The following is a 55773-nucleotide window of genomic DNA, read 5'->3' as shown; positions in this document are numbered from 1 at the left end:
ATTTGCTGCTGCGAAACCTTCAGGCTTTTGATCGGCGCGGCGGGATCGATAGTGGGATCGAGCTGTTTCAGCAGCAGCGCCGCACGCGCCAGCTGCGCCTTCTTATCTACCCACAGACCGCCGGCCTTGGTCAGCGGCCGGCCGAGAAACATATTTTGCGCCACGGAGAGTTCCGGTACGTGCTGCAGCTCCTGATGGATCATGGCGATGCCAGCATGGCGCGCGCTGAGCGGATTTTTCATCTGCACCGTCGCGCCGTTGACGCTGATCTCGCCGCTGTCCGCCGGACGCACGCCGGAGAGGATATTCAGCAGCGTCGACTTGCCTGCGCCGTTCTCGCCGATCAGCGCGTGCACCTCACCCGGCTTCACGGAAAAGTCGACATTTTGTAAAGCGGCGGCGCTGCCGTAGGTTTTGCTGATGCCGCGCATCATTAAGCGATACTCTTCCATATCCCCTCCGCCTGGGTTATTGCTGCGTTAACAGCTGGCGTAGCTTGCTGTTGTCTTTGGTGGAAAACGCCTCGACGTTTTCTTTGGTGATCAGCGCCTGCGGCGTCGAGATGACGCGCGACAGCTTCTGCCCGTTCACCAGCCGCAGCATCACGTCCATCGCCACTTCGCCGGTCAGCACCGGAAAACTGTCGACGGTGCCGGTCAGCTCGCCGCGCTTGATCGAGGCGTAGGCGTCAGAGATGCCGTCGGTGCCGAACACCCTGGTCTGCTCGGATTTATTGAGGGAGCGCACCGCCTCTACAACGCCGAGCGCCATGGTGTCGTTGTTGGCGTAGAAACCGATCAGATCGGGATGCTGCTGCAGAATGGTTGAGGCGGCGTTAAACGCCTGCTCGCGGCTCCAGTTGGCGGGGACGCTGGCCACCAGATTGAATTTGCCGTTGGCCTGCAGCGTTTCTTTGAAGCCGCGCGTGCGCTGGCCTGCGGCGTAGACGCCGGGCTGGCCCTCGATTACCGCGACTTTGCCGCCCTGCGGATAGTGCTGAATAAACCACTTAGCCACGCGCACGCCGTTATCTTTTTGCACGTTGCCGACGTAATACCGGGCGTTCGGCATTACGGCGTCGTTAACGTTGACCACCGGAATATTTTTGCTGTTGGCGCTTTCCAGCGCGGGTTCGAGGTTGATATCGGTCTGCGGCGACACCAGCAGGCCGTTGAATCCTTGCGAAATCAGGGTCTCAGCAATAGAGAGCTGCCCTAGCTGGTCATCTTCATTGGCGGCGGCCTGGTAGGCGACGGTAAAGCCATACTGCTTCGCCACGTTCTGGTAGCCCTCGCCGAGCGAGCGCCAGTACTCATTGGTCAGAGTTTTCGACACGCCGCCGATCTTCAGTTTGCTGTCGATTTTTGGCAGCGCGCCATATTTGCTGTCGAGCTGCGTCCAGTCGGTGCGGTCGGGCTCGGTGTCAGACTGCAGCGGCGCCAGTTCGGCAGCGTAGAGCGTGCTGCAAAACAGCGACGAGGCGAGTACAGAGAGTAAGAGTTTTTTCATTTTATTATCCTGCGGTCTCGTAGTAGGGAGCGATGCGGGTGCGAATGTCTGGCTAGCGGGCAAGCATGATGTCATTAACGATCTGCTGCGAGCTAACCGCATCCTGGCGGCTGATAGCGTCGTGCAGCGCAGCGTTGTCGTGCAGTTGATCGCACAGCTTCAGCAGGCGCGTCACGGTGGCGATATTGGTTTCGGCTTCCCGCACCGGATCGAGCCCGCTGGCGTCGGGAAAGGTGTCGAAGTAGTAGGCGCCCTGATAGCCGTCGCGCTGCATCTGCCAGAGAAATTCCAGCGTGGCGCGCGGGTTCACCGATCCCGCCATCAGGCCGTCGTCGCGTTTGCCCCAGCCGTCATTGAGATCCAGTCCCAGCAGCCGTGAACGACGCGCCACCATCGCCGCCGCCCAGGCGGGAATTTCGTTGGCGAAGAGCACATGGGCGAAATCGAGCGTAATGCCGAGGTTAGGGCTGCCCGCTTCCTCTACCGCCAGCAGGCAGGTAGTGACGTTGGGGAAGATGCTGTAGGCGCGCGGCTCGTTGGGCTTATATTCGATGCTGACGTCGATATCGGGCGCATACTCCGCGACCTCGCGCACGGCGCTCACCGCGTCTTCCCACATTTTTTTGTAATCTGCCTGGAAGCAGTAGTCGAAACCATCCTGTCCCATCCACAGCGTCATCAGGCTGGCGCCGAATTCGCGTCCGGCGTCGATGCCGCGCTTGGTGAGTTCAATGGCTTCGCGACGCACGGCGGCGTCGGGATGCGTGAAGGCGCCGATTTTAAACTGCGGCGCATCCCAGCGCATTTGCATCCCGTTCACCGCCAGGCCGGCATCCTCGATTGCCTGCCGCATCGACGGGATATCCTGCGTGATGTGCTGCGGGTAGTTCAGGTCGAGATGCGTCAGGCCTTTGACGGTTCCGGCGCGTGCGATCATCTGCAATACCGAGGGCTTGCCCTGCAGATCCGGCCAGTAACGATGCGCCCCAGAGGCAAAAGAGTTCAGGCGTGTTGCGAATTTTAATTCCGACATGTGAGGTCCCTAAACCAATTGTGAAGTACTTTCTTTTTTCACAAAATTATGTGAAGTAGTATTTTTTATACGCTTGCGATTTTTTTTCACAAGAGGAAGAGCGGGAGAAAAATCTGTTTTGCGAGGGCGCTCACGAAAGAATGCACAAAAGCACAAACAGGGCGACAGACAGGAGTAGCGCCAAACGGCCGCATCACAGGCAAAAAAAAGCCCGCTCGGCGGCGGGCTAACAGAATCACAAATTCACTCTTTGTTGTTTTTTTCCCTGGCGTGACGCAAAAAAGAGGTGCCGACGGCACGGCTAAATAAACGCTTAATGTCGGCCAAAAAGCATGCGAAGAAGCCGATGATAAACTCGCTTTTCATCCCGACACTGCGCCTGCTCCAGCCGCTTTAATAATTTGCAGCATATCGCCTGGCGATTAATCGGCCGATCGCTATTCATCAGTTCGCAGACGATCCGCCCGATGGTCAGGTAGCGGATCGCGGCTTCGTCGTGGAGAGAAGGGCTTCTCACCGCTGGATCAGGCGTTTCGCTACGGTTATCTGGCATGGTTTCCTCCAGTTAAAGGGGGATAGCAACGTTTCAGTCGCCGCATCGCGCTGTGCGCTAAAGGGTAATGGACGCTGCCACAGCTATGGCGCGGCTTTTTCAGCGAGTGGACGTCGGCTTATTTTGCCGCCGGTTCGCCCCGCCTCAATCGCGCGTTCCGGGCTATTTTTGCTATTGCCGCTTTTGCGTTCCGCTTCGCGGGCTCGCTCGGGATGGTCGCTGACACTGCCACCGCTGCGTCGTTGAAACATATCGTCACCTCGCGTTATCACGATTCACCACAGACAAAAGAACTATGTAATCAGCAGCGGGTTATTTCAATGCGAAAACTCAGGGTGAAAATTTAATTTTTAATGAGGATTAATAACGACTTAAAGAAAAGAGCGCCTAATTTATTCATATTGCATCACTTAAATTTTCTTTTTGTACACTTCGTTATCCACTGTACACATTTACAAAAAATCCCGATCCGTGAATGAAATCACATCCTCACCAGTCATTTACGTGCGGATTTTAGTTAGCGCAGCATTTCTCTCTGGTTTGAAAGGTGAACCTGAAGCGGAACAGCGCGCTGATAACCCACGGCAGCGAAGGATAGCTTTAACCGGCTGGGCGCAGCGCACAAAATGCGACATTCGTCGGCTATACTCATCCCCTAAACGAAGCGGGAGTGAGAGAGGCAGGGCGAGAATGAATGAGGAGTTAGAGCGTCAGCAGTTTGAACGCTGGATCCGCAGCGATGAGTTTTTTGAAGAGCGCTGGCTGCGGCGCGACAGTTTCCGCGGCTACCGCTATCACCTGGTGGAAAACCGCTGGAAGGCGTGGCTTGCCCGCAGCAAACTGACTCCTTAGCTAGTGCGATCGCTTTTGCTTTTTTTAATGCGTTAACGTGTAATAAATACCCACTCGTTTAATCCCCACGCCTGATTATCGGGCGAATAGTCATTCCGGAAAAAATAATTCTCCTCTTAATTTTTGGTTATTTTTAAAGCCATTACGTCCGCGCGAAAAATGCGCTTTCGCTTATCCTGATAATAACCGTTAACCCACAGGCGGCGGGATATCGGCAGACAGACGATAAACTTTACATTTTAGCAGTAATAAAAATCCACCCAGTAGCGTTGCTTATCATGAGGAAGAAAGTATAGAAGATGGCTTTGCTTATCTAGTTGATATATAAGGAAATGAAGTGATTTGACTTAATATCGATCTCCAGTAAAAATCGCCTGTGTATGACGTGGTAAATCACCGTTAGCAACCTATAATCCATTTCTGCTGAATATTTTTTTGTCAGAGCGAGCAGGTAAATATCGCTATAAACCCTGCAGCCAGGCGATAACCCGCCTGGAAAAAATAAGGCGGCTTATATTTTGCGCGCATTGCGTTAACCCACCAGTTTGACTACACAGAATGGAAAGTGATGAAAAACATACTCGATAAAATTAACCTGCCAGCCAAATTTCTTATTCTGGGTTTATTCGCCCTGATTTTGTTTATATTACCGACAACGCTATTTATTCAGACGGGTAATCAACTGATTAATGCCAAACAGCGCGAGCTGAGCGGCGTACCGGTTGAGAAACAGATGCTGAAGCTGCTGAATTTGCTGCAGCGCCATCGCGCGGAGACCGCCATCGCCATCGCGCTGAAAAAGCCCGATAACCCGCCGCGTCTCGCGCTGGTTGAGGAGATAAACCGCCTTTCAGCGACTATCGAGTCGGCGCTTCGCGCGCAGGATGCAGGCGCGCAGCCCTTACAGCGGCTCGAAAAGCTGGATCAGGCCTGGATGCAGCTGCAGAGCGCCATCAACGGCAACGCGCTCTCGTTTGCCGACAGCCTCACCGATCATGCTCACCTGATTCAAATTATGCTGAGCGCCAATCTCGACGTGCTGGACTTTTACGGCATGTCGCTGGACAGCGATCTCAACACCTACCAGCTGATTACCAGCATTTTTAACCGCCTGCCGCAGCTTACCGAGACGCTGGGGCAGATCAGAGCCGCCGGCGCCTCGCTGATCGCCTCCGGCACCATTACTGACAGCGACTATAGCCGCATGACGTTCCAGATCGACGCGGGCAAAACGGCGCTGGAACAGTTCAGCGTCAACCTGGATAAGGTGTTCGCCATCGAGCCGGCGCTCGCGGCGGATTTTAGCGCGGCGGCACAGCAGGCGAATCAGCAGGCGCTGAGCGCGCTGCAGCTCGCCGGAGGCATCTTCATTAGCCGAAACAGCAGCGTTGCTCCAGTGGAGTATGTGCGGGTGTTCACGCAGGCGATTAATCAGTTCAGCGCGCTGGGCGAGCAAAACGGCGATCGGCTGGCGCAGATGCTGCAAACGCAAATCGATGCACGTCGTCATGCGCAATATCTGCTGCTGGCCGGTCTGCTGGCGGTCGCACTGGTGGCGGTTTTCGTGGCCCTGATGATCAGCCGCTCCGTTACGCGTCCGCTGCAGCAGGCGGTTAGCCTCGCCAGCCAGGTGGCGGCGGGCGATTTAACCTCGCGCCTGCATATTACCGGAAGCAATGAGATGGCGGCGCTGCTGCAGGCCTTAATGCAAATGCAGCAGCAGCTGGCGCGGCTGGTATCCGATATCAAAAACCATGCGTCGACTATCGCCACCTCGTCGGAAGAGATTGCGCAGGGCAACGGCGATCTCTCTTCCCGTACCGAAGAGCAGGCCGCTTCGCTGGCGCAAACGGCTGCCAGCATGGAGCAGCTGGCGTCGATTATTCAGCAGAACGCCGACAATACCCGCTTTGCGTCAGATAAAGCCGTTTCCGCCACTCAGGCGGCGCTGATGAGCGGCGAGGCGATGGATGCGGTGATGGACGCGATGCGCAAAATTCGCGGCAGCTCCGGACAAATTGAAGAGATCACCTCGGTGATTGACAGCATTGCGTTCCAGACCAATATCCTGGCGCTTAACGCCGCGGTGGAAGCCGCGCGAGCCGGTGAGTCGGGCAAAGGCTTCGCCGTGGTGGCGACCGAGGTGCGCGCGCTGGCGCAGCGTTCCGCCAGCGCCGCGAAAGAGATCAAAAGCCTGATCGAGCACTCTGTCAGTCAGGCGCAGGAAGGGATGGGCATGGCGCAAAGCGCGGGCGATAAGGTTAAGCAAAGCCTGAGCGCCATCGAGCAGACCTCTCAGCTGATCCGCGATATCTCCTCTTCGTCGGCGGAGCAGAGCAGCGGCGTCGCGCAGGTGAATATTGCGGTTAACCAGATGGATCAGGTGACGCAGCAGAATGCGGTGCTGGTGGAGCAGTCGGCGTCCTCAGCGGGCGATCTGGCGGAACGCGCCGGACAGCTGCGTCATATGGTTGCCGTCTTCCGCACACAATAAAACGGTGAGTAATCAGCAGCGGGGCCAGCCTGGCCTCGCTGCTGCCCAGCCGGTTACGGCGTAAGCAACAGCCTGAAAAATTTCGCTTTTGCGCCCCGCCTGCGGCGATACCCGCTATGCTTAATAGCCTGGCCATAAAGAGCAGAGGTATTTTTGTTTATAAAAAAGGTCGATATTGGTCATTACGCGCTGGAATTGCGGCGCATTGCAGCAGGGTATCAGACTGGCGAAACATTGCCGGAAGTGAAAAAGAAGGTCGACAGCGTGATCGAGACGCTAAAGACGACGCTCACCAGCGACGCACAGATTCAGGTGCAAAAATGGGGCGAACTGGCGGATGCGCTCAGTTTTTACATGAAAAATACCGCCGATCCCGACTGGACCACCGTGATGGCGTATGCGAAACGAAAAGTGAACCGCAGCAAACAGAACGCCATGTTCAGGCGTAAACGCTTCAAGGATTAAACCGCCAGCGGCGGTTTTTTTCTGTCTGATGGTTATCCCCGTCACGCCTCTTGCTGACAATTTTACCCCTTCCGCGCAGGCTATACTCCGTGGCTTCACCGCAGTGCAACCTGGCGATGCCATAAAGGGTTGGGTACCCAGGTTAATCCGAGATCAACCCTCAACGCGCAGTGTGACTGGATTTGGGAGAACACCATGAAGAAAATTGGCATCAACGGCTTTGGCCGTATCGGCCGCCTGGTTTTAAGGCGCATTCTGGAACAGCAGGAAGCGGTGGAGGTGGTGGCGATCAACGACCTCACCTCGCCGGAAATGCTCGCCTATCTGCTGAAATATGATTCTAACTACGGCGCCTTCCACGGCGAGGTCAGCGTGGAGGGCAACGCGCTGCAGGTCAACGGCAAGAAAATTACGGTGTTTGCCGAGAAAGAGGCGAAGAACATTCCCTGGGGATCGCTGGGCGTTGACGTGGTGATTGAGTGCACCGGCTTCTATACCTCGGCGGAAAAAGCGCAGGCGCATCTGGACGCCGGCGCGGGCAAGGTGCTGATCTCCGCGCCCGCCGGCGAGATGAAAACCATCGTCTATAACGTCAACCATGACACCATCAGCGCGGAGGACAAGATCATCTCCGTCGCCTCCTGCACCACCAACTGTCTGGCGCCGATGGCGAAAGCGTTGCATGACAGCTTCGGCATCAAGGTCGGCACCATGACCACCATTCACGCCTACACCGGCACTCAGGCGCTGGTAGACGGGCCGCGCGGCAAAGATTTCCGCTCCTCGCGCGCGGCAGCGGAAAATATCATTCCGCACAGCACCGGCGCGGCCAAGGCGATCGGCCTGGTGATCCCGGCGCTGACCGGCAAGCTGAAGGGCCACGCGCAGCGCGTGCCGACCAAAACCGGATCGGTCACCGAGCTGGTGTCGATTCTGGAGAAAAAGGTCACGGTCGACGAGATCAACGCCGCTCTGCAGCGCGCCTGCGAGAATAACGAGTCGTTTAAATACACCGACGATCAGATTGTCTCGACCGACGTGATCGGCGTGCCCTACGGCTCGATTTTCGATGCGACCCAGACCGAGATCAGCGAAGCGGGCGACGTGCAGCTGGTGAAAACTGTCTCCTGGTACGATAACGAGTATGGCTTTGTGACGCAGCTGGTGCGCGTGCTGCACCTCTACGTGACGCTGTAAACGCGAGCGGGCTGGTTAGCCCGCTTTCTCTCCCAGCTGCGCCTGCAGAAAATTAAGCAGCACGCGGTTAACCTCGCTGCGCTGGCGATGCTGCGGATAGACCGCGTTCAGGCAGAGCGGTGCGGGTTGAAACGGTTCCAGCACGCTCACCAGCTCACCGCGCTGTAACGCTGGCCCGACAATAAACGCCGGCAGCAGCACCAGCCCCAGCCCCGCTACCGCCGCATCGCGCAGCACCTCGCCGTTATTGCTCAGCATCGGCCCCTGCACCATCACGCTTCTGCGTTTACCCGCCTGCTGTAGCTCCCAGCCGCTCAGGGCTTCCCGCCCGTAGCGCAGACAGGCGTGCTGCGCCAGATCGTCCGGCGTGTGGGGTTCGCCCGCGCGCGCCAGGTAGGCAGGGCTGGCGCAGATTAGACGTCGCTGCTCGCCGAGGCGTCGCGCAATCAGCGTCGAGTCCGCCAGCGCGCCGATGCGAATCGCCATATCAAACCCTTCGCCGATCATATCGACGTAGCGATCCGCCAGCTCGATATGAAACTGCAGCGCCGGGTGCTGCGCCAGAAACTGCGCGATAAGCGGCGACAGGTGACTCATGCCGAACGACATCGGCATGCTGATACGGAAGGTGCCGTGCAGCTCCTGCCGCCGCGTCGACATCGCCTGCTCTGCCTCACGGATATCGTCGAGAATGCGCTGCGCATGCGGCAAAAACAGCATGCCCGCTTCGGTAACCGACAGCTTGCGCGTGTTGCGGATCAGCAGCTGCGATCCCAGCGACGCCTCCAGCGCGGCCATGCGGCGGCTGACGTACTGCTTGGATAACATCAGCTGGTCGGCCGCAGCGGTAAAGTTGCCGGCATGGATAACGGCGACGTAAATGCGAAGGTCTTCAATCAGCATAGTGTCCACTTATTTGTGACAGTGATTGCCATTTCGGCCTGTTTTTAAAGGGATTAGTTTACGGTATTATCTGTTCCATCGGAAGGGCAACGGCGCTTCCCCCTTACAACACAGGAGCACACCATGATTGAGCAACGTCTGTCAGAGCAGCGCGGCCTCGGTGACCACGGCTGGCTGCATTCACGCCACACCTTTTCATTTGCCAACTACTGGGATCCGAAACAGAGCGGCTTCTCCGACCTGCTGGTGATTAACGACGACCGCGTCGCGGCTTCACGCGGTTTCGGCGCGCATCCGCACAGCAATATGGAGATCCTCTCTTACGTGCTGGAAGGGGCGCTGGAGCATAAAGACTCTATGGGCACTGGCTCCGTTATTGTTCCCGGCGACGTGCAGTTGATGAGCGCGGGCAGCGGCGTAACGCACAGCGAGTTCAACCACTCGAAAAGCGACGGCGTTCACTTCCTGCAGATCTGGATTGTGCCGGCGGAAAAAGGCACCCAGCCGGGCTATCAGCAGATCTCTGTGCCGGAAAGCGAAAAACGCGGTCAACTGCGTCTGATCGTGTCGCCGGAAGGCGAGGGCAACTCGCTGACGGTGCGCCAGGATATGCGGCTCTATGCCGGTCTGTTCGATGGGGAAGAAGCGCAGACGTTCACGCTGGATGAGGATCGCTACGCCTATATCCACGTGGCGCGCGGCAGCGTGACGGTTAACGGCATCCGCTTCAACGCCGGCGACGGCGCGCGAGTGCGCAACGAGAAAAGCCTCGCCTTTAGCGAAGGCGATAATGCTGAAGTGCTGCTGTTCGATCTGCGTCCGGTTGAGGTCAACCACCCGAGCCGCTAACGCCTGAAAAAAAGCCCGACGCTGTTGCGTCGGGCTTTTTCTTTATTTGTCGTCCTGCTTTTTCTCTGGCTCTTTCTCCAGCCCGGCGGGCTCCTCATGGTCGAGCCTGTGCGGTTTCAGCAGCTGAATGTCGAGGATTACATAGGTCATGGTGGTGATAAACAGCGAAATCACGCTGCCGATCACCCCGCTGGTGGTAAAGGTGAAGAAGTTATACATCACCACCCAGGTCAGGCAGATAAACAGCGCCAGCGCGACGTTAATGGCGGAAAACGAGTAGTGCGTGGTGCGCGCCCCCAAATCCAGGATCTGCTTATAGAGGTTGCCGCCGCTGTATTTCTCCAACAGCACGATAGCGCGCTCCCAGTTTTGCAGCCGACGGGCGCTGCTGCGGGTGACGAACAGAAACAGTAGCGACAGGAAGAAGCCGGAGAAGGCGATCAGCACCGGCACCGCCTGCAGCGCATAGTCGAGGCTTTTATGGCCGGTGCTGTGGGTGGCGAGATCCAGCGTCAGCGAAGCGCCGAGTGCGCCATACAGAAATACAAACAGCGCCAGAAACAGCGCGTTGCGCTTCCAGTCTCCTTCCACTTCAGCCATGCGCTGCGCGCGGGCGCTCAACAGCGCCTGCCGTAGATCTTCCGCCTGCGCGGAGCCGGGCGCGATAGCCGTTGCGGCGTCGCCGAAAAAGGTGTGCAGGAAGGGTTCATCCGCCTTTTCAATTCTCATTTCATTATCCATACAGGTGATACGCGATGGGCACAGTGTAATGGAGGGGGGCCGCAGGGCAAAGCGCGGCCGAGGAGATGTTTGCCATTCAGATGGCGCAGCGTCGGGCAGAACGGTAATGTTTCAGGGTCTCACCGGCAACCTGTAACGGAGAAAGCATCGTGCAATGGTTCAGTCAGGATAAATACGAGATTCGCCTTGAATGGGGCCTGTCTGCCGATAAGGGTAACCGCATTTATCCCTATCCGTGGAAGGACGAGTCTGCCACCGAGTATGCCAGGAAAATCGGAGCGAAGAGAGCCAGTCCTGACAGAAGATTCAGCGATAAAGGTTACAGCCTGTCGCCTTCACGGCGTGACAGGTTCAGTGCCAGTGATAGAGGGAGGGCATCATGCTATCCCCTTCATGTAAAAAGAGACGTCAGATGGATTTAGAAACTGCGCGTTTGAGGCTAGAACCCTTCCATGACTCACACTATGAGGGTTTGAGGATGATGGATAACGATTCCCGCGTGATGCGTTATATCAACAAAGGGATTGTTAAAACCCCCGAAGAGACCTGGGAAAGTATAAGGCGTGTTCAGTCGCGTTGGGAAAGTTACGGGTATTCGTGGTGGGCTATTAAAGAAAAGGCTTCTGAGATTGTCGTTGGCGCAGCATGCCTTCAGCATCTGGCAAACGTTGAGGGTGCACCTTTAGAGATTGGCTGGCGGCTCGTGCCGGAACAGAATGGCAAAGGCTATGCAACAGAAGCGGCTAGAGCAATTATTGCATTCGCAGCAGTGCAGACAGGCGCCACGTATTTAGTGGCTGTTGCCGATCCTGAAAATATTCCCTCTCAGAAAGTGATGCAGCGGCTAGGGATGACTTACAAAGCTATAGAGTGGCATTACGACACAACCTGCGTAGTTTATGAGCTTAACATTCAGCACACTGATCAATCGCAATGAGACGCGGGCATAACGTCCGCTTTGTGCCGGAAGCGGACGTTAGTGTTTTAAGAGTAAAACTCAGATACGACAGATTAACGGTATAGCAGCCAGACTTATTTTTAGTAAAACTCCTCTTTATGCTGATACCTATATTCTTGGGTTATCCCTGTATATCCATATGACGCAGCTTTGCAATCAATAACGTGCACGTTCGACTGAGGATGTAAGTTACCAATGGCCTGGTCCATAGCATTGTAAATTGCTTTTTGGTACGCCGCTTTCTGATCTTTGCTACATGTTTCATCTACGACTGTAACTTCGAGTCTAAACGAATTTTTCCCCCATTCATTCAAACTTTTACCATCAATAAACCAGTCGTCTTTATCTATATGTCTCACTATAACCATTGTTTCAAAGCTGTTTTTCTTTAATACATCGCACGTAATTTGAGTGGCTAAAAGTACGCACTTTTTGGTTAACATTTCATTCTTAGTGCCAGACAGTGTGAGAGTTATTCCAGGCATTATTACTCCTCATATTAACTATTGCTTAGCGTTATTATTACAGGCGTTGCCAAAGACTTTCGGCTATTTAGAGCTTCCTAAGATGACATAATTGAAAACGTGAGCGCAATTGTATGTCCGCTTTTCGCTCAAAGCGGACCTTACTGCTAAATCACTGGAAGATAATTATGCTTGTATGACTATTTGACTTGACAGTTCCGCGTTCTTTTTTGACTTCATCGCTTTTTGTAATGCCATTTTATCCAGTAAGTCCGCTACCCACCTATGGTGGGTAGCGGTGTATAGGGCAGTCAGCTGCGTATCCATAAACTAAAATCGACTCGTTTGACTTACTTTAACAGCAGTCGAATCCCAAGCAAGGCCATGACGGCTCCGCTTAGCCTGTCTAAAAATTTACGGTATTTAATGTAAGCCTGGCGCGGCCCTTCAGTGGATAACAGGCATGCAACGACGGCATACCAGAGTACATCGATAACAAAGGCCATGATGGGCAGAATGATATACATAACCGGCTGAATATCTTTGCTAAGCGCCGCAGAAAAGATACTGGCAAATACCAGAGCGGTATGGGGATTGCTGATTTGTGTGAAGACACCGGTAATAAAAGCTTTCGAGGCGCTGAGGTTCTGTGAAACGCCAGGATCGTTAAACCGGGTTGAAGGACGACGGATCATTTTCAACGCCAGCCACAGAAGATAGCAACCGCCGACAATTTTCAGCGCGGTGTAAAGTGATGGAATCAACGTCAGTAAGGTGTGAAGACCCGCTAACGCGATGGCAGCAAAGACCAGCGCGCCAAAACCCATACCCGCTGCTACAAATAATGCCGCCCGTCGCGAACTGGACATGGCCGTGCGGGCAACGAGAAGAAAGCTCACTCCCGGGCTCATTGCGCCGATCGTGATAGCCACACCAATAGCAGAAAGCGCAATCCAGTCAATGGTCATTTATCTTCTCCATTTTTTTTCAGTGTCAGCTAAATCAGTAGCCTTCAGCTGTGCCCTATCACAGCCCCAACGTTTACTCTCCAGAACCAGGACACCCGCTTTTCCTTCCCGCTGAATTCAGGTACCAATCCCGTAGAGAGAAGAGAGGGCAGCGTGATCTCAGGCATTAACTCCAGACACCGGCCCCCTGTACTGCATTACCTTCGAATGACTGAATATTTGTATAGGTGAATAGCCCATACAGGTCGTTAGGATCACAGAATAAAATAACTAAGAACTGCGAAGAAAGCCCGTCATCGGTATTTGGATAAACATGAAACTCGGTGCCTTCAGCCAGTAATTCATCGATATTGTCATAAAAAAGCGTACCGGCACCACCCGGATCGTTCAGAGGAGGGCTAAGCGTATTTATCGCCTGGCCTTTAAACAGATAATTTGCGGGAGCAGCGAGCTGTAACTGAATGTTCACGTCAGTGGATGAATAGGTAAAGGTCACTGTGGCTTTGTCATTGTCAGCCCAGTCTGCGTCACCAATGTTCCTGAGCCGCTGTTTTGCCTCTTCAGACCAGTTGGGAAAATGTTTTAGCACCGTCTCAATGGTTACTGCTTTTTGTTCAGGAGCAGAGTTTTTCATCACACCTCCTTTTTAGCCGCGTGCACGCTGGATGCGGGCATGACCTGTTATCACATGCGCCGGTGATTATTTCAATTAAATAAGCGCTGGTATGTTAGACCCACGCTCTTCAGCGTTACCGCCTTTCTCGAACCCTGTGCCGTGACGCTGGCCTGTCCGCTGACAAAATATTCATCATCAACAGATAAAAAGGTCGCCGTTGATGGCGACCTTAAAGATGAAGCGTGAAGCCCCGCCCAGAATGGTTGCCGCTACGCTCTGGCCTCCTTCAGCAGTTGCCTAATCACCTTCTCCTGTTCGGCGTAGTTTCCCTCGCCAAAGGCGCTATAGCGCAGCTGACCGTGCGCATCGAAAAGATAGTGCGCAGGCCAGTACTGGTTACCAAAGCGATTCCAGATAGCGTAATCATTATCTGCCACCACGGGGTAAGGCAGCCGCCACTCTCTGACGGCGCGGCTCACGGCTTGCTTATCGCGCTCCCAGGGATATTCTGGCGTGTGCACGCCGACCACCACCAGTCCCTGTGCCTGATATTTATTTGCCCAGTCGCGAACATGGGGCAGGGTGTGCTGGCAGTTGATACAGTCATAGGTCCAGAAATCGACCAGCACCACTTTACCTTTCAGCTTTTCAGGCGTGAGCGGCGCGCCGTTCAGCCACGACGTCCCGCCCTCCAGCGAGGGCAGCGCGCTGCTGGTTTGCGGCATCGCCACGGGTTCGAGGCGGACAGCCGGTTCCGGTTTTGCCATCCACTGACTCATGCGCTGCTCAAGATTCTGCGCAAAGGCTGGCGTGCTTTGCAGCAGGCTCACAGACCCACTACCGATCAGCGCGACCGAGGCCAGCATCAGCGCACCGGCTCCCTGCCGCAGGCGTGTCGTGAAGGCCAGCCCAGGGCGAAGCCGCGCGATCAGGCTGCGTCCGGCGAACCCGATCAGCCCCAGCATGATGGCCGCGCCGCTGCCGTAGGCAGCAAGCAGCAGGCTGACCGATAGCGGATTGTTTGCCACGACCGCCAGACTGAGAATGGCGCCCAGCACCGGGCCTGCGCACGGCGACCAGAGCAGGCCGGTTGCCAGCCCCGCCAGCAGGGCCGCAAGCAGACCGCTGTTGCGGTGACTGGCGCTGTTCAGCTGGTTTCCCATCGCGACAACTGGCTGGGTAATGAACTGCGCTATGCGCGAAGAAAGCAGCGTCAGCGCCGTCAGGGTCAGAAACAGCAGCGCAATCCAGCGTCCGGCGGCGGTAATGCGAACAACCCACTGGCTCGCCACCGTCGCCAGCAACGCCACAGAGGTGAACATAATGACCATGCCGCTCAGCAGCGCCAGCAGCTGCCCGTTGCGCCCGCGCACGCTGGCGAACACAAACGGAATGACCGGCAGCGTGCAGGGACTGAGCAGCGTCAGCATGCCAGCCAGAAAAGCAATAAACAGTAACATAATCAGCTCCTTACTTTGCCTGCACGGCGGCAGTGATCATGCGCGCCACGTCGTCCGGGTGACTGACCATCGAGACATGACTGGAAGCCACCTCGCGCGTCTGTGCGTGGATTTTGTGCGCCATGGCGCGCTGCAGATCGGGATTAATCATGCGGTCCTGCGTGCTGACCAGATACCAGCTCGGCTTCTGCGCCCAGGCTGCCTGCGCCACCTTGTCACCAAAAGCGGCGGCGCGGATCGGCCCCTGGGTGGCTGACATCAGCTTTTGCTGGGCGGCAGGCACATCCGGCGCAAAATCATCGGCCAGCGCACTCGGCGGCAGAGAGAGAAAGCCGTCAGCGGATTTTGTCAGGCTCGCGCTGCCCGGAGGCGCGGGGTAACTGTCGGCCAGGGCGGCGGTCGTCTGGTCCTTGTCCGGCGCGAAAGCGGCGACATAGACCAGCGCTTTGACCTTTTCATCGTTGCCGGCTTCGGTGATGACGGTGCCGCCCCATGAATGTCCAGCCAGCACAACATCGCCCTTCGCCCGCGCTATCGCGCGCTGCGTGGCGGTGACGTCATCCTGCAGGGAGGTCAGCGGCAGCTGCACGGCAATCACTTCATAATTTTTCGCCTGAAGCAGTGGAATGACGCGATCCCAGCTGCTGCCGTCGGCAAAGGCGCCGTGCACCAGCACGACAGAGTGGATTTCGTCGGCGTGTACCAACGGAGCGGCAGAAAGGGCCAGCAGGCCCAGGGAGAAAAAACGGACAACGGCTTTCATAGTAAACCTCATAACGGTGGATGAACGTCTGCCTGCTGGCAGTACCTTTATTAAACCCACCGCATGTGTTCAGCCTGTTTCCGCTATTGCCAGTTTTGTCGGTTTGTATGTGTAACCGACCGGGGGATACAAAAGGCTACAAATCGGTTTGTCGCAGCGTGACGCACGCATCGAGCCCGCCCTCGGGGCGATTGCTGAGGCGCAGCGTGCCGGACATCTGGCCGACCAGCTGGGCGGCAATCGCCAGCCCCAGTCCGGTTCCGCCGGTGTGGCGGTTGCGCGAGCTTTCCACGCGGTAAAACGGCTCCAGCACCGCCTTCAGCTCCGCTTCGGGTATGCCAGGCCCGTTATCCAGAACGTGAATCGTGACGCTCTCCTCATGGGGCGCGCAAAGCTGGATCTCCGCTTCGCCACCAAACTTCAGGGCATTGTCGATAAGATTGGTCATGATACGGTGCAACGCCTGCGGCCGGATGGCAAAGGTATCCTGTCCGCTGCAGGGCATAAACGTCACCGCTTTGCCGATATCCTGATAGTCGCAGGCTACGCTGTCGAGAAACGCATTCAGGCTGACGTTCTGCCGCTTCTCCTCTCGTACCTCAGAAGAGCGCGCATAGGCGATACCCTCTCGCACCAGCTGGCTCATATGGTCGAGATCGCTCAGCAGCTTGTCGCGCAGCTCTGGCTGTTCTGCCATCTCCACGCGTAGCTTCATGCGAGTGATGGGAGTTTGCAGGTCGTGAGAAATGGCTGCCAGGATCTGCGCGCGCGCTTTCAGGTGATCCTGTATACGCGTCTGCATGGCATTAAACGCGCGAGCCGCCTGCTGCACTTCCGCCGGGCCGTTCTCTGCCATCAACGGCGTGCTGGCGGTTGGCGTCAGCGCATCGACCGCCTGGGTGAAGCGCATAAAAGGGCGTACCACCTGGCGTACAGCCAGCCAGGCGCAGAAAAGCAGCAGCAGCAGCTGACCCGTCAGCACCAGCGGCAGCCAGCGCGCGATGGCAGGCATGCGTGGCCAGAGGTCGAGCGTCAGCGGGGCGCCATCATGAAGCGTCAGGTGCATCTGAATATGCTCGCGCGGACCAGGGATGGCGTGGAGGCTCATCTGGTAACGTCCGCCCAGCGTCTCCTGTAAGGAGCGCACCGCGTCGCGTGCCCGCCAGCTGCTGGGATAAGGCCCCGGCTCGCCTGGCGACAGCTGATATCGGTAGTTGCCGCGCGCCAGCTTGGCCAGCCATTGAGGACGTTCCGCTGCAGGCAAACGATCCAGGATCGCCACGCTGGTCGCCACATCATATTCAAGGTTGCCCAGCATAACGGTTTTGGCGCTGCTCATTCGCTCTATCATCAGGCTGACCAGCGTGGAGGCGTTGGCCAGCAGCAATCCGCCAAGCACAATAATCAGCAGGCGCGACAGCAGCGAGCGCGGCCAGAGCGTCATTCATACGCCTCTTTAATCACCACCGACGCGGCCAGCACATAGCCTTCGCTGCGCACCGTTTTGATGTAAGCCGGCTCGCGCGCATCTTCACGCAGCCGCTGACGCAGTCGGCTGACCAGCAGGTCGACAGAGCGTTCGAACAGCTCGGCATCGCGCCCCTGAGTCAGGTTCAGTAGTTGATCGCGGTTGAGCACGCGCTGCGGATGGTCGAGAAATACACGCAGCAGACGGTATTCGGCGCCGCTCAGCGCCACGATGACGCCACTGCTGTCAATCAGATGGCGCGCAGAGGTATCAAGCTGCCACTCGCCAAACGCAATAAGACGTCCGGCTTCTGTAATCTGTAAATTAGGCGGCAGCGCCCGGGTGCGGCGCAGGATCGCTTTGATGCGCGCCAGTAGCTCGCGCGCAACAAAAGGCTTAATCAGATAATCATCCGCGCCCATCTCCAGTCCGAGAATACGATCGGTCTCCTCGCTGCGCGCGGTCAGCATCAGCACCGGCAGATTACGCTGCGTGTCGCTGCGCAACTGGCGGCAGAGGGTCAGGCCGTCGTCTCCCGGCATCATGATATCCAGCACCACTAAATCGATATGCTGCGACGCCAGCACCGCACGCATCTCACGTCCGTTAGCGGCACCGGTTGCGCGGTAGCCGGACTTTTCCAGGTAGTGGGTGACCAGCTCGCGTATATCGCGGTCATCGTCAACGACCAGAATGTGATCGATGTGTTCCAAAACATCCTCCTTTTCTGCGACATACGCCAGCAGCGATCGTGAGAGTCGATCCTGTATATAAGAGTGCCGTTACATGGCCGCGGCATCCGTGATGGCTTTGACAAACGCTTCTGGATCTTCAGCCGGCGGATTGTGCCCGATATGACCGGTGAAGGTCCGGTGTTCATATTTTCCGCTGAATTTTGCCCGGTATGCTTCTGGAGCCGGATGAGGCGCGCCGTTATTATCGCCCTCAATGGTGATGGTGGGCACGCTAATCACCGGCAGCGTCGCTAACTTTTTCTCATAAGCATCATATTTTTGCTCGCCTTTTTCCAGACCCAGACGCCAGCGATAATTGCTAATCGTGATGGCCACCTGATCCGGGTTATCCAGCGCTTTCGCGGATTGATTAAAGGTCGCCTCGCTGAATGTCCAGCCGGGTGAGGCCTGCTGCCAGATCAGGCGGGCAAAATCATGGGTGTTTTGCGCATAGCCCTGGCGGCCACGCTCTGTGGCGAAGTAGAACTGATACCACCACTGCAGTTCCGCCTTCGGCGGCAGCGGTTTTTGGCCCAGCGTCTGGCTGCTGATCAGGTAGCCGCTGACGGACACCAGGGACTTCACACGTTCGGGCCAGAGCGCGGCAACGATATCAGCCGTGCGTGCGCCCCAGTCAAATCCGCCAAAGACGGCCTGTTTGATGTTGAGCGCATCCATCAGCCCCACCACATCTGCCGCCATGGCAGACGGCTGACCGTTGCGCGGCGTGCTGTCTGAGATAAAGCGCGTGCTGCCGTAGCCGCGAAGCCAGGGCACGATAACGCGATAGCCTTTGGCCGCCAGCTTCGGCGCTACCGTGGCATAACTCTGGATATCGTAGGGCCAGCCGTGCAGCAGAATAATGGGCTGCCCGTCGCGAGGACCAATATCGACATAACCGACGTTAAGCACACCGGCTTTGACCTGATGAATATGACTAAATGCGGCGGCATAGTCGGTTTCTGACGAGGCAGCGAAGGCAGAGGTCGCGGCGCTCAGCGCCAGTGCGGCCAGCAGTGACGGACGAAAAAAAGCGTTCATAGCGGTGTTCCTCAATGTGTTAGTGATGTGCGGCATGCTCGGGTACGGTGAAGGTGACGGTTTTGCTGTCGAGCGGCTTATGGGTAGGATCGGCCAGAATAAGGGTCACCTTGTGTCTCCCGGCGGGCAGCCCGACCAGGATGACGGGTTCACCGCTGGTGTCTGCCCAGTGCCACGGATTGTCATCAACAATCACGTGAATATGCCCAACGCGCGGGGTGATGTTCAGCGCCTTTGGGCCAAATATCGGCTCGATACGTAGATTCTCGGCCCGGTACTGAATAAACACCGCGCCTTTGCGCAGCGGGCCGGCCAGCGGCGCATCCACAATCAATTTCGCCGGAGGCTGTGGGGTTTCCAGCGGCGCGACGGCAGCCGGCCCCAGCACAGCGCCGGCGCTCAGGTCGCCGAGCCTGTCGGCCCAGGCACAGGTTGCCGAAGCGCCCATCAGCAAAGATGAAATCAACAGTCGGGTTAACATCGGGGTCTCTCCACGCAGTGATGTGATGCGTAAAGAAGAACACGGCAATGTAGAGGGGATATGTGCAAAACGGCGGGTTGTGCAACGGGGTGTATGTGTTCAGCCGGCGGATACAGTGTGATACAAAACTAATGAAGCTCACAAAGGCGGTCGATAAAATTTAGCCAGGGCTTGTTGGCGCACCGTTGCGCAGCCGGGGTCTACCAAAGGTATCTATGAGGGAAAGTCCGCTTTGAGCGAAAAGCGGACGTGGCATCAGCACCGGTTACGTGTTAAAAACCTGGCCCTCGGAGCTTTAATTTTTCTTATTCTGATAAAGATCCCAGCGGTTGCCGTAGATGTCCTCAAACACAACGACCATCCCGTACTCCTCCTCTCGCGGTTCCTGGCAGAAGTTAACACCCTTTTCCTTCATGGCGTTAAAGTCGCGCCAGAAGTCGTCGGTCTGCAGGAACAGGAATACCCGCCCACCGCACTGGTTGCCGATAAAGCCTTCCTGTCGCTCGTTTGAAGCACGTGCCAGGAGAAGATTACAGTCGCTATCCGGATTGGGCGTCACAACGACCCAGCGCTTACCCGGTTGCGGCGTGTCTTCTACCAGCGTAAAGCCCAGCTTGTCGGTATAGTACTGAATTGCGCAGTCATAGTCGTCGACCACGATGGCCACATAACCCATGCATCATTTTTGCATTCTAATTTCTGTTCCATTAAGTTGCTGACATAACTGCTTTGAAACAACTTTTTAACACAATCGAACGCCACTAGTCGCATTGATGAATCCAAAACAACAACTTTCGCTTCTGGAAGAGAACTGACATGTGTGCGGGACAAAGTCCGCTATGAGCGAAAAGTGGACATTTAGATAGGCGTTGACTTGCTATCCGCCCATATTAAAGCCAGATTTTTGAAAATCTCTGTAGACTTCTGGATTGTTGAAGGCCGGGAAATTAGCTTTATGGGCTGCTGATTCAATCGCTTCGCAATAGGCTTTATTACCATTGCTGGTTGATATATTTAAAGCCGTACCATCCTGAGCAAATTCAATATGCAACCTGCATTTTTTCCCCTTCCAGTTCTGTGACACATCAAGTTTGTTATTTATTGCCGCCCTGATTGCCCGTGCTTGCGCACCCCATTCATCCTGATCATCCCAGCGCCCTGAACTGCAATTACCTGTAGCTGTGGTCTTATGGCATTCGGAAGGATGCAACGGCGCGCATCCCGCGACCAGGCTGACAATAATGGTTAGCATAACGATTTTGTTTACGGTTTTAGACAATTCCATTTTTTGCCCCTTAATCCCTTTAAACCTCAGCAATATGGGCACATTCTTACTTCATTATGCCATCTTTTTAACCACTAATTAATTGCACTAGCAATTTTACGTCCGCTTCTGGCACAAAGCGGTCATTATTCTCAACTAATCCCCGGTTAACACCGGCTCCCGGCAAGCCGGGTCGTCAGCTCTGGCCGGCTGGCTGACAAGCTACGCCAAACCGCAAAGGGCTGCGTTTCGGGCCTGGCGGTTGGGGTCTGATGGCGAACCCTGGCAGTCCAGATTCGGTGATGCTGACGTATTACTATGCTGAATCAACATGGCTGAGCATCAGGCCAATGGCCCGAAAAAGGCGATCTTACAGAGCGATCACAAACTCATTACCGATTTCACCACTTTGGCTGGCGCACCTCCCTCATTTTGCCCGGCATACTGTGATGATACTGCATGGGAGAAAGTTTCAGTTAACCGGCAGGATACAGAGCAAAAACTTCAATCTGCTTTTTCAGTTTAGCTGCGCTCTTAATCGCATGACATTGACCATGAAAGCTCACTGAATGGCACTGAGTCACTGGCTGTGAGGCCCTGCGAAGGAACTCATTAAGGAGTTAAAATTTATCAATAGCGGGCGCACTGCGAAACTCCGAAATACAAGATTATTACAGTCGATACTTTCTGCGCTGCTTTTATTATGATTTATATTAACAAGTTACGTGATATACTTATATAACTTTACATTAAATGAGATTTGTTTACCTTTATCCGCGGCTGTTGTTATATAAGCACTTCAAATGATTAACAGGACGTATTGGTCATGTATGACGTTGCAGTTGTAGGGCTGGGGGCGACAGGAACCAGTTTACTCAGCCAGCTACAGGATGAAATTTATAACATCAGAACGGCTCAGCCGCGAATTGCCGTTTTCAACCCCCCTGCCAGCTTTGCAAAAGGAAAAGCGTTTGGTGATGCTGATGCCATACACAAGGTCAATACCCCGCCGGGGTTGATGTCAGTGACGGCAACTGAACCAGAACTGTTTGGTCACTGGTTGCATTCCACCTTTAACTCCCGTGAACGCTGGCCATCGCGCCTCAGATACTCAGATTTTATCCGCCAGACTTACCGTGACGTTAAGCAGGCCGGGATACTGAAAATTGATGAATTCCACCACAGCGTGGTGAGCATCAGGAAGCAGGGAGCATCGTTCTCCCTGTGCGATGACAGCGGAAACTCAATCTTCGCCCGTAACGTTGTGATGTGCCTGGGGCATTATCTGAAAGCGCCTTTCCGGCGTTCGCCGGAAAGCCTGGTTTTATTTCGCATTATACGCAGTTCGATCAGTCTTCTGCTGCGCCGCTGCTCATCGCCGGTAGCGGTCTCACGGCCGTTGATGCGTTTCGCTATGCGTTTGGCAAAAGTCAGGTGAAAATCCATCTCTTTTCACGCAGCGGTTATGTTCCGACCTGCCTTACGAGCAGTAACCGCTATACACCCGTTCACCTGACCTGGCGTAAAATCATGTCTGCCACTGCGGAAAGTGAAGACATGCTGAACGTATTCTCCCGTCTCCTTCGAAAAGAGTTTTACCTTCTCAGAGAAAAAGGGGAATTCCGGCCTGCTATGAAGCTGTTACGTGAGGAGCGGCAGACCGAGTATTTCCGCATGCTGCTTACGCGTGCGGAGAACTGTGATCTGCCCTGGCAGGATGTTCTGGTTTCAACGCGGCCGTATATGCACAAGCTCTGGAACGCATTCACATCCGAACAAAAGCTGCGATTTATGAAAATGTACGGTGCGGTGTGGGCCGCCTGGCGTCATCCGGTACCTCAGGAGGTGTTTGGTGAACTAATCGAGGCTTCTGCTCATGAGAGGGTAAGGTTTCATCAGGCGCTTGCTGCTCCGGAACAGACTGACAGCCGTTATGTGTTGCAAACCCGGTCAGAAACGCTTTCATTCCGTCATTTTTGGGATGCAACGGGAGGCAGGCTTGATATTGGCCAAACGACACACCCATTGTTACAGGACCTGCTGAGCCAGTCGCTGATTGAAGGACAACCCTGTGGCGGCATCAATACCGACCCGCTGATTTTCCAGTGCCAGGTTAATAACCGTAAGGTGAATGGCCTGTTTAATATCGGGCCGCTCAGTAAAGGAAGCCTGTTCTCGACCAATGCCTTCTGGTTTAACGCACGCTGTGCGGAGACCTGGGCCAAACAATGGGCCGTAAAATTCTGTTCGGCAGACATAAAGGAAGAATCGTGAGTATTTTCTTTCCTCTGATTTATCTTTTCGCTGGCTGGCTCGTGGGCAAAACCTCGCTGGATTTCAAAACGGCGGCATCGTGGGTATTAACGCGTATCGCGATACCTGTTGTGATTATTTTCAACATATCCACCCGCTTTGGCAGTATGAGTACCATCATTATTGCAACAGCGATGTTTATGCTGGCCATGCTGGTAGTTTGCCAGCGGATTATGTGTGATCCGGTGAAAAGCCTGTGCTTCAGCTATCTCAACATTGGGTGGCTGGGGCTTCCTGTTGCCAGTGCACTGTTTGGCAATGATGCTTCTACTATCATCATTGCCGCCTACGTCGGCAGCTCCATCGTGGGGAATTCAGTGGGTGCAGGTATGCTGTCAGGCAGCCGATTTAATCTTCTGAAACTGGTTCAGACACCCCCTGTGCTGGCCTTGTTTGCCGGTGCGATACTCATCCCTTTCGGTCAGGATGTCAGCCTCTGGGGGACCGAACTCTATAGCGTTTCGAAGTTTATGATGAGTTTTCTGGGCATGGCGGTGCTGGGAATCTGGCTGTCGAAAATCAGGCTCTCGGCAAGCGATCTCCTGCGTGAGATTAAGCCGTTTCTGCTCAAGTCTGTCGTTATGGCCGTTCTGGTTTCGCTGCTGCTGCTCCTGGCTAGTTCACTCAATTTCAGGCTCATCGCAGAGAACCCGGAGACGTTGTATCTGTTCTGCCTGCTGCCACCCGCGGCCAATATCATTGTGCTGGAAACGCACTACCTGGGCACAGGTAAATCGGCAAGACCTATTACCTGCGGGACCTGCGTCAGCATAATCGCAATAAGCCTCTATGCGGCCGTTATTCTCGGGTTCAGGGCGTGGGGATAGCGGGCCGCCTCACTCTCTCAAGCTTGAGGGGTTTGCCAAAACTACAGGGGTTACCCAACGTCTTCCGGGCCTGTGAGCGCAGCTTTCAGTCTGAACTCAATGTGTGAAAGGCGAGGCAAAAGGCAGTGGCCATTCTGGATACCGAGCCTCCAACGCTCCGCTTTGAGAAGATAAACGGTCGTCATGTCCCTATCACATAAGCAGAAGTCATCGGGATGACGTTAATGCGCGTTACGCCTTACTTTATCCCGGTTGATCCAGGCGTTGGGGCAATGCCTAAATCAAATCGTACAAGCTGATAAACAGCCTGGGCAAGATGCTCGTTACCAGCGAATAAATGAATATTTTCGAAGGCGCTGCGTGTAAAAATGACGGGCGCCAAGCCATGCGAGCAGCGGCGTCTAACAATGCAAATACTACGGACAGAAAAAAGCCGCGCTGCTTGTACCTCGCTATGCAACCTTTGCCTGCCAGTGATTTGCGACGATGGGAGTCCGCTTTTGGCACAGAGCAGACATGCGCACAAGACAAGGTCCGCTATGAGCGAATAGCGGACGTTCCGTGCCAGAATAACCGCAGCAATTCTGAGGGACCGGACACAGCTCTGCTGACGAAGGTACCTTTTATGGCCAGTAATGTTTAAACCAGCTTTCGCTAGGTAATATAGCTATTCAGTATCACTGGCAGGGGCCTGAATCTGCTGCTCTCGAAGACTGATGAGGCGCTCTTCTAATGCAGTTTCCATAAAGGCGTAGGCATCGCTTCCCAGAACAAGGCGCAGAGGGGCCGATTCCATTGCAGTAAGTTTTAAGATCATGCTGGCCATCTTTTCAGGTGCGCCTTTGGCGGTATATCCGTTATCGTTTAAACGACCCAGCATCTGCCCCAGCGGCGTGTCTCTGTAGGCATCCGGAAGCGCCCCCATTTGCTCGCCTGCGGTACTCCGGAACGCCGTGCGCGCCGACCCCGGCTCCACTATGTTGACCGAGATGCCGAACGACACGACTTCTTTGGCCAGTGACTCAAAGAATCCCTCCAGCCCCCACTTGCTGGCGTGATAAAGCGATGCTCCTGGATGTGTCGCCTGGCCGCCGTAAGAGGAAATCGCAATTATTTTCCCTCCCCCCTGCTGGCGCAGGAAAGGAAGCGCAGCTCTGGTCACCAGCACAGGGCCGAGCAGATTGGTGTCAAGCTGGTGTTTTATTTGTTCAGTACTCAGGCCCTCTGCGGGTCCGAACAGTCCATATCCTGCGTTGTTCACAACAACATCGATGCGCCCTGCATCCCGGAAAGCTTGATTGACCATAGCTTCAACGGAATCCGTATGTGAAAGATCGAGTTTAAGCACGCTCAGAGTGTCAGGGTACTCTGCAGCCAGTGCCTTAACGGGTTGATGACTGCGGACCGTTCCGATAACCCGATCGCCCTGCAGCAGAAGTTGCCTGGTTATCGCCAAGCCAAGACCGCTGCTGATACCAGTGATAAACCACGTTTTATTAGACATGCTCACCCTTATAACTAACCGTTTAGTTAGTTGTGAATTTATAACTGTCTAACCGGTTAGTCAATCAGTAAACTGAGCCAAGATTTAACGGTACAGGGAAAAGAGATGAGAGATGCTGAGGCGAGTCGGGCAAAAATCCTGGAAGCCGCAACGGACGAATTTGCCACCTGGGGCATTGCGGGGGCGAGGATTGAGCGTATAGCCCGGACGGCAGGTTTCAACAAAAACCTGATTTATATCTACTTTGAAAACAAAGAGACTTTATTTCAGACCGTGCTGGAGACACACCTGACAGCGGTATATGACCGCTTGCCGTTCAGGCCCGACGACCTCGCCGGCTATGCGTCAGATGTTTTCGACTTTGCGCAGAGCCATCCGCGCATTATGAGGCTGATGGCCTGGTATTCGCTTGAGCAGCGCGCCACGGGCATCAGCGGCAGAAATGCCTCTTTTGACAGCAAGATAGCAGCCCTTCAGCAGGCGCAGGCCGCCGGGCAGGTGAGCGAAGCCTTTCCGCCGGCGTTTCTGCTGATTACCATCATTGCGCTGTCTACCGCGTGGTCCGCCGCCAGTCCGTTTGGGACGTTCTGCGATAACATGCCGGCCGATGACATCAGAAATATGCTGCAGCGCATGATTGAAAAAATGATCCGATCGGAATAAACGCGCCTCCCGGCAAGCGGTACCGGGAGGATTGCCCGTCAGGCTTCACTCTGACATGGCTCAGCAGTCGCTACGGGCTTCCTGAGTTTCTCGGACAGCTGCAGGCTGACCAGCGCCAGTACAATGAAGGCCACCGACATCCCGGCCAGCCCGTAAAATCCTGCCACCGGATAAATCCAGGAGGCCACCGCTGAGCCAAAGCCTATGCCCCCGAACATAAAGGCACTGGTCAACGCCAGCGCAATGCCGCGATGCCGGGTAGACGACAGTTCAACGATCCTGCGCTGCTGGCTGGGCCAGAGCAGGTCTGTGGCAAAGGCCCAGAAGACCAGCGCCGCAAGCAGCACCCCCAGCGCTTTCGGCAGCAGGGCAATTAGCGCCGTATCTGTGATGAGCAGTATCATGCCCGTCAGCAGCAGCTTTTCAGATGTAAAGCGTGTGGCCGCTCGGGTGACCCAGAGGTTTCCCAGCACCCCGGCTACGCCCAGCACCGCCAGCGCCGCAGAGACCGCATGCGTGCCGCCGGCATAGGTGTCGCGGATAAGCGGGGCGATAAAAGAGTAAAAGCTGTAGACCCCGGAGGTGATGAAAAATACCACCAGGAAGGCCGTCAGGTATTTCCCCTCAGACAGCACGCCCGCCATCTCGGTGAGCCGGATACGCGAACCCACACTTTCATCCGGCACCGTCAGCAGGACGTTCAGCCCGCTCAGCAGGCTCACCAGTCCGACAAGTAAAAACAATGCCTTCGCCCCCCACATGCCAGCAATCCACGCGGCAAGCGGAATACCGGCCAGGCTCGCCATCGACACCCCGAGTAACACCATGCCGATAGCCCGCCCGCGCTGTTGTTCATGTACCAGTTCAGAACCTAGCGCAACCAGCACCGGGCCGATAAACCCTGCACCTACGCCCATTAGTATGCGGGAGGCAACCAGCGCACCGTAGGCCGGAGACAGCGCAAAAGCGAAGGCGCCCAGACCAAACAGCCCGATGCCCGTGAGTACCAGCTGGCGACGGCGCAGATGGCCAAATATGACCTGAACCAGCGGGGCGGCGAGCGCAAAGGTCAGGCCGAATATACTCAGTAAGCGCGCGCTCTGCGCATCAGTCAGCTGCCAGGCAGCAGAGATAGCAGGCAGGCTGCCGGCGACAGACAGCGCACCGGTAGCCTGTACAAAGTAAGCGATGCTTAGTGCGCGTAAGGCGCGGCGCTGGGAAGACGTGATAGCAGCGTTCATGATTCAGCTCCAGATAGAGCAGGGGCCTGAGGCCCCTGATGATGTTACTGAACAGGGATTGGGTTATCCGCCACGGACTGGTTGAACTGGTTCACCAGTGTATGCTCGTCTGCGCCCGGGTTATCGCGCACCGGCAGCACGCGATCGACAATGGCTTCGATGGTGTCGGTGCCGAGCTTGTCAAAGGTTTCGCGAATAAAGTCTTCCAGTGGCATGGCGCGCGGATCACCGCTCTTGTAAATCAGGTCGGTATCAACCCATGGCGGAGAAATTTCAATCACCTGTACGCCGCTGTCGCGCAGTAGGAAACGCTGAGACAGGGTATAAGAGTGAATGGCGGCCTTGGTGGCGGAGTAGAGCGCGTTGGTTGCCAGGGGCAGAAACGCCAGCACTGAGCTGTTGTTGATCAGCACCGCGTCAGGCTGCTGTTTCAGGTGTTCGATAAAGGCGGCACTGACGCGCACCGGCCCAAGAATATTGGTATCCAGCAGGGTGACCGCCTGCGCATCGTCCAGCTCGCCGGCCGCGTTGTCGAAAGGCATGATGCCGGCGTTGTTGATCACCACGTTCAGCGCCGGATAGCGCGCCAGCACGCTCTGCGCGGCGGTTTTAATGCTGTCGGCGCTCGTCACGTCCAGCACCACATAATCCATGCCCGGGCTGGCAGCGGTCACCTCCTTCAGCAGCGCCTCACGGCGTCCGGAGATAATCACCTGGTTACCCAGCTGATGAAATTTTTCTGCCATTGCGCGGCCGATGCCAGAGGTGCCGCCGGTGATGAAGACAGTGTTGTTAGTCAGTTTCATGGTCATATTCCTTCAGATAATGAGTTGTAAGGTTATTGAGCCGTCAGGGTAAATCAGTGCACAGAAACAGGCTGATAGCGTGGAGCCGGTGCGTCGCTGCCAAGGTGCGGGATCATCGCCTGGCGCGCCTGCTCGTAACTGGTCCACAGGGTTTCGTCCTGCAGGGACGGAATGGTGATCAGCTCGCCGCGGGCAAAGCCGGTCAGGGCGGCATCCACCATCTCCTGTGCGCTCATCACGATTTTCGGGTCGAGCTGCCCGACAGGCAGGCCGCCGTTATCCCAGAAAGGCGTGGCGGTGGCGCCAGGTAGTACGGCCTGCACCTGAACGCCTTTGCTGGCCAGTTCGTGATGCAGCGACTGCGTAAATGCCAGAACAAAGGCCTTAGTGCCGCCGTAGACGCCGTTCAGCAACTCGGGCGCGACGCTGACGATAGAGGCAATATTGATGACGGCGCCGCGTCCGCGGTCAACAAATCCGGGTACCACGGCGTAGGTCAGGCGGGTCAGAGCCGTGACGTTCAGGTTGATCATGGCGGTCATCTGCTCTGCGCTGCTCTGCAGCAGCGGCGTGTAGGTGCCGATGCCGGCATTGTTAACCAGCAGCGTGATGCTGGCGTCCTGACGCAGCTTTTCTTCCACTCTGGCAAGCTGGGCGGAATCGGCCAGGTCAGCCGCGACAACCTCGACGCTGCGGCCGCTGTCGGTAGTGATATGCTCTGCCAGCTGGTTCAGGCGATTGTGGTTACGTGCCACGATAATCAGGTCATAGCCCATGCGTGCCAGGCGGCCGGCGTAAAGTGCGCCCATGCCGGTGGAGGCGCCGGTGACAACGGCGGTGCCGCGGTCGGTGTGTGTCTGCTGCGTCATGATGTTCACCTTGTCAGTTATCGGGTTGGTGAATTCATAGTACGCAGCCACGCACAGGCGCGGCTGACAAGAAAGGGTGTGTTTCAGGACATCATGATGGCCGGATTAATGGACATCATGATGGAAGAAGCAGGAAAAGAGGCGGGGGCGTCAGGCTTTTCCGGTGCGTATAGACTGCGGCGGAATGCCATAGCCACGCATAAAGACCTCGCGCATGTGTCGCCGGTCGCGAAATCCTGACTCACGCGCAATCACTTCCATTGACAGCCTGCTCTGCTCAATCAGCAGCCTGGCATTTTCGAGACGCAACGCCTCCACCGCTTTCGCCGGCGACTTGCCGGTTTCAGAGCGGAACAGACGGCTGAGCTGGCGCGCGCTGACGTGCACCGCATCCGCCATTTCTTCAATGGTTAAAGGCTTGCTGAGGTTTTTGCGCGCGTATTCCAGCGCAGACTGCAGGCGATCGCTGCGCGGCGAGAGCATCAGCATCTCCGAATGCTGGGTCTGCCCACCTGAGCGGCGGTGGTGCATGACCAGCAGATGCGCCACGCTGCGCGCGACCTCTGTTCCCAGATCCTTCTCCACCATGCCCAGCGCCATATCGAGACCGGCGGTTAAGCCGGCGGACGTCCAGACGTGGTCATCGATGATGAAAATGCGATCTTCCTCCACCCGGGTGGTGGGGTGCATCGTTTTCAGGGTCTGCGCGTGGATCCAGTGGGTGGTGGCGCGGCGCTGCGCAAGCAGTCCCGCCTGGCCCAGCACAAAGGCGCCGGTACAGATACCGGCCACGCGGCGCGCTTTCAGCGCATGGGTCTGCAAAAAGGTCACCACGCCGGGCGTTGCCGGCAGTTCAACCGGCGTCAGCACCCCGGCGATAAGCCAGGTATCAACGGGCGCGTCCGCATCAAGCGGTTTGCTGTCGACGCTGAAGCCGTACGAAGATAAAACGGATCCACCCCTTTCAGAGTAAACCGCGCAATCATAGAAAGGTTCACCCTTAACCTGATTGGCGAACTCAAAGATACTCAGCGTGGACAACCCTAAAACCTGAAAGTAATCAGAAATCAGTAAGCCTACCCGATGCATCATATTCTCCTGTTACAGCCTGGCGCCGGAACCGTCTGGGTTGCCGGTATCGCTGAAAACGTTGAGCATTAACAATACCCTGAATAAGACGCTTCACGTACTGACTTTTTAAGTGTGCGTCAATCCTCCTGCAGAACCGGACTTTCTATCTTCACTTTTCACGTGAAAGTGTTTGCTGTTATTGCACCTGTTTTACAGCAGATGTCCGCACTATTATTCATTTCACACAAGGCAGCGGAAATAACCGGCTGCCCTGATAAATAACCCTGAACATCTCAATCACTGATTAAGGAAATGAAAATGAAAACTGTAAAATCTGCTCTGATTATTGCCGCCCTGACCGCCATTTCATTTGGCAGCTTTGCTAAGAGTGTGACCGCAACGGGTTCGACGCTGGATGAAGCGGAGTCACAAATTGCGCAGCAGGCTAAAAAAGCAGGCTCTGATTATAAAATTACCGAAAGCTATGCCGGAAACCAGTTCCACATGACGGCAGAGCTGATTAAGTAAATATAAAACGATGAAAATGGCCATTTATCTGAGTGGCCTTTTTTATATTTCACATGTCATTCTTTTATTTAAGCCTTTCAAGAAATCGCCGCTATAAACCCGTCTCGCTCCTTCAGCAGTGACATCATTGACAAGTTTTCCGTCAAGAGAATACCTATAAATCATTATCTATCAACAAGTTGTGTGTTTTTATTTGCCTGATTAAAAATTTTTATACTCAAAATCAGCCTGGGCCTGCGCTTAACCTTTTGCTTTTATCAGAAATAGTTATTTAAGAGCTGAAGCAGGTAAGGTAACTCCAGCTTATCTTCATTCCACACGTGAAAGTCTTTCCCGAAAAAGTCTCTTTTTCATTACGGGAGTGTTTATTAATATTTAACTCATACAAGGCGGTCGAATTAAAAGGCTACCTTAAAACACTGACCTGACATCACGACTACTTTTAAAGGAAATGAAAAATGAAAACTGTAAAATCCGCACTGATTGCAATCGCTCTTACTGCTGTTTCATTCGCTGGTTTCGCGCAAAGCATTACTGCGACAGGTTCGACAATTGATGACGCTGAATCTCATATTGCGCAGCAGGCTCAGAAAGCAGGAGCCACTTATAAAATTACCGAAAGCTATTCAGGTAATCAGGTACACATGACGGCGACGCTGCATAAATAAGTTGAGTCGGGAAGGGCCATTTCAGTGAAATGGCCCTTTTAATTCAGGCGCTCTGGTTGGCGGCTGATACAGACTGCGTTCCCAGCACGAAAGCCGGATGGGTACGCATTAACGCCGTAATAGACTTGAGATGTTCGCGCAGCAGGCCGTGCAGCTCCCTGATCGCTGGCGAAAATTGTTTACGGTGGGGGCAAATAAGATTTAACGGCACGGCTTCCCCAGGTTGTTCGGGAAGCAGCACTTCCAGCCGGCCAGCCAGCACATCGGTGCTGACATCTATCCATGATTTATAGGCAATGCCCATTCCCGCTACAGCCCAACGCCTCACCAGATCGGCATCATCACACAACATCCTGCTACTTACCGTCAGCTGGCGCCGAACGCCATTTTCTGGAAATGACCATTTATCGTAAGCGTGCCCGTTAAGGGTATAGAGCAGACAGTGGTGCCTGAGCAAATCATCAAGGTGCTGCAGCCTGCCGTGTTTGTTGATATAGGCGGGCGAAGCGGTGAGCACGCGCCGGTTATCTTCGGCCAGCGGCAACGCTACATAACTGCTGTTTTCAAGCGTGCCATAGCGGATGGCCACATCCACCGGATCGCGAAAAACATCGCTGACCTGATCGGACAGAAAGAGGCGAAGGGATATTTTGGGATGTTTTTCGCAGAAAGCGGTGATCACCGGCAGGATGATGTTTCGCCCGATGTCTGACGGAATGGCAATTTTAAGTTCACCCTGCATTTCATCTTCACTGCCCAGCAGGCGCTCGGCGCCTGCCTGCAAGATGGTCAGCATTTCCTGTGCATAAGGAAGCCAGGTTTCTCCCTCTGCGGTAAGGCGCAGGCTGCGCGTGGATCGCGCAAACAATCGTTTATTCAGGTCGCGCTCCAGGCGGTTGACGGCGGCACTGACCTGCCCCGGAAGAATATCGGCTTCACGGGCTGCACTGGAAAAGCTGCCCAGCGCGGCGGAACGGACGAACAACGTAACATCTTCAAGACGTATCATTCAGACTCCAGAATGCAAAACGTATTCGGATCCGGTCAGGCTAAGACATTACTGGCTATCAGAAGATCTGATAAAGCCAAGCAGGGCGGTGACGCGCGCCTGCCAGCCCTGCGGCTCAAGTCTGTCATTCGCTTCCAGACAGGCCTCAACCAGAAAAGACCAGATAATTTCAGCCATTACGCCGGCATTTTTTTGTACCGGGATATTCATCCGTATCTGTTCGATGACCGCTCCGCGAAAGTCGCGCACGATCTCCAGCGCAGCTGCGGGCAGAACGGCAACTTCCCGCGTGGAGTTAATTATGAAGCAGCCGTTAAACGCAGGATTATTAAACGGCGCAGCCAGCAGAAACTGCTCAATATTTTGCCAGCCATACGGCTGTTTTTGTAACAGAAACTGGGCAGGCGCGCTACTGACATAGTGTTCAAGCGCGCTGACAAAAAGCTGTTCTTTGCTGCAGAAGGTTGCGTACAGGCTTGAGCGGTTAATATCCGTCGCTTCTTCAAGCTGGCCAAGGCTGGTTCCAGCCAGCCCGTTCTTCCAGAAGACAGGAATAACGCGACTCAGAACGTCTTCATTGCTTATTTTCCTCGGTCTGGCCATCAGAACCTCCGTTTTAAACCAATCATTTTAATATGCATCTTACCCGCAAAAATTACCAGCCTGATAAAAATAAAAAACTGATTGGTTCAAAACCGCTTGCTTTCTCCCGGCATTAACGACTAGTTTTAAAACGAACAGTTTAAAACAGAGTTCTAACATGAAAACCGAATCGCTTTCAGCCCGATATGCCTTCTGGATTAGTGCCGCCGTGGTGGCCCATACGCTCTGGACCAGCGCAGCACCCGCAATGATCTATCCGCTCTATGCCGCACAATGGCACCTGTCCTTTACTCTTGTAACGGTGATTTTTGCCGTTTATCCGCTGACGGTCGTGGTGACGATGCTGCTGTTTGCGGGTCTGTCTGACAGAGCAGGCAGAAAATATGTCATGCTCGCTGGCCTGCTCAGCTCTGCTGCGGGCGTGCTGATGTTTGCGGCTGCAGACAGCCTAGCTGTCCTGTTGGCGGGGCGGGTCATGATGGGAATAGGCGTGGGATTATCAGCAGGGCCTTCGGCCGCGGCACTGGTAGATTACGCCGGTCAGGGCGGCTCAGCGCGCGCAGGTGCGGTGACGCTCGGGGCGCAGTCGGTGGGGTTCGCCGCTGCCCTTTTACTGGCCGGGGCGCTGGTCACGTGGGCACCGGTGCCTACGCGCCTGAGTTTTTATGTTCTCTTTGCGCTGCTCATAGTCCTGATCGTTCTTTGTCTGTTCATCCCGGGCGACCGTCCTGTGGGGATGCCTTCCAGACTGCTGGCCCGCCCTGACGTGCCAGTATACCTGCGCCACACTTTCATCTATGCCGCGCTGGCGGTAACGGGAGCCTATACCCACGGGGTGCTCATATCATCTGTAGGCGCTCAGATTGCGCGTTCGCTCATCGGTTCACCCAGCCCGTGGATTAACAGCGTGGCGCTGGCACTTTTTCCCGTGGCGCTGGGGATCGCTGGAAGCCTTGCCAGAAAGATTGAGGCTCGCCGTTCAGTCATAACGGGATCGATTGTCTCCGCGACGGGTATGGTCAGCCTGTGTATATCCGTATCTGAACACAGTCTGTTTTTTTTTATCAGCGCCTCACTTATCTCCGGCGCCGGCTATGCCTTTATGACCTTTGGCGGGCTGGGCCTGATTGCGCGCGAGGCACGGCAGTCGGATCGCGGCAGCGCCATGTCTATGCTGTTCGTTTTTGCCTATCTCTTTACCGGCGGGCTCGCCGTTGTCCTCGGCAAAATGGCCACACAGCTGAACCTGGCGGTGGCGGTGTTCACCGGCGCGTTGATCCTTATTTTCATCTGTGCAGTGCTGATTATTCTTGGTTTATTTCAGCTGCGCAGCACAAACCGGCTTTCTGCAGCCGACATCTGAAACGTTTCTTACCACTCACCGGCGCTGAGATGTCATGCAGCGCTACAGGTTTCTTTTACCGAAATTCAGGAGAATACAATGTCCTTAAACATCTATCCGCTCAACCTGGGCAATATTACGCTCGATAAATCAGGTCTGGTGTTATTTCAGGATGCGGGCGTGAAAACCACGATCCCCACGCTGGGTTTCCTCATCACCGGCGGTGAGTATCCGGTGCTGGTTGATACCGGCTCGCGCTCAACGGAATATTACCGTCAGTTCGGATTTGAGGCTGAACAGACGCGCGAGATGACCCTTACATGGCTGCTTGCCCAGCATGGCCTGAAGCCTGCCGATATTCGCTACGTTATACATACGCATGCGCATGTTGATCATGCAGGGGGGGATTATCTTTTTCCCATGACCACAACGGTTTGCCTGTCGAGACGTGAGCTGTCATTCGCGGCCTCCGGCATTATGGGGCCGGCAATGTATGCGCTTGAAGATACCCGCCATCTGCTTGACCGCCTGTATACCAGAGGCGCGCTGCGCCTGTTCGATGTGGACGGTAGCTATGAAGAGGAGGTTATCCCGGGGGTGACGGTGCGCCTGAGCGGCGGTCATACGCCAGGTTCAATTTCTGTGCTGGTGGACACCGCCGAGGGCATTGCCAATATCAGCGGCGATGTGGTGTACAACCTGCAGGGCAGTCTTATCGATCCCTTCCTCGACAGCCTGAACCCTGGCGAACCGACCATTACCGGCAACCGGGCAATGTCGACGCTTGAGGAGAAGACCGCGATCAAAAAAGCCCTGGCCGGCGTCCGCTTTATGCTGCCCAGCCATGATGTGCCTGCACTTGTTCAGGGAGGCAGGGTTATAGGTCTCCTGCATAATGCGATCTCTAATCCCGAAGCCCGCGTAACTGACTCTTCTGCCTACACATTGCTGTAATGTCTCCGCGGAGCCTGCCAGGCTCCGCTTTTCATTTAACCATCGATGAGCCCGCGCGGACCTTACTTTCACTGCAGGAGTGAAAGTGCTGATGGTTTTCCCCCGTTTTTCTGCACGCGCTGAGCCCGTAATCTCTCATCAACGAATCGACAGCGATACTGCTCACGCCATAACAAACGGGGACCACAACATGAAAGCCATTGTTTACAGCCAGAACGGATTACCGGTTACCAGTCCGCAGTCTCTTTACGAAACTGAATTACCGAAACCTCGCCCGGACGCGCACGATCTGCTGGTAAAAATCAGCGCGATTTCGGTGAATCCGGTGGATACCAAAGTTCGTGCGGGCTCGCCTGTGACGCAGCCGCGCATTCTTGGCTGGGACGCCGTGGGCATAGTGGAGGCTATCGGTGAGAGCGTCACCCTGTTCAGGCCTGGCGACAAAGTCTATTACGCTGGCTCCATTGTCCGCCCGGGCTCGTATGCAGAATACAGTCTGGTTGACGAGCGTATTGCCGCTCATAAGCCCGCTTCACTGAGCGATGTCGACGCGGCTGCGCTCCCGCTCACTTCCCTTACCGCCTGGGAGCTGTTGTTCGACCGTCTTGAAGTGAAGGAAGGACACGGCGACGCCATTCTCATCACTGGTGCCGGCGGCGGCGTGGGTTCGGTGCTCACTCAGCTGGCCAGCAAGCTGACCGGTCTTCGCGTTATCGGCACCGCTTCCCGCGCGGAGACGGCGGAATGGGTGCGCGAGCTTGGCGCGCATGACGTCATCGATCACTCCCGTCCGCTGCTGGAGGGCCTGCGTGAAATCGGTGTCTCTTCCGTACGTTACGTCGCGAGCCTGACGCACACCGACAAACACTATCAGCAGATTGTCGAAGCGCTGGCGCCTCAGGGCCGGCTGGCTGTTATTGACGATCCGGAAACGCTGGATGCCTTACCGCTCAAGCGTAAGGCCGCTTCCCTGCACTGGGAACTAATGTTCACCCGCTCGCTGTTTCAGACGCCGGATATGATCCGCCAGAACGAGATTCTGGAGAGCGTACGCCGCCTGATCGAGGACGGTACCCTGCGTACCACTAAAGGTGAGCACTACGGAAAAATCAGCGCGGAAAACCTTCGCCGGGCGCACGCCTTTATCGAAAGCGGACGGGCGCGCGGAAAAATCGTGCTGGAAGGTTTCTGATTTCCCTGCCAGTCATGCCACAGGCTGGCTGGCCCATTCAATATCTCAGGAAGATGCAATGATGAAAACACGTATGATGAAAACGGCGTTAGCGCTGTCTGTGGCTCTGGCGGCTGGCAGCAATGCCCTGAATGCGCTTGCGGCAGACGCCCACGCGCTACCTGCCCTCAGCGAGCTTGCTCAGGACCGCGCAATTGGCAAACCTGAAGTGGTGGCGACGTTCAGCGGCGCCATGCCGACCGGGGTCACCGTTACCGAAACGGGCCGTATTTTTGTGAATTTCCCGCGCTGGGGTGACGACGTTCCGTTTACCGTGGCCGAGGTAAAAGGGAACCGGCTGGTGCCCTACCCGGACGCCGCGATAAATATCGCTGACAATTCTGCTCCCCGTACGCATTTGCTGAGCGTACAGAGCGTGGTGGCCGACGGGCGGGGCCGGGTCTGGATACTCGATACCGCCGCGCCGGGCTTTTCAAAACCGGTTGCAGGCGGCGCAAAGCTTGTCGCGGTTAACCTGAAAACAAATCAGGTTGAGAAAACCATTGTTTTCCCGGCTGACGTGATCAAACCCGCCACCTACGTCAACGATATGCGCTTTGATTTTCGCATCGGTAAAGCCGGCGTGGCGTACGTGACCGACTCTTCACTGTCCGGTACTGGCGCGATTATCGTCATTGACCTGGACACCGGCAAAGCGCTGCGCCGTCTGGAAGGCGACCGCACAACGTCACCTGAGGCGGGCTTTTCACCTGTCGTAGAGGGCGAAACGCTGCTTCAGCGTCACGCGGATGGAACAACCGCGCCGTTCAGCGTGGCCTCCGACGGCATTGCCATCTCTCCGGACGGTAAAACGCTCTACTACAGCCCGCTCTCGGGGCGTCATCTGTATGCCGTTTCCACGGCGCTGCTTCGCGATCCGGCCGTCACAGAGTCTCAGCTCTCGGCGTCCGTGAAGGACCTGGGTGAAAAAGGGGCGTCAGACGGCCTGGAAAGCGATGCGAAAGGAGCCGTTTATGCCGGTGACTATGAGCGTAATGCTATCCGTAAGCTGCCGGCAGGCGGAGAGTGGACAACCATTGCGCACGGTCCTGAGATTCTGTGGCCGGATACCCTGTCCGTCGGACCGGATGGCTACCTGTACTTCACCACGAATCAGCTGAACCGTCAGCCTGGCTTCCACGGCGGTAAGGATTTGCGCCAGAAGCCTTATGCCCTGTTACGCATCAAAATTAATGCAGCACCCGCACCAACGCACTAAATCACTCTACATCAGGGGGCCCGGGGCCCCCGCTATCAGGAGAAGGCATGTTCAGTAAAATATATGACGTTGATGAAGACCACATTGATTTTCAGGAGGTGGTCGATGGGCTTTACTACCCGTTTTATATGGAGTGGGCCCGTCACGCCTTCATGAAAGAAGCGCTGGGGATTGATATTGAAGAGGAGTTCAGCCAGGGACGCATTTATATGGTGCTGGAGTACTCCCTGCGTTTCCGTCAGAGCCTGAAAAAGGGAGACAGAATGGAGGTGACCTGCCAGCTGGAAAAAAATGTGAAGCGCAACCGCGTGAATTTCTACCAGCAAATCCGGGTTGAAGGCGTGACCTGCGCTGAAGCGACCTTCACCGCCACATGCCTTTTCAATGGCCGGCCATTTATGCCCGAAGCGGTGACAAACGCGTTAACTTACTGATATTGCCGTCAGACCCGGCGTGTCCGTGACGAAGTTTACATGCGCCGGGTTTTCTGCCTCCTCCTCTGGTTTCCCGGATTTCCATAACTTCCTGCGAGAGCATCCGCAAAATTTTCAGCCTTAAGCAAATCTCTGCCTGGGCCATCAGGGCTTTCGTCTGGATTAGATACATCAGACCGTGAAAGGGTGTTCGTTAATACGCTAATGCTCTTTCTGAGCCGGGTTTTAACACCCTGTTTTACACCAGCCTGAAGAGGCAACGTTCCCCTAATCACGGACAGCCCTGCCTTCCTACCCTGTCGCCATTTCGCCAAAAGTAATGTGAGGCGATAATCAGCTGTTACCTCATGAAGGTGGGCGCCGGCACAGCGGACAAAGACAGTCGCCTGAATCAGGCCTCATCAGAGAGAGCAGGTGCTTGTCGGCATTGCTGCAGGTAATATGCTCCATCAGTTTCACCCGGGAGCGGGTTTGTGGCAGCTGATGGTTTTGCTCACTCAGACCGTATCAGGCTTGCCTCCCCGGTGATTGCAGAAAAGCTTTCGAGCCTGGAGGTTAAAACAGAGGTGTGGGATGAACGGTTCTCCTCATGTCAGTCCCTAAAGGCGCCAGCCCTGCCGTATGCGTGAAGGCGCCGGGAAATGTTAAAAGCCCCGACGCGCTGCGTACGGGGCTTTTTGCCGACAATCTATAACCACTAAAGGAAGATTCAGCGGTTTCTGTCCATAAATGTACCGGCAGAGCCGGCGTCCGGGTCGATAAACACAACGTCACCGGGTGAGCGGCAGGGCGTGTCCAGCGTCAGGAAAATCACGGGTTCTTCCAGCAGAACGGGAAGCGCGTGCACAACGTTGCGCTCGAAAAAAAGCATATCGCCGGGTCCGAACTCGGCCTCGGTCGACGCATCTTCCATCCAGAACGTTCCGCGGCCTGAAAGCACGTACAGGTACTCATCGCATTCGCGATGAAAGTGAGGGGGAACACCCCGGTAAGCCCGGAACACACGACTGCTGGCATCCGGGCGGTCGGTTAAATAGATATCAGCCAGCATCGTGTTGGCCGACTCCGGCAGGTTTTTTGCGATTTCGGCCGGTTTGAAGCGCGCTGATTTCTGCTCAGTGATATTCGTCATATCAGTTTCTCCTTAACGGGTTCAGAGATAAGGGCAGGGAGCAGAAGCGGCGCTTTATTTCCCGCCTCTGCGCCACTGGCGTCCTGAGCATCAGCTCACTTTAGGGAAGTCAACGACGGTGTCGTTTACCCGGTTCACCATGTTGGTAAACAGAATGGCGCTGACGGCACCAATGGTTTCCACAACCTGTTGATCGCTGAATCCGGCCTCGCGGAAAGAGGCAACGCGATCGGCTGATACCGTTCCACGTGTGGAAACAAGATACTGAACGAACTGCACCAGCGCATCAATACGCGCATCGCCGCTGAAGCGGGCTTCACGCAGTTCCAGCGTCTGCTCGTCGGTGTAACCCGCCTTTTTAGCCATCAGCGTATGAGCGGCCAGGCAATAGTCGCAGCCCGACTCTTCACTAACCGCCAGATTAATCGCCTCCAGCTCACGGGCGCTCAGGCTGCCTTTGTGCAGGGCGGCATTGAGCTGAAGCATCTGGCCCAGAACGTCAGGCGAGTTGCTGCCGATGGTCAGATAGGCATTGGGGACTTTCCCCATGCTGCCTTTGATCGCGCCAAACAGCTGGGCGGTTTTGCCTGTGGCGTCGCTTTCTGTGATGGTATGTAAACGGCTCATAGTCAACTCCTTGTTTTATCTACGGGTAGGGGAGCAGGTGCCAGAGTCTTTTGGCTTATCAGACTCTGTCGCGCTGAATTCAGGAGTACAGTACTGCGGCTGCAAGAGATGAAAAAGCGACTGGCGGGGTCAGGACTTTATCTTGAAAAGATAAAATGGAGATGAGGTCGCCAGGCTTTTTTAAGACTCAGCATCAGACTCTGACAGTCAAAAGTCTGGCTCAGGCCTGAAGAGGAAAAAGAGCGGCTAGCGTTGAGGGAATAGCGTCGCGACGCGCCTGAAAAAAACCGGCGCGTTCGCACCGGTCATCTTTCTGCTGCTGGCACCTATCGTTTCTTCACGCCTGTTTTACCAGCCCGAACAGGTCATTAAGCGATTCACTCATGGTGGGATGCGTGAAAATTTGATCCCTGAGCACCGTGTACGGCAAGCCCGCATCCATGACGGTTTTTACAATATTGATCACCTCATGAGAGTCTGCTGCCAGCAGCGCCACGCCAAGAATTTTTTTGCTGTCATTGTCTACCAGCGCTTTCAGGACGCCTCGCGTATCGTTAATAACGCGAGCACGTGGAATGGCCGCCACGGACAGTGACACCACCTGAAAATTCCTGCCCTGTTCACGCGCCTGCGTTTCCGTGAGGCCGATGCGCGACAGCGTTGGCGTCATAAATACGGAATAGGGGATATTCACGCGATCGTCTGTGGTTCGCTTTCCTTTACCCAGAAGCTGATCGTGCACAATGCGAAAATCATCCAGCGAAATGTAGGTAAACTGCGGGCCACCGGTGACATCACCCAGCGCCCATATGTGGTCCACTGAGGTTTTCAGATGCTTATCAACCAGGATGGCACCACGCGTATCCGTGGTTACATCAGCGTTTTCCAGTTTCAGGGTCTGCGTTGCCGGACGGCGCCCGGTTGCCACCAGTAATACATCTGCCTGACGATTGCCGTGACCCGTATGGAGCGTCACGCTGTTATCGTCACTGGTAACCGACTGCACGCTGGTGTTCAGCTCAATTTTTACCCCCTGGTCCTGCAGAATGGTTTTTATCGCCGCGCTGATATCCGCATCCTCACGCGCCAGAAACTGCGATGAGGTCTCAAACAGGGTGACCTCACTGCCGAAGCTGGCAAAAACAGAAGCGAACTCGACGCCAATATAACCCCCACCCAGAATAGCCAGCCGTTTTGGCAGGCTGGATAAATTCAGGATGCCGGTGCTGTCGACAATGCGTGGCCCGGGGATTAGGCCGTCAATCTGCGGAATAACCGCCTCGGCGCCGGTATTAATGAAAATGCGATCGGCGCTGAGCTGATGGCTCCCCTGCTCGGTGGTGATTTTCAGCGTATGAGGGTCAATAAATTTCGCATGACCATCAATCACCTCAACCTGCGCGATATTGGCCAGGTTCAGGTGATTTTTTTCACGTAAAAGCTCGACTATAGCGGTTTTGCGCTGCATCGCTTCACTGAAGTCGGCGGTGGTTTGCGCATCGTGCACCAGCGCCTTGGTGGGAATACAGCCGACGTTAATACAGGTGCCGCCATACATCTCTTTTGATTTTTCAATGATCGCCACGCGCCAGCCGGCACGCCCAAGAGCGGCGGCCAGCGTTTTGCCTGCTTTACCAAATCCGATAATCGCTGCCTGATAATGGTTCATAATGCTCTCCGGTTTAAAAAGCTGTAAAAATAGTCAACACCATCAGCTTACGATTGACGGCGACGCGCTTTTACGCCGCAACGCTGGCTTTTTTGTCTTTGCGTCTGAAATACCCGATTTGAGAATGAGAAATGGAAAACAGAGGACGAGCATGGATCCACTGAGTCACCTGCTGTTACTACATAACCCACAGGGCAGCATCGACAAAAACTGTGTACTGAGTGGCGAATGGCAGCTGCCGCATCGGGCAGGGCAGCTGTGTTCGGTGCGCTGGCACACCGTGGTCGGTGGTTCAGTCATGCTGGATATGCCAGGCTCAACGAAAATAGAGCTCTCTTCCGGCAGCGTGTTATTCCTGCCGCAAAATACCGCGCACCGCCTTTATCAACAGAGTACGTTGCCAACGCAACTGGTATGCGGGATGCTCGAATTACCCGCGTCGGCTCAGGCTTTTCTTACGGCGCTGCCGGAAGTGCTGATGCTGGCGCCAGCGGTGGAGAGTCATGAAGCGCGCTGGTTGGCCGCAGCTCTGCCTTTACTTACCCAAAGTGATACCGCCGATGCACCGGGCGACGAGGCGCTGCGCAGTCATCAAATCAGCGCGATGTTTACCCTTGCTGTTCGCAATGGCCTTTCTGAGACGCTGCAGAATAAAAGTCTGCTGGCCCTGGCACTCCATCCTCGGGTCGGTACGCTGATTGCCCAGCTGTGCGAGGCGCCGGAACGGCCGTGGACCGTGGAAGAAATGGCACAGCGCGTTTTCATGTCTCGCGCATCTTTTGCGCAGCTGTTCCGCCAGCTGAGCGCAACCACGCCGCTTGCCGTGCTGACCTCTATTCGCCTGCAGCTGGCCGCTCAGCAACTGGCGCGCGATTCCGCACCGGTAATCAATATTGCTCTGGCTGTGGGCTATGCCAGTGAGTCTTCATTTCATAAAGCTTTTCTGCGGGAGTTTGACTGCACACCGGGCGAGTACCGCCGGCGAACAGAAATGCTGGCGAAAGAGGATGTGATGCTTTTTCGGGCATAATGCTTAAAGCTTTTCAGACGCTGTTAGCCCCTGGCGCTGAGCTTCATGCTGTAGTACTGAGATTAACTCGCGGGGGTACATCCTCAGTACAGTTTCGTGAATGCCGAAGACAATTCATTCGGCATCACGGTAAGCTGTAACTTCATTATGATGGGTCAGTTAATGAGCGCTCCGCCTTCAATATCAATAACCGTGCCGGTGACAAACGGGTTATCCAGCAAAAACAGATAGCCTTTAGCGATGTCCTGTGCGCGGCCGTATGCTTTCACCGGCAGATTTGCAGCAGCCATCTGGAGCATGTTTTCACGTGCAACGGGGTCCATACCTGCGTACGCCTCCGTATCGGTCAGTCCCGGACTTACCACGTTCACGCGCAGCGGAGAGAGTTCTTTTGCCAGTACCTTTGCGGCTGATTCAATGGCAGCATTCATCGTTGATTTAACAATGGTTCCGCTCAGAGTCCGTCGTGCCACAAAGCCGCTGGTCAGCGTAAGCGTTCCACGGGGCCGGATATTTCTGCTGAGATGCCTGGCGGTATAGATGCTGCCCCAGAATTTGGTATCAAAAGCCAGACGCGCCGCGCTGAGATCCATTTCAGAAAGAAATCCACCGGGTGCATGTGAGCCTGCCGTAAACACAATATTATCAACATCACCCAGCGAACTACTCAGCGCAACGACTTCTGCTTCGTTACTGACATCCAGTTTTAATGTCCTGACATCTGCTGGCTTTAGATTAAGCAACTGGCGTGCGGCTTCCAGCTTCTCATTATTTCGTCCTGCAAGGATAAGTTCGTTTTCATGCTCCGCCAGTGCGCTGGCCACAGCAAAACCAATGCCTGACGCGCCGCCAATAATTAATGTTTTACTCATCAGCTTTATTCCTCATGTTTATCAAAATATGGGAATCTGTAAACAGGTTCCGAAAAGGGATGTTGAAAGCACTTTACTTACTAAGCCCTTTTTTGATAATGACAGCAAAAGTGCAATTACTTTTCGGAACAGATGAAATATGGGGAAGCTTGAGGACATGGCGCTTATTGTCGAAGTGGCCGAGACCGGCGGGCTGTCGGCCGCCGGGCGACGTCTTTCGCTCTCGCCAGCTTCAATGACGGCAAGGCTGAAAGCAATTGAAGAGCGCTACCAGACGCGGCTTTTTCATCGTTCAACACGTGCCATCACGCTGACACAAGCTGGAGAGAATTTTTACCATGCCGCTCTTCGGGTACTGGACGAAGCACGACACGCAGAATCGCTGCTGATACATAGAGAGGGAGTACTCAGCGGGAACATTCGTATTTCTGCCCCATCTGATTTCGGTAGACAATATCTCAGCCCTGCGATACTGGATTTTTCCCTCCTCCATCCTAATGTAAATACGTCGCTGTATCTGGGGGAGCGCGTTGAGGACCTGATTGCTAACCGATTAGACCTGAGTATCCGTTTCGGTAATTTGCCGGACAGCAGCCTGATCGTCAGGAATATCGCACCTAACCACAGGGTGCTTGTCGCATCAGACACGTATCTTCAAACCTTTGGAATGCCCCCTACACCTGACACTCTTCACGATCACAGGTGCCTGGCTCTGGAGCTACACGGTGTTGTTATAAATCAATGGCGATTTGAAGAAGAAGGTGTCAGCAGAACTATTCGCGTGAATCCTGCCATGGTGTGTGACGATGGCGCTCTTCTGCGTCAGTGGGTTCTTGATGGCGCGGGAATTGCCTGCAAATCCTGGTGGGATGTAAAAAAAGATGTAGAACAGGGAAGGCTTTGTGTCCTGTTTGCAGAAAGCTTTATTGGGTTCAGCCGCTTCGATCGCAAAGATGTTGGGCTGCAGTTTGTATACCCACAGCGTAAGCTTCAGCCTTTACAGGTGACTGCATTCAGTGAGTTTTTTATCGACTGGCTAAAAAAAGAATGAGCTGCCTTGTTATACGTCCGCTTCTGGCACGAAGCGGACTGGCGCAATACATTTCATAGGGTTAGCGAAGGAAGTTTCCAACTCAACTAAGTATGTTGAGAATAGCGGCTGCGGTGATAGTCAACGTCCGCTATGCGCAAAAAGCGGACCTTTCCACAGTATAATCAGCCGTCATATCGGTAGATAAAGGTGTCGTCAATCATCCCGCCACTATCCAGTCGCTCATTAGCTAATATTGCTTCAAGTTTGAAACCACACTTTAACGCAACAGACTGGCTGCGCACATTACGTCCAGCCGTACGAATTTCAATTCTTTTAGCGTGAAAATAATTTGAAGCGAGATTGGTGATCAGCTTGCATGCTTCGGACATTATGCCTTTACCCATCACATTTGAGGCAAGCCAGTAGCCGATTTCAAAGTAAGGAATAGAGTGATTCCTGATAAATAAGCTTATACAGCCTAATAGTTCATCTGACTCACGCTCAATAATCAAAAACTTATATTCTTCTCTGTCATTTAAAAATTTTTCAGATGAATCCACCATATTTTTCTCAACAGAGTCCAGGGTGTGAAAGCCCGGAGACCAGAGTAAAAACTCATGGTGAAGCGAATTGAATTCATTCAGATTACGCTGCATTTTTTCTACATAGCTTAGCGCCGGAGCAATCAAGTAAAAACGGTGATGCTGCAAGAAATAATCAGGAATTTCATCGATATGCATTACAAATTTCCCTTTTGAATTTGTTTTTAAATATTTATCACAGACGATGAGCCATTTCATCCTGTTTATATAACAAAGAGAATGAAAGCTGATGAATCCATGATGAAGAAGAAGGACAATGTCCTGATGGTGGTGTGATCGGAGCCCTGGAACTCCCCAGGGGTAGCAACATCCGCTGGTTGCATGAAGCTGCCTTGCAAGAAGTCAGGGAGGAGAGGAAGGAGCGAGGAGCGGACTTTGAGCAGTGCCCTCGTGCCCGAGTTTGCCGTATCTGACTGGCGTAATTCGAAAAGATTCAACTGCCAGATCCTTGACTTCAAATGTGTATATAAACGCTCTGTAATAGGTTATCTGCCGAGTCATGTGCTCATTCAGCTTCTGGCAGCTGGCGACCAGGCAGGGACGCATTGTCTGCTTTGAACGAAAAACGGACCTTAAGGCACAATCGGCTGCTAGTTGTATCTGGGCCACAAGCAGACGCTGAGAAAACCGCCGATAGTGCTAAAAGCTACGACGTCGATATCAAGCGCATCCTGTCAGTCATGTCTTCACTGCTGAGCGCAAAAACTCAACAAATGCGCGTACGCGCGCCGACAGATGGCGATTCTGGGGATAGAGAATCGAAAACGGGCGAGAGCGGCCGCCATATTTTTGCAGCACCTCTACCAGCTCTCCCCGCCTTAACGCGTCTCCCACTGCAAAGCGATAGGTTTGATAAAGGCCTCCGCCTGCGTTAACCCAGGCGACAGCCCCTAACGCATCATTAAGTACACGCATCCGGCTGGTTATCGGCTTCTCGACTGAATTACCGGATTCATCAGTGAACAGCCACTGCAGCGGGCGCCCTGTATTCGGCGATATGTACTGGATGCAATCGTGTTGATTGAGGTCATCAATACGGTTGGGTTCCCCTTTTTTTGCAAGGTATGCCGGCGTTGCGAATACCCCAAGCGAGGCCTCCTCAAGCTTGAAGGCGACAAGCCGCGAATCTTGCGGAATGCCTAGCCTGATTGCCAGGTCGAAGCCCTCCTCAACAAAGTCGATTATTTTGTCCGAGAGACTGATCTCTATGTCGATCTGCGGATAAAGTGCAGTGAACCTGGGCATCAAGGGTAACAGGCGAAACGTGCCGTAAGCCGCACTAACGCTGATGCGTAGCGGTCCGCTAGGAACGGTTTGTGAACCCGTGATCGCTCGCTCAGCCTCGGCGATTTGCTCAAGCGCCTGATGACATTCTTTCCAGTAAAGCTCGCCCTCAGCTGTAAGCCTGACGGCGCGGGTGGTCCGTATAAAAAGGCGTACGCCGAGACGCTGCTCAAGCCGACTAATCGACCGACTGACGGCGGCCGGCGTCAAACCGAGACTCTCAGCCGCGCTGGTGAAGCTGCCGGTCTCCGCTGCTCTACAGAACTGTTCAATGCCGCCCGGCTGAAGGGGGTTTCCCGCTGCCATATTAATTACCATTTGTAATAAATGAATTGATTATTACATGGTTTATCAACCACGGACAGCGCATTACAGTACGTCCAGTGCTTCAGCAACAACGTGTCAGGGCCGCGCGACTCAAGCAGTGCACGGTTTTGGCCTACACCGCGACATACTTTCAGGAGTAACACCATGACGAGCAAACTGAACGTTTACACATCGCCTTCGGCTTTCCCTAACCCACAGCGCCTGCGCCTGTTCATGCATGAAAAGGGGATTGCCGATCAATTCCAGGAGACGATTTACGACATGACGCCAGTGGGCGAACAGCGTGGATGGCGTCACCTGAAAATGAATCCCTGGGGTGAGACGCCGACCCTCGAGCTGGCTGACGGTAGCTATATTTCCGAAACTGCCGCGGTCGTCCGTTACCTGGATCAGACCTACCCCGGCCGCAAGATCATGGGAGCGACGCCGCTGGAACAAGGCCTGGACAACATGTGGGATAACCGCATCTGGGTTCACATCCTGTATCGAATCGTCACGGCTTTCCACGTTCTGCATACCGGCCTCGGCTTCAAGCTTGAACTGACGAAGAATGAGGCCTGGGGGGAACACTGCCGCAAAGAAGCGTTGGCCCATGCTGCGCTGGTCAACAAACATCTTGCCGACGGACGCCAGTGGTTGCTGGGGGACGACGAGCCGACTTTCTCTGACATCACGCTGGCAACCGCGATCGCGTTCTCAAAGTTCCCGGTGAATGCTACGCCGCTGGACGAACGTTTCGAGTTCCTGGACGCATACTGGCAGCACTGGCAGCAGCGTCCAGCTTTCCAGGCTGCATATGCAGACCGAAGCAGCGGTATCCCTGAGCTCGATAACAAGGCGTGATCTCACTTAAGGTTGCGCGAAATCCAGCCGTGGATTTCGTGCGATCGAAGAGGTCTACTTTGGGGCGGAAGCGGGCAGGCTCGATTTGCCGCAGTGATTTGCGTTTCAACAGATCCAGATAACGTGCTGGAAATCGGTATTAACCCTGTTTCCCGATGATGAGGAAAACAGTCCAACTTTTCTGAAAAGAGCGGCGCGGCGCTGCTTGTTTATAACAAAAAAGCAATAAGAAGAGCGAGGCTTGTTTACATTTCTGTTATTGGCGCTGCGTGCTTTCCTTGCGGGGCAAGGGTTCTCACTGTTTTGCCGCCTGAAGTCGCAGGCCGCGTATTGCAGCGCTTTTGCCACCCAGTTATAACTTACAGCTATAACATATGCCTTTACGATATCAGTGAGGCCAGTTTAGAGGTGCTATTTTAACACTCTCTAAAACAGCATAAGTGACATAAATATGGCGTCACATATTATTGATTTTCTTTTAATTGGCAACAACTTTGGCACACCAGAAATGCGTAACGTCTGGTCGGAGCAAAACCGACTCAGGCAGCAGGTAAAAGTCGAGGTGGCGCTGGCGCAGGCGGAAGGCGAACTCGGCGTTATCCCGCAGGAAGCGGCGCAAGCGATTGTCGAGCGCGCCGACCCGTCGCAGCTGAATATCGATGAGATCGCGCAGCAGGGCGCGCAGATGAAGCACTCGCTGATGCCGACGCTGATCGCGCTGCAAAAACAGTGCGGCGAGGCGGGGGAGTTCATCCACTACGGCGCCACCACCCAGGATATCGTCGATACCGCCACCGTGCTGCAGCTGCGCGATGCGTTCGCCATCATTCAGCGCGATGCGACCCAGCTGGCGAATGAACTCGCCACCGTCGCCAGACGTCATCAGCATACGCCGATGGTGGGCCGCACCCACGGCATGCAGGCGCTGCCGACCACCTTCGGCTTCAAGGTCGCCGTCTGGCTGGATGAGTTTGTGCGCCACCTGACGCGCCTGAACGAAATCAAACCGCGCGCGCTGACCGGCAACGTCAACGGCGCGATCTCCACCTACGCCTCTTTCGGCCCGCTGGGACCGGAAGTGGAACAGCGCACGCTGGATATTCTCGGGCTGGCGACGCCGACCATCGGCTGGCAGTCGGCGCGCGACCGCTTCTCTGAGTTCGCCTCGGTCGCGGTGCTGATCAGCGGCACGCTGGGCAAAATCGGCAACGAGTTGTACAACCTGATGCGTTCGGAAATCAATGAGATTGAAGAACCCTTCTCTGCCGGCAAAATCGGTTCTACCACTATGCCGCACAAGCGCAACCCCGCCGCGCTGGAAGGGTTGGCCAGCCTGACCGCGCCGGTGCTAAAAAGCGCCGCGCTGATCTATGAATCGATGCACGTCGAGCACGAGCGCGACGCCATGAGCTGGCGCGCAGAGTGGATCGCGCTGCCGGAAATCTGCATTTATCTCTCGGCGCAGCTGCAAAACGCTATCGCCATTATTCGCGGCATGACGGTGAACGCGGCGCGCATGCGCCGCAATCTCGATATGCAGGGCGGCCTGCTGCTGTCGGAAAAAGTGATGTTCGAACTGGGCAAAAAGCTCGGCAAACAGACCGCGCACCATGTGGTCTACGAATGCGCCATGCAGGCCTACGAACAGCAGCGCGACTTTAAAGAGACGCTGCGCGCCCATCCGCAGATGGACAACAGCATCAGCGACGATGAATTCAACGCCTGGCTCGATCCGGTGAACTACCTCGGTTCGGCGCCGCGCAAGGTCGATGAGGTGATCGCCGCCGCGCAGGCGTCGGGCCTGCTGGAGACGCGAGCATGAGCGACAGCTACCGTCAACTGACCGAGGCGGATACCGCCGCCTATTATCCGCTGGTGCATGCGGCCTACGCCTCCGCGCGCGAGCTGGGCATTAAGTTCGACGCCGCCACCGCCGATGCGGCGCAGATGCAGCGTCATATTGCCACGCACGGCGTCTACGGCATGTTCCGCGACGGCGAGCTGGTGGCGTCGGTGACGCTGCGCTATCCCTGGGGGCCGCTGCCGGGTCCTTTCGGTCTGCCGCACATCGGCTGGTTCGCCACCGCGCCGCACCTGCGCGGACAGCGGCTGGGAGCGAAGATGCTCGACTGGCTGGAACAGGCGGTGCTGCGCGATCAGCTGCGCGCGCCCGCTTACTCGCTCGGCACCGCCGAAAGCCATCCGTGGCTGATTCAGCTTTATGAGGCGATGGGCTTTGAGAAGGTCAGCAAAAAAGATCTCGGCAAGGGCCACATCACCGTTTATATGAAAAAAAACCTCGATGCACAGCACGCCCGCTAAGCGCGGCTGCACAGAAAAAACCAGGGAGATCACCATGAAAAAAGGGTTAATCGCACTGTCCGTCATGATGGCGGCCTCACTGCTTAGCGCCTGCGACAACAACGACAAAGCGGCCCAGAACGGTTCCGACGCCAGCACCATCCGCGTCGGCGCCACCGGCCTGAGCTTTCCCGGCGCCTATAAAAAAGATGGCAAGCTGACCGGCTTCGATGTGGAAGTGACCGAAACCATCGCCAAAGACCTGAACTACAACATCGAATGGGTCACCTCTGACTTCAGCGGCCTGATGGGCCAGCTGGAAGGCGGCAAGCTGGATACGGTGGCGAACGTGGTGGCGATCACCCCGGCGCGCCAGGCGAAATATAACTTCTCTACCCCTTACAGCTACTACGGCAGCCAGATTGTCACCAACAAAGGCAACGCCAGTATCAACACGCTGGACGACCTGCGCGGCAAAACTATCGCCGGCGTGCTCGGCTCCAACCATCTGGCTAACCTGAAAAAGGCGTTCGGCGACAACGGCGTGACCATCCGCACCTATGAGAGCCGTGACGGCGCAATGAACGACGCCATCAACAATCGCGTACAGGGCTACGTTAACTCCGGGCCGATTCTGCTGGCGGAGATCAACCAGAAAGGGCTGCCGCTGAAATTTGTCGGCGAGCCGCTGGTGGTCGAGTCGGTCGGCTTCCCGTTCCATAAGGACGAGAAGGGCGACAAGCTGCGCGCCGCGTTCGACAAAGAGGTCGAGGCGATGCGTAAAGATGGCCGCCTGAAGGCGATCTCGGAAAAATACTTCGGCGAAGATATCACCGCGCAGCCGTCTCACTAACCCTGAGTTGGCTTGTCAACGTTTGCCACCGCTGGGTGGCAAACGTCGTTAAGGGCTTGTTATGAATTTTGATTTCAATTATCTGCTAAAAATTTCGCCGCAGATCCTCAGCTATCTGCCGGTCACGCTGATGCTGGCCGTGGTGTCGATGGCGTGCGCCATGGTGATCGGCCTCGGGCTGTCGCTGCTGCGCAACAGCAAATCGCCGCTGGTGAGCAAGCTGGTCGAGCTGTACATCTCGTTGTTCCGCGGCATGCCGTCGCTGGTGCAGCTGTTTATTATCTACTTTGGTTTGCCGCAGCTGTTTCCGGCGCTGACCGGGATGTCCGCCACCACCGCCGCGATTATCGGCTTCAGCCTGAAGACCTCGGCCTATATGGCGGAGATCTACCGCGCCGGCCTGGCGTCGGTGGATCCCACCCAGATGGAAGCGGGGCTTTCAATCGGCATGCGTCGCACGCAGATCTATCGCCGCATTATTTTGCCGCAGGCGCTGCTTAACGCGCTGCCCGCCACCGGCAACACCTTTATCTCGCTGATCAAGGATACCTCGGTGGCGTTTGCGCTGGGCGTCTCGGAGATGTTCGCCGAAGGCAAAATGATCGCGGCGGAGTCGCTGCGCTACTTCGAAACCTTCCTCGTAGTAGGTCTGATTTACTGGCTGGTGATTATCGGTTACGCCCGCCTGCAGGCGCTGCTGGAGAAAAAACTCAGTCACTCACTGCAACGCTAAGGCTCTTATGATCAGTGTAAAACAGCTTAATAAACGTTTCGGCGACAAAGTGGTGCTGGACGATATCAGCCTGACCATTGGCGAAGGCGAAGTGGTGGCGATTATCGGCCCTTCCGGCTCCGGCAAATCGACGCTGCTGCGCTGCCTTAATCTGCTGGAAAAGCCGGAGTCCGGCGTAATTCAGATCGGTGACGTGGCGCTCGACACCGCCAGCTACAACGCGAAAGAGGAGCATGCGCTGCGCGGCCAGACGGCGATGGTGTTTCAGAACTACAGCCTGTTTCGCAACAAAACCGCGCTGGAGAACATCACCGAAGGGCTGATCATGGTGAAGAAGATGGCGAAAGCGCAGGCGAACCAGACCGGGATGCAACTGCTGGAGCTGGTCGGCATGGCGCCGCAGGCGCATCAGTATCCGGTGACGCTCTCCGGCGGCCAGCAGCAGCGCGTCAGCATTGCGCGCGCGCTGGCAGTGAAGCCGCGCGCCATCCTGTTTGATGAGCCGACCTCGGCGCTCGATCCCGAGCGCGTGCACGAGGTGCTGCAGGTGATGAAAAGCCTGGCGCAGCAGAAGACCACCATGGTGATCGTCACCCATGAGATGCAATTCGCCAAAGAGGTGGCCGATCGCGTCATTTTTATGGCGGATGGCCATATTGTCGAGCAGGGGCCGGCAGAGCAGGTGATCAGCTTCTCCGACAACCCGATCACGCGCCGCTTTTTGCGCCAGATGACTAACATCGACACCAATCAAGATTTCAATATTTAAGCGCGCCGCCGCATACTTTGCCGCAGGCCACCGCATGGGAAGGAATGAATATGAAAGAGATCCGCGAACAGGATCGAGCGCTTGCCAGTCAGATCCAGGCGTTTCGCCACGATATGCACCGTTTTCCGGAGCTGTCGAATCAGGAGTTCGAAACCACTAAAAAAATCCGCGCGGCGCTGAGCGCGGCGGGCATCCGCATTCTCGATCTGCCGCTGAAAACCGGCCTGATCGCCGAGGTGGGCGAGGCGTCAGGTCCGCTGGTGGTGGTGCGTTCCGATATTGACGCCCTGCCGATTGAAGAGGAATCCGGCGTCGAGTTTACCTCTGAAAACGCCGGGGTGATGCACGCCTGCGGCCACGATTTCCACACCTCCGCCGCGCTGGGCGCCGCCATTCTGCTGCAGCAGCAGGCGGCGTCGCTGAAAGGCCGCGTGCGCATTCTGTTCCAGGCGGCCGAAGAGACCGGCCTGGGCGCCCCCGACCTGATCGCCACCGGCGCGCTGGATGAGGCGGCGGTGATTTTCGGCATCCATAACGACCCGACGCTGCCGGTTGGCGTGGTGGGCGGCAAAGAGGGCGCGCTGACGGCAGGCGTCGATCGCTTTGAAATCAAAGTCGCCGCAAAGGGCGCGCACGCGGCAAAACCTCATGAGGGCAACGACCCCATTATTATCGTGGGGCAGATTATCAGCGCGGTGCAGACGCTGATCAGCCGCAACGTGCCGTCGGATCAGAACGCCGTGGTCTCCATTACGCAGATCCACAGCGGCAGCACCTGGAACGTCATCCCGGACACCGCCTATCTGGAAGGCACGGTACGTACCTTTAGCGCCGAGGCGCGTGCCCTGATCGAACAGCGCTTCCGCGCGCTGCTGGACGGGCTGGCCGTGGCGTTTGGTGCGGAAATCGAGTTTCTCTGGCATGCCGGCCCGCCGTCGGTGGTCAATACCGCAGAGTGGGTCGATTTCGCGCTGGAGCAGGCGAGCGACGTCGGCTTCGAGGCGCGCCGCATTGAGGCCAGCCCGATCGGTGAAGACTTCGCCTTCTATCAGCAGAAGATCCCCGGCACCTTTATGATGGTCGGCTCCGGCGGGCCCTGGGCGCTGCATCATCCGAAATTCCGCGTTGACGATAAAGCGCTTTTCCCCACCGCGCAGTATCTGGCGCAGCTGGCGGTTAACGCCTTGAATAAACTCGCCTGATTTTTCTCCTCCAGAGGCGAACGCCGGTGCGTTCGCCTTCTCTCCAGCGTTACTTACTTAAGTTTCAAAACCCCACGCCGATAAGGTTGATAACAGCCTTGCTGTTTTATTCGCCTGTACCTGAAAACAATAAAAGTGGGGAGAACACCAATAATGAAAACGGATCGCGCTGCGAAACGGAGAGTAAGCACCCGCGCCATGATGTTGCTGACCGGCGCGCTGACCATCGCTACCGGCTTTGCCATCACCATCGGCGTGCTGAGCTGGCAGTCAGGCCAGGCGCAGCGCGCGCTGGCGGAAGAGTATCTGCAACAGATTGCGCGTAGTAAGGCGCTGGAAGTGGAAAAAACCCTTAACCATGCGCGCGACGTGGCGCAGAGCCTGGGGCAAAGTATCATCGCGCTGCCGGACGCCGGCATCCATGACCGTCGCGCCATCGATAAGCTGACCGAGTACGCGCTGCGCAGCAATCCCGACTACCTTTCCGTGTCGGTGATCCTGGAAAAAGATCGCTTCGACGGGCGCGACGCCGAGTTCGCCACGCAGAGCGGCCAGCCGCCGCAAGGGCGCTACGCCTGGTATGTGGACGTGGATAAGGCGGGGGTTTACAACATGCACCCGCTCATGACCTATCTGACGCCGGGCCAGGGCGATTACTATCTGGTGCCGCAGCGCACGCGCCAGGATCTCTCTACCGAGCCCTACAGCTACGTCTCCAACGGCGTGCCGACGCTGGTCACCTCTATCGCCACGCCGATTATCGATCGCGGCAAGCTGTGGGGCGTAGTGACCTCCGATATTTCGCTGGCGACGCTGCAGCAGCGCGTCAATGAGATCAAGCCCTGGCAGGGCACCGGCTACGCTATGCTGCTCTCCAGCGGCGGCAAAATCGTCTCCTCTCCTGATAAAGCGCAAAACAACCAGCTGTGGAAGGGTGATAAAAGCCGCCTGACCGCCGCGGTGACAGAGCAGGAGGATGCGCTGCTCGGTGAAAAAACGCTGATCACCTGGCAGCCGATCGCCATCGGCAACAGCAGCAACGTCTGGTATCTGGGCGTCGCCGCGCCGCTGGATTTGGTGATGAGCGCCGCGCGTCAGCAGCTGCACAACGCCTTATGGATGATGCTGGCAAGCATCGTGCTGGTGAGCCTGCTGCTCGGTGTGGTCTTCAGCCGCATCGTGCTGCGTCCGCTGGGCGGCGAGCCCGCTGACGCGGCGGCCTTTGCGCTGGCGGTGGCGGACGGGCAGCTGAATACGCGCATTCCGCTAAAAGCGGGCGACCAGCGCAGCCTGTTCTATGCGCTGCATACCATGCAGGCGCGGCTGAGCGCGATGGTCAGCCATATTAAAGAGACCAGCGCCTCGGTGCGCGACGGCGCAGAGGAGATCGCCAAAGGCAATATCAATCTGGCGTCGCGCACTGAACAGCAGGCCGCCGCGCTGGAGGAGACCGCAGCCAGCATGGAGCAGCTGACGGCGACGGTAAAACACAACGCCGCCAACGCCCATCAGGCGACGACGCTGACCGAGAACGCCTCGCTGACCGCGCGCAAGGGCGAGGCGCTGGTGGGCGAGGTGGTGCAGACCATGTCGCAGATTAACGACAGCGCGCGCAAGATCGGCGATATCACCGCTATCATTAACAGCATCGCGTTTCAGACCAATATCCTTGCGTTAAACGCGGCGGTTGAAGCGGCGCGCGCAGGGGAACAGGGGCGCGGTTTTGCCGTGGTGGCCTCTGAGGTTCGCAGCCTGGCGCAGCGCAGCGCCGCGGCGGTGAAGGATATCGCCTCGCTGATTGAGGAGTCGACCCAGCGCGTCGACAGCGGCGTCAGCCTGGTGCGTCATGCGGGCGACACCATGCAGGAGATCACTCAGGCGGTGACCTCGGTGCAGGCGATTATCGCAGAGATCGCCACAGCGTCCGACGAGCAGAGCCGCGGCATCAGCCAGGTTTCCATCGCGGTTAACGAGATGGACAGCGTGACGCAGCAGAACGCCGCGCTGGTGCAGGAGATTTCCGCCGCCGCCAGCGCGATGGAGGATCAATCTTCGCAGCTGGCGCAGTCGGTGGCCCAGTTCCGGCTGGAGGGGCAAGCCGTCTAAAATTATTCAATACCCCCCGAGAGTCTCCTGCCCTACAGGAGACTCTTTTTTAACGTACACAGCACGGTTGAGCCGATCAGGGCAGCAAAATATAATGGAATGGTGTGAAGTTTTTAATAAAGCCGGATAAACTACAGGCTAAGATTTTTACGTTATGGGAGAAGAAAATGAGCGGTAATAACAAAACCCAGTCAGATTATATGAAACCCTCTCGCGCGGATATGGCGCGCTCTATAGCGACATCAACCGCAGTTGAAACCGGTCAGCCTTCGGCTAAAGTTGAAGCTTCGCTAGA

Annotated in this window: 60 protein-coding genes (2 of these 60 cut by a window edge); 29 read left to right on the top strand and 31 right to left on the bottom strand. The window is 55.5% G+C overall.

What is annotated here, in order from left to right; all coding sequences use genetic code 11:
- The 5 genes from B2J69_RS20365 to B2J69_RS24395 all read right to left on the bottom strand — a co-directional run.
- Positions 1-452, bottom strand: partial view of a sugar ABC transporter ATP-binding protein gene (locus B2J69_RS20365; RefSeq protein WP_081141771.1) — the 5' end (the start) only. Its footprint begins 1048 nt before the window's first position; the window shows 452 of its 1500 coding nt (coding positions 1-452); it begins with the start codon at positions 450-452; the stop codon falls past the left edge of the window.
- A gap of 16 nt (positions 453-468) precedes the next feature.
- Positions 469-1509 (bottom strand): sugar ABC transporter substrate-binding protein, encoded by a 1041-nt coding sequence (locus tag B2J69_RS20360; RefSeq protein WP_081141768.1) that lies wholly within the window; start codon positions 1507-1509, stop codon positions 469-471.
- 52 nt (positions 1510-1561) lie between these two features.
- On the bottom strand, positions 1562-2542 hold the full coding sequence (locus B2J69_RS20355) for a TIM barrel protein (RefSeq protein ID WP_081141766.1): 981 nt from the start codon (positions 2540-2542) through the stop codon (positions 1562-1564).
- Positions 2543-2855: 313 nt separating this feature from the next.
- Positions 2856-3095, bottom strand: a complete 240-nt coding sequence (locus B2J69_RS23965) for a biofilm development regulator YmgB/AriR family protein (protein ID WP_143806322.1) — start codon at positions 3093-3095, stop codon at positions 2856-2858.
- A gap of 83 nt (positions 3096-3178) precedes the next feature.
- Positions 3179-3346 carry a con-10 family general stress protein gene (locus tag B2J69_RS24395; RefSeq protein ID WP_143806321.1) on the bottom strand — a complete coding sequence of 56 codons (168 nt, stop codon included), beginning with the start codon at positions 3344-3346 and terminating at the stop codon, positions 3179-3181.
- A gap of 439 nt (positions 3347-3785) precedes the next feature.
- Here B2J69_RS24395 and B2J69_RS24130 point away from each other — a divergent pair, with 439 nt between their 5' ends.
- From B2J69_RS24130 to gap, 4 genes are all read left to right on the top strand, one after another.
- Positions 3786-3947, top strand: coding sequence for a hypothetical protein (locus tag B2J69_RS24130; protein ID WP_158083446.1), 162 nt, complete (start codon positions 3786-3788; stop codon positions 3945-3947).
- Positions 3948-4515: 568 nt separating this feature from the next.
- Entirely contained in the window at positions 4516-6441 is a 1926-nt protein-coding gene (locus B2J69_RS20350; protein WP_081141765.1) for a methyl-accepting chemotaxis protein, read from the top strand.
- 153 nt (positions 6442-6594) lie between these two features.
- Entirely contained in the window at positions 6595-6906 is a 312-nt protein-coding gene (locus B2J69_RS20345) for a hypothetical protein (protein ID WP_081141764.1), read from the top strand.
- A 195-nt stretch (positions 6907-7101) separates the two neighbouring features.
- Complete coding sequence (gene gap / locus B2J69_RS20340) at positions 7102-8103, top strand: type I glyceraldehyde-3-phosphate dehydrogenase (protein WP_081141763.1); 1002 nt, start codon at positions 7102-7104, stop codon at positions 8101-8103.
- 15 nt (positions 8104-8118) lie between these two features.
- Here the strand turns inward: gap and B2J69_RS20335 are convergent, their stop codons facing one another.
- Entirely contained in the window at positions 8119-9006 is an 888-nt protein-coding gene (locus B2J69_RS20335; RefSeq protein ID WP_081141762.1) for a LysR family transcriptional regulator, read from the bottom strand.
- A 123-nt stretch (positions 9007-9129) separates the two neighbouring features.
- Here B2J69_RS20335 and B2J69_RS20330 point away from each other — a divergent pair, with 123 nt between their 5' ends.
- The gene (locus B2J69_RS20330; protein WP_081141761.1) at positions 9130-9855 is read left to right on the top strand and encodes a pirin family protein; all 726 of its coding nucleotides are present in this window, start codon (positions 9130-9132) and stop codon (positions 9853-9855) included.
- Positions 9856-9897: 42 nt separating this feature from the next.
- Here the strand turns inward: B2J69_RS20330 and B2J69_RS20325 are convergent, their stop codons facing one another.
- Positions 9898-10584: a RipA family octameric membrane protein gene (locus tag B2J69_RS20325; protein ID WP_081141759.1), complete on the bottom strand. Its 687-nt coding sequence runs from the start codon at positions 10582-10584 to the stop codon at positions 9898-9900.
- Positions 10585-11008: 424 nt separating this feature from the next.
- On the opposite strand from B2J69_RS20325, the gene B2J69_RS20320 reads away from it, so the two are divergent.
- Positions 11009-11533, top strand: coding sequence for a GNAT family N-acetyltransferase (locus B2J69_RS20320; protein WP_081141754.1), 525 nt, complete (start codon positions 11009-11011; stop codon positions 11531-11533).
- Between the two features lie 101 nt (positions 11534-11634).
- Here B2J69_RS20320 and B2J69_RS20315 read toward each other — a convergent pair whose 3' ends face one another.
- The 11 genes from B2J69_RS20315 to B2J69_RS20265 form a co-directional block, all read right to left on the bottom strand.
- Positions 11635-12039 carry a tautomerase family protein gene (locus B2J69_RS20315; protein WP_081141749.1) on the bottom strand — a complete coding sequence of 135 codons (405 nt, stop codon included), beginning with the start codon at positions 12037-12039 and terminating at the stop codon, positions 11635-11637.
- A gap of 329 nt (positions 12040-12368) precedes the next feature.
- Positions 12369-12986 (bottom strand): LysE family translocator, encoded by a 618-nt coding sequence (locus tag B2J69_RS20310; RefSeq protein WP_081141746.1) that lies wholly within the window; start codon positions 12984-12986, stop codon positions 12369-12371.
- 166 nt (positions 12987-13152) lie between these two features.
- Entirely contained in the window at positions 13153-13620 is a 468-nt protein-coding gene (locus B2J69_RS20305) for a hypothetical protein (protein WP_081141743.1), read from the bottom strand.
- Positions 13621-13871: 251 nt separating this feature from the next.
- Positions 13872-15062: a cytochrome c biogenesis protein DipZ gene (locus B2J69_RS20300; RefSeq protein WP_081141740.1), complete on the bottom strand. Its 1191-nt coding sequence runs from the start codon at positions 15060-15062 to the stop codon at positions 13872-13874.
- A gap of 10 nt (positions 15063-15072) precedes the next feature.
- Positions 15073-15825 (bottom strand): alpha/beta fold hydrolase, encoded by a 753-nt coding sequence (locus B2J69_RS20295; RefSeq protein ID WP_081141737.1) that lies wholly within the window; start codon positions 15823-15825, stop codon positions 15073-15075.
- Between the two features lie 136 nt (positions 15826-15961).
- Positions 15962-17269 (bottom strand): ATP-binding protein, encoded by a 1308-nt coding sequence (locus B2J69_RS20290; RefSeq protein ID WP_081141734.1) that lies wholly within the window; start codon positions 17267-17269, stop codon positions 15962-15964.
- Positions 17266-18006 (bottom strand): response regulator, encoded by a 741-nt coding sequence (locus B2J69_RS20285; RefSeq protein WP_081141731.1) that lies wholly within the window; start codon positions 18004-18006, stop codon positions 17266-17268. The genes B2J69_RS20290 and B2J69_RS20285 overlap by 4 nt, the downstream gene beginning before the upstream one ends.
- A 69-nt stretch (positions 18007-18075) precedes the next feature.
- Positions 18076-19068, bottom strand: a complete 993-nt coding sequence (locus tag B2J69_RS20280; protein ID WP_094078537.1) for an alpha/beta fold hydrolase — start codon at positions 19066-19068, stop codon at positions 18076-18078.
- A gap of 19 nt (positions 19069-19087) precedes the next feature.
- Positions 19088-19549, bottom strand: a complete 462-nt coding sequence (locus B2J69_RS20275) for a DUF6130 family protein (RefSeq protein WP_081141728.1) — start codon at positions 19547-19549, stop codon at positions 19088-19090.
- Positions 19550-19844: 295 nt separating this feature from the next.
- Positions 19845-20225 carry a VOC family protein gene (locus tag B2J69_RS20270; protein WP_081141725.1) on the bottom strand — a complete coding sequence of 127 codons (381 nt, stop codon included), beginning with the start codon at positions 20223-20225 and terminating at the stop codon, positions 19845-19847.
- 201 nt (positions 20226-20426) lie between these two features.
- Positions 20427-20834 (bottom strand): cell envelope integrity protein TolA, encoded by a 408-nt coding sequence (locus tag B2J69_RS20265; RefSeq protein WP_094078543.1) that lies wholly within the window; start codon positions 20832-20834, stop codon positions 20427-20429.
- Between the two features lie 310 nt (positions 20835-21144).
- On the opposite strand from B2J69_RS20265, the gene B2J69_RS23955 reads away from it, so the two are divergent.
- From B2J69_RS23955 to B2J69_RS20250, 4 genes are all read left to right on the top strand, one after another.
- A complete protein-coding gene (locus B2J69_RS23955) occupies positions 21145-21339 on the top strand; it encodes a hypothetical protein (RefSeq protein WP_143806320.1) in 195 nt (64 codons plus the stop codon).
- A gap of 300 nt (positions 21340-21639) precedes the next feature.
- Positions 21640-22251: an FAD/NAD(P)-binding protein gene (locus B2J69_RS20260; RefSeq protein WP_081141722.1), complete on the top strand. Its 612-nt coding sequence runs from the start codon at positions 21640-21642 to the stop codon at positions 22249-22251.
- A gap of 92 nt (positions 22252-22343) precedes the next feature.
- Positions 22344-23087, top strand: a complete 744-nt coding sequence (locus B2J69_RS20255) for an FAD/NAD(P)-binding protein (RefSeq protein ID WP_081141719.1) — start codon at positions 22344-22346, stop codon at positions 23085-23087.
- Entirely contained in the window at positions 23084-23953 is an 870-nt protein-coding gene (locus tag B2J69_RS20250; RefSeq protein ID WP_081141716.1) for an AEC family transporter, read from the top strand. Before B2J69_RS20255 ends, B2J69_RS20250 begins: the two co-directional genes overlap by 4 nt.
- A gap of 667 nt (positions 23954-24620) precedes the next feature.
- Here the strand turns inward: B2J69_RS20250 and B2J69_RS20245 are convergent.
- The gene (locus B2J69_RS20245; protein WP_081141713.1) at positions 24621-25457 is read right to left on the bottom strand and encodes an SDR family oxidoreductase; all 837 of its coding nucleotides are present in this window, start codon (positions 25455-25457) and stop codon (positions 24621-24623) included.
- Positions 25458-25562: 105 nt separating this feature from the next.
- Here B2J69_RS20245 and B2J69_RS20240 point away from each other — a divergent pair, with 105 nt between their 5' ends.
- Positions 25563-26120, top strand: coding sequence for a TetR family transcriptional regulator (locus B2J69_RS20240; protein WP_081141710.1), 558 nt, complete (start codon positions 25563-25565; stop codon positions 26118-26120).
- 38 nt (positions 26121-26158) lie between these two features.
- On the opposite strand, the gene B2J69_RS20235 is transcribed toward B2J69_RS20240, so the two are convergent.
- The 4 genes from B2J69_RS20235 to B2J69_RS20220 all read right to left on the bottom strand — a co-directional run bounded on the left by B2J69_RS20235 (position 26159) and on the right by B2J69_RS20220 (position 30125).
- Complete coding sequence (locus B2J69_RS20235) at positions 26159-27361, bottom strand: MFS transporter (protein WP_081141709.1); 1203 nt, start codon at positions 27359-27361, stop codon at positions 26159-26161.
- A 44-nt stretch (positions 27362-27405) separates the two neighbouring features.
- Entirely contained in the window at positions 27406-28167 is a 762-nt protein-coding gene (locus B2J69_RS20230; protein ID WP_081141708.1) for an SDR family oxidoreductase, read from the bottom strand.
- 53 nt (positions 28168-28220) lie between these two features.
- Positions 28221-29036, bottom strand: a complete 816-nt coding sequence (locus B2J69_RS20225; protein WP_081141707.1) for an SDR family NAD(P)-dependent oxidoreductase — start codon at positions 29034-29036, stop codon at positions 28221-28223.
- 150 nt (positions 29037-29186) lie between these two features.
- Positions 29187-30125, bottom strand: a complete 939-nt coding sequence (locus B2J69_RS20220) for a GlxA family transcriptional regulator (RefSeq protein ID WP_081141706.1) — start codon at positions 30123-30125, stop codon at positions 29187-29189.
- Between the two features lie 300 nt (positions 30126-30425).
- Between B2J69_RS20220 and B2J69_RS20215 the strand changes: the two genes are divergently transcribed.
- Complete coding sequence (locus tag B2J69_RS20215) at positions 30426-30635, top strand: YdgH/BhsA/McbA family protein (protein ID WP_081141705.1); 210 nt, start codon at positions 30426-30428, stop codon at positions 30633-30635.
- A 458-nt stretch (positions 30636-31093) separates the two neighbouring features.
- On the top strand, positions 31094-31303 hold the full coding sequence (locus tag B2J69_RS20210) for a YdgH/BhsA/McbA family protein (protein ID WP_048781015.1): 210 nt from the start codon (positions 31094-31096) through the stop codon (positions 31301-31303).
- A 43-nt stretch (positions 31304-31346) separates the two neighbouring features.
- Here B2J69_RS20210 and B2J69_RS20205 read toward each other — a convergent pair whose 3' ends face one another.
- Both B2J69_RS20205 and B2J69_RS20200 read right to left on the bottom strand, forming a co-directional pair.
- A complete protein-coding gene (locus B2J69_RS20205) occupies positions 31347-32312 on the bottom strand; it encodes a LysR family transcriptional regulator (RefSeq protein ID WP_081141704.1) in 966 nt (321 codons plus the stop codon).
- 48 nt (positions 32313-32360) lie between these two features.
- A complete protein-coding gene (locus tag B2J69_RS20200; protein WP_081141702.1) occupies positions 32361-32915 on the bottom strand; it encodes a TetR/AcrR family transcriptional regulator in 555 nt (184 codons plus the stop codon).
- A 157-nt stretch (positions 32916-33072) separates the two neighbouring features.
- On the opposite strand from B2J69_RS20200, the gene B2J69_RS20195 reads away from it, so the two are divergent.
- From B2J69_RS20195 to B2J69_RS20175, 5 genes are all read left to right on the top strand, one after another.
- On the top strand, positions 33073-34278 hold the full coding sequence (locus B2J69_RS20195; protein WP_081141700.1) for an MFS transporter: 1206 nt from the start codon (positions 33073-33075) through the stop codon (positions 34276-34278).
- A 78-nt stretch (positions 34279-34356) separates the two neighbouring features.
- On the top strand, positions 34357-35211 hold the full coding sequence (locus B2J69_RS20190; protein ID WP_081141697.1) for an N-acyl homoserine lactonase family protein: 855 nt from the start codon (positions 34357-34359) through the stop codon (positions 35209-35211).
- A 190-nt stretch (positions 35212-35401) separates the two neighbouring features.
- Positions 35402-36403 (top strand): zinc-binding alcohol dehydrogenase family protein, encoded by a 1002-nt coding sequence (locus B2J69_RS20185; RefSeq protein ID WP_081141694.1) that lies wholly within the window; start codon positions 35402-35404, stop codon positions 36401-36403.
- 58 nt (positions 36404-36461) lie between these two features.
- Positions 36462-37661, top strand: coding sequence for a major royal jelly family protein (locus B2J69_RS20180; RefSeq protein ID WP_236722755.1), 1200 nt, complete (start codon positions 36462-36464; stop codon positions 37659-37661).
- Between the two features lie 47 nt (positions 37662-37708).
- On the top strand, positions 37709-38095 hold the full coding sequence (locus B2J69_RS20175) for an acyl-CoA thioesterase (RefSeq protein ID WP_081141691.1): 387 nt from the start codon (positions 37709-37711) through the stop codon (positions 38093-38095).
- Positions 38096-38804: 709 nt separating this feature from the next.
- Here B2J69_RS20175 and B2J69_RS20170 read toward each other — a convergent pair.
- From B2J69_RS20170 to rclA, 3 genes are all read right to left on the bottom strand, one after another.
- Complete coding sequence (locus B2J69_RS20170; protein ID WP_081141689.1) at positions 38805-39227, bottom strand: cupin domain-containing protein; 423 nt, start codon at positions 39225-39227, stop codon at positions 38805-38807.
- 90 nt (positions 39228-39317) lie between these two features.
- Positions 39318-39854, bottom strand: coding sequence for a carboxymuconolactone decarboxylase family protein (locus B2J69_RS20165; RefSeq protein ID WP_081141686.1), 537 nt, complete (start codon positions 39852-39854; stop codon positions 39318-39320).
- Positions 39855-40191: 337 nt separating this feature from the next.
- Complete coding sequence (gene rclA / locus B2J69_RS20160; RefSeq protein WP_081141684.1) at positions 40192-41523, bottom strand: reactive chlorine resistance oxidoreductase RclA; 1332 nt, start codon at positions 41521-41523, stop codon at positions 40192-40194.
- Positions 41524-41674: 151 nt separating this feature from the next.
- On the opposite strand from rclA, the gene rclR reads away from it, so the two are divergent.
- Positions 41675-42553 carry a reactive chlorine-specific transcriptional regulator RclR gene (gene rclR, locus B2J69_RS20155; protein ID WP_081141681.1) on the top strand — a complete coding sequence of 293 codons (879 nt, stop codon included), beginning with the start codon at positions 41675-41677 and terminating at the stop codon, positions 42551-42553.
- 155 nt (positions 42554-42708) lie between these two features.
- Here the strand turns inward: rclR and B2J69_RS20150 are convergent, their stop codons facing one another.
- Entirely contained in the window at positions 42709-43428 is a 720-nt protein-coding gene (locus B2J69_RS20150) for an SDR family oxidoreductase (RefSeq protein WP_236722768.1), read from the bottom strand.
- A 136-nt stretch (positions 43429-43564) separates the two neighbouring features.
- Between B2J69_RS20150 and B2J69_RS20145 the strand changes: the two genes are divergently transcribed.
- Positions 43565-44476 carry a LysR family transcriptional regulator gene (locus B2J69_RS20145; protein WP_081141677.1) on the top strand — a complete coding sequence of 304 codons (912 nt, stop codon included), beginning with the start codon at positions 43565-43567 and terminating at the stop codon, positions 44474-44476.
- Between the two features lie 164 nt (positions 44477-44640).
- On the opposite strand, the gene B2J69_RS20140 is transcribed toward B2J69_RS20145, so the two are convergent.
- Together B2J69_RS20140 and B2J69_RS20130 are read right to left on the bottom strand one after the other, a co-directional pair.
- On the bottom strand, positions 44641-45198 hold the full coding sequence (locus B2J69_RS20140; protein ID WP_081141676.1) for a GNAT family N-acetyltransferase: 558 nt from the start codon (positions 45196-45198) through the stop codon (positions 44641-44643).
- 540 nt (positions 45199-45738) lie between these two features.
- A complete protein-coding gene (locus B2J69_RS20130) occupies positions 45739-46650 on the bottom strand; it encodes a LysR family transcriptional regulator (RefSeq protein WP_167376597.1) in 912 nt (303 codons plus the stop codon).
- Positions 46651-46815: 165 nt separating this feature from the next.
- On the opposite strand from B2J69_RS20130, the gene B2J69_RS20125 reads away from it, so the two are divergent.
- The 9 genes from B2J69_RS20125 to B2J69_RS20085 all read left to right on the top strand — a co-directional run.
- The gene (locus tag B2J69_RS20125) at positions 46816-47514 is read left to right on the top strand and encodes a glutathione S-transferase family protein (RefSeq protein ID WP_081141673.1); all 699 of its coding nucleotides are present in this window, start codon (positions 46816-46818) and stop codon (positions 47512-47514) included.
- A 451-nt stretch (positions 47515-47965) separates the two neighbouring features.
- Positions 47966-49336 (top strand): adenylosuccinate lyase, encoded by a 1371-nt coding sequence (purB, locus tag B2J69_RS20120; protein ID WP_081141672.1) that lies wholly within the window; start codon positions 47966-47968, stop codon positions 49334-49336.
- Positions 49333-49836, top strand: a complete 504-nt coding sequence (locus tag B2J69_RS20115; protein ID WP_081141670.1) for a GNAT family N-acetyltransferase — start codon at positions 49333-49335, stop codon at positions 49834-49836. The genes purB and B2J69_RS20115 overlap by 4 nt, the downstream gene beginning before the upstream one ends.
- Before the next feature lie 28 nt (positions 49837-49864).
- Entirely contained in the window at positions 49865-50668 is an 804-nt protein-coding gene (locus B2J69_RS20110; protein WP_236722767.1) for an amino acid ABC transporter substrate-binding protein, read from the top strand.
- A 61-nt stretch (positions 50669-50729) separates the two neighbouring features.
- Positions 50730-51401: an amino acid ABC transporter permease gene (locus B2J69_RS20105; RefSeq protein WP_081141669.1), complete on the top strand. Its 672-nt coding sequence runs from the start codon at positions 50730-50732 to the stop codon at positions 51399-51401.
- 7 nt (positions 51402-51408) lie between these two features.
- On the top strand, positions 51409-52170 hold the full coding sequence (locus B2J69_RS20100) for an amino acid ABC transporter ATP-binding protein (RefSeq protein ID WP_081141668.1): 762 nt from the start codon (positions 51409-51411) through the stop codon (positions 52168-52170).
- 50 nt (positions 52171-52220) lie between these two features.
- Positions 52221-53372, top strand: coding sequence for an amidohydrolase (locus B2J69_RS20095; RefSeq protein WP_081141667.1), 1152 nt, complete (start codon positions 52221-52223; stop codon positions 53370-53372).
- A 153-nt stretch (positions 53373-53525) separates the two neighbouring features.
- Entirely contained in the window at positions 53526-55478 is a 1953-nt protein-coding gene (locus B2J69_RS20090) for a methyl-accepting chemotaxis protein (RefSeq protein WP_081141666.1), read from the top strand.
- Positions 55479-55582: 104 nt separating this feature from the next.
- Positions 55583-55773, top strand: the 5' portion of a protein-coding gene (locus tag B2J69_RS20085) for a hypothetical protein (RefSeq protein ID WP_081141665.1). 40 nt of this gene lie beyond the right edge of the window; only the first 191 of its 231 coding nucleotides appear in the window; its start codon is at positions 55583-55585; its stop codon lies beyond the right edge, outside the window.

Origin of the sequence: Pantoea latae (genome assembly GCF_002077695.1) — a bacterium.
Taxonomy (GTDB): domain Bacteria; phylum Pseudomonadota; class Gammaproteobacteria; order Enterobacterales; family Enterobacteriaceae; genus Pantoea; species Pantoea latae.
Note: the sequence above shows the minus strand (reverse complement) of the source record. Positions and strands in the feature narration are given on the sequence as shown.

Excerpts from the sequence above, each read along its gene's own strand:
- B2J69_RS20280 (WP_094078537.1), bottom strand. The coding sequence starts at position 19,068 with ATGAACGCTTTTTTTCGTCCGTCACTGCTGGCCGCACTGGCGCTGAGC.
- B2J69_RS20145 (WP_081141677.1), top strand. The coding sequence starts at position 43,565 with ATGGGGAAGCTTGAGGACATGGCGCTTATTGTCGAAGTGGCCGAGACC.
- B2J69_RS20205 (WP_081141704.1), bottom strand. The coding sequence starts at position 32,312 with ATGATACGTCTTGAAGATGTTACGTTGTTCGTCCGTTCCGCCGCGCTG.
- B2J69_RS20190 (WP_081141697.1), top strand. The coding sequence starts at position 34,357 with ATGTCCTTAAACATCTATCCGCTCAACCTGGGCAATATTACGCTCGAT.
- B2J69_RS20335 (WP_081141762.1), bottom strand. The coding sequence starts at position 9,006 with ATGCTGATTGAAGACCTTCGCATTTACGTCGCCGTTATCCATGCCGGC.
- B2J69_RS20305 (WP_081141743.1), bottom strand. The coding sequence starts at position 13,620 with ATGAAAAACTCTGCTCCTGAACAAAAAGCAGTAACCATTGAGACGGTG.
- B2J69_RS20105 (WP_081141669.1), top strand. The coding sequence starts at position 50,730 with ATGAATTTTGATTTCAATTATCTGCTAAAAATTTCGCCGCAGATCCTC.
- B2J69_RS20175 (WP_081141691.1), top strand. The coding sequence starts at position 37,709 with ATGTTCAGTAAAATATATGACGTTGATGAAGACCACATTGATTTTCAG.
- B2J69_RS20350 (WP_081141765.1), top strand. The coding sequence starts at position 4,516 with ATGAAAAACATACTCGATAAAATTAACCTGCCAGCCAAATTTCTTATT.
- B2J69_RS20180 (WP_236722755.1), top strand. The coding sequence starts at position 36,462 with ATGATGAAAACACGTATGATGAAAACGGCGTTAGCGCTGTCTGTGGCT.
- B2J69_RS20185 (WP_081141694.1), top strand. The coding sequence starts at position 35,402 with ATGAAAGCCATTGTTTACAGCCAGAACGGATTACCGGTTACCAGTCCG.
- B2J69_RS20265 (WP_094078543.1), bottom strand. The coding sequence starts at position 20,834 with ATGGAATTGTCTAAAACCGTAAACAAAATCGTTATGCTAACCATTATT.
- B2J69_RS23965 (WP_143806322.1), bottom strand. The coding sequence starts at position 3,095 with ATGCCAGATAACCGTAGCGAAACGCCTGATCCAGCGGTGAGAAGCCCT.
- B2J69_RS20270 (WP_081141725.1), bottom strand. The coding sequence starts at position 20,225 with ATGGGTTATGTGGCCATCGTGGTCGACGACTATGACTGCGCAATTCAG.
- B2J69_RS20275 (WP_081141728.1), bottom strand. The coding sequence starts at position 19,549 with ATGTTAACCCGACTGTTGATTTCATCTTTGCTGATGGGCGCTTCGGCA.
- B2J69_RS24130 (WP_158083446.1), top strand. The coding sequence starts at position 3,786 with ATGAATGAGGAGTTAGAGCGTCAGCAGTTTGAACGCTGGATCCGCAGC.
- B2J69_RS20245 (WP_081141713.1), bottom strand. The coding sequence starts at position 25,457 with ATGTCTAATAAAACGTGGTTTATCACTGGTATCAGCAGCGGTCTTGGC.
- rclR (WP_081141681.1), top strand. The coding sequence starts at position 41,675 with ATGGATCCACTGAGTCACCTGCTGTTACTACATAACCCACAGGGCAGC.
- B2J69_RS20360 (WP_081141768.1), bottom strand. The coding sequence starts at position 1,509 with ATGAAAAAACTCTTACTCTCTGTACTCGCCTCGTCGCTGTTTTGCAGC.
- B2J69_RS20200 (WP_081141702.1), bottom strand. The coding sequence starts at position 32,915 with ATGGCCAGACCGAGGAAAATAAGCAATGAAGACGTTCTGAGTCGCGTT.
- B2J69_RS20260 (WP_081141722.1), top strand. The coding sequence starts at position 21,640 with ATGTATGACGTTGCAGTTGTAGGGCTGGGGGCGACAGGAACCAGTTTA.
- B2J69_RS20235 (WP_081141709.1), bottom strand. The coding sequence starts at position 27,361 with ATGAACGCTGCTATCACGTCTTCCCAGCGCCGCGCCTTACGCGCACTA.
- B2J69_RS20100 (WP_081141668.1), top strand. The coding sequence starts at position 51,409 with ATGATCAGTGTAAAACAGCTTAATAAACGTTTCGGCGACAAAGTGGTG.
- B2J69_RS20090 (WP_081141666.1), top strand. The coding sequence starts at position 53,526 with ATGAAAACGGATCGCGCTGCGAAACGGAGAGTAAGCACCCGCGCCATG.
- B2J69_RS20195 (WP_081141700.1), top strand. The coding sequence starts at position 33,073 with ATGAAAACCGAATCGCTTTCAGCCCGATATGCCTTCTGGATTAGTGCC.
- B2J69_RS20130 (WP_167376597.1), bottom strand. The coding sequence starts at position 46,650 with ATGGCAGCGGGAAACCCCCTTCAGCCGGGCGGCATTGAACAGTTCTGT.
- B2J69_RS20210 (WP_048781015.1), top strand. The coding sequence starts at position 31,094 with ATGAAAACTGTAAAATCCGCACTGATTGCAATCGCTCTTACTGCTGTT.
- B2J69_RS20140 (WP_081141676.1), bottom strand. The coding sequence starts at position 45,198 with ATGCATATCGATGAAATTCCTGATTATTTCTTGCAGCATCACCGTTTT.
- B2J69_RS20355 (WP_081141766.1), bottom strand. The coding sequence starts at position 2,542 with ATGTCGGAATTAAAATTCGCAACACGCCTGAACTCTTTTGCCTCTGGG.
- B2J69_RS20095 (WP_081141667.1), top strand. The coding sequence starts at position 52,221 with ATGAAAGAGATCCGCGAACAGGATCGAGCGCTTGCCAGTCAGATCCAG.
- purB (WP_081141672.1), top strand. The coding sequence starts at position 47,966 with ATGGCGTCACATATTATTGATTTTCTTTTAATTGGCAACAACTTTGGC.
- B2J69_RS20240 (WP_081141710.1), top strand. The coding sequence starts at position 25,563 with ATGAGAGATGCTGAGGCGAGTCGGGCAAAAATCCTGGAAGCCGCAACG.
- gap (WP_081141763.1), top strand. The coding sequence starts at position 7,102 with ATGAAGAAAATTGGCATCAACGGCTTTGGCCGTATCGGCCGCCTGGTT.
- B2J69_RS20170 (WP_081141689.1), bottom strand. The coding sequence starts at position 39,227 with ATGACGAATATCACTGAGCAGAAATCAGCGCGCTTCAAACCGGCCGAA.
- B2J69_RS20255 (WP_081141719.1), top strand. The coding sequence starts at position 22,344 with ATGTCTGCCACTGCGGAAAGTGAAGACATGCTGAACGTATTCTCCCGT.
- B2J69_RS20230 (WP_081141708.1), bottom strand. The coding sequence starts at position 28,167 with ATGAAACTGACTAACAACACTGTCTTCATCACCGGCGGCACCTCTGGC.
- B2J69_RS20215 (WP_081141705.1), top strand. The coding sequence starts at position 30,426 with ATGAAAACTGTAAAATCTGCTCTGATTATTGCCGCCCTGACCGCCATT.
- B2J69_RS20330 (WP_081141761.1), top strand. The coding sequence starts at position 9,130 with ATGATTGAGCAACGTCTGTCAGAGCAGCGCGGCCTCGGTGACCACGGC.
- B2J69_RS20310 (WP_081141746.1), bottom strand. The coding sequence starts at position 12,986 with ATGACCATTGACTGGATTGCGCTTTCTGCTATTGGTGTGGCTATCACG.
- B2J69_RS23955 (WP_143806320.1), top strand. The coding sequence starts at position 21,145 with ATGGCTGAGCATCAGGCCAATGGCCCGAAAAAGGCGATCTTACAGAGC.
- B2J69_RS20165 (WP_081141686.1), bottom strand. The coding sequence starts at position 39,854 with ATGAGCCGTTTACATACCATCACAGAAAGCGACGCCACAGGCAAAACC.
- rclA (WP_081141684.1), bottom strand. The coding sequence starts at position 41,523 with ATGAACCATTATCAGGCAGCGATTATCGGATTTGGTAAAGCAGGCAAA.
- B2J69_RS20315 (WP_081141749.1), bottom strand. The coding sequence starts at position 12,039 with ATGCCTGGAATAACTCTCACACTGTCTGGCACTAAGAATGAAATGTTA.
- B2J69_RS20115 (WP_081141670.1), top strand. The coding sequence starts at position 49,333 with ATGAGCGACAGCTACCGTCAACTGACCGAGGCGGATACCGCCGCCTAT.
- B2J69_RS20300 (WP_081141740.1), bottom strand. The coding sequence starts at position 15,062 with ATGTTACTGTTTATTGCTTTTCTGGCTGGCATGCTGACGCTGCTCAGT.
- B2J69_RS20220 (WP_081141706.1), bottom strand. The coding sequence starts at position 30,125 with ATGCATCGGGTAGGCTTACTGATTTCTGATTACTTTCAGGTTTTAGGG.
- B2J69_RS20295 (WP_081141737.1), bottom strand. The coding sequence starts at position 15,825 with ATGAAAGCCGTTGTCCGTTTTTTCTCCCTGGGCCTGCTGGCCCTTTCT.
- B2J69_RS20225 (WP_081141707.1), bottom strand. The coding sequence starts at position 29,036 with ATGACGCAGCAGACACACACCGACCGCGGCACCGCCGTTGTCACCGGC.
- B2J69_RS20125 (WP_081141673.1), top strand. The coding sequence starts at position 46,816 with ATGACGAGCAAACTGAACGTTTACACATCGCCTTCGGCTTTCCCTAAC.
- B2J69_RS20320 (WP_081141754.1), top strand. The coding sequence starts at position 11,009 with ATGGATTTAGAAACTGCGCGTTTGAGGCTAGAACCCTTCCATGACTCA.
- B2J69_RS20290 (WP_081141734.1), bottom strand. The coding sequence starts at position 17,269 with ATGACGCTCTGGCCGCGCTCGCTGCTGTCGCGCCTGCTGATTATTGTG.
- B2J69_RS24395 (WP_143806321.1), bottom strand. The coding sequence starts at position 3,346 with ATGTTTCAACGACGCAGCGGTGGCAGTGTCAGCGACCATCCCGAGCGA.
- B2J69_RS20325 (WP_081141759.1), bottom strand. The coding sequence starts at position 10,584 with ATGAGAATTGAAAAGGCGGATGAACCCTTCCTGCACACCTTTTTCGGC.